The sequence below is a fragment of the Tessaracoccus lubricantis genome (assembly GCF_039544535.1).
In the GTDB taxonomy this organism is placed as follows: Bacteria; Actinomycetota; Actinomycetes; order Propionibacteriales; family Propionibacteriaceae; genus Arachnia; species Arachnia lubricantis.
Genome location: NZ_BAABLV010000020.1, coordinates 1 through 55,021 on the forward strand (window position 1 = coordinate 1; position 55,021 = coordinate 55,021).

The 55,021-nt window shown below is 70.9% G+C and carries 56 protein-coding genes and 1 tRNA gene (1 of these 57 cut by a window edge); 31 read left to right on the forward strand and 26 right to left on the reverse strand.

All coding sequences use genetic code 11. The features are described from left to right. Positions 1–149: 149 nt before the first annotated feature. The 8 genes from mfd to ABEA30_RS06185 all read left to right on the forward strand — a co-directional run bounded on the left by mfd (position 150) and on the right by ABEA30_RS06185 (position 9,331). Positions 150–3,653: a transcription-repair coupling factor gene (mfd, locus tag ABEA30_RS06150; protein WP_345580549.1), complete on the forward strand. Its 3,504-nt coding sequence runs from the start codon at positions 150–152 to the stop codon at positions 3,651–3,653. 88 nt (positions 3,654–3,741) lie between these two features. Then, a complete protein-coding gene (locus ABEA30_RS06155) occupies positions 3,742–4,248 on the forward strand; it encodes a hypothetical protein (RefSeq protein ID WP_345580552.1) in 507 nt (168 codons plus the stop codon). A gap of 29 nt (positions 4,249–4,277) precedes the next feature. Continuing rightward, a complete protein-coding gene (locus tag ABEA30_RS06160; protein ID WP_345581293.1) occupies positions 4,278–4,862 on the forward strand; it encodes a nucleoside triphosphate pyrophosphohydrolase in 585 nt (194 codons plus the stop codon). Positions 4,863–4,957: 95 nt separating this feature from the next. Continuing rightward, positions 4,958–6,238, forward strand: a complete 1,281-nt coding sequence (gene eno / locus ABEA30_RS06165) for a phosphopyruvate hydratase (RefSeq protein WP_345580555.1) — start codon at positions 4,958–4,960, stop codon at positions 6,236–6,238. A 114-nt stretch (positions 6,239–6,352) separates the two neighbouring features. Continuing rightward, positions 6,353–6,919 carry an FtsB family cell division protein gene (locus ABEA30_RS06170; protein ID WP_345580558.1) on the forward strand — a complete coding sequence of 189 codons (567 nt, stop codon included), beginning with the start codon at positions 6,353–6,355 and terminating at the stop codon, positions 6,917–6,919. 5 nt (positions 6,920–6,924) lie between these two features. Continuing rightward, positions 6,925–7,416, forward strand: a complete 492-nt coding sequence (locus ABEA30_RS06175; RefSeq protein ID WP_345580561.1) for a DUF501 domain-containing protein — start codon at positions 6,925–6,927, stop codon at positions 7,414–7,416. Beyond that, positions 7,413–8,330: a Ppx/GppA phosphatase family protein gene (locus ABEA30_RS06180; RefSeq protein WP_345580564.1), complete on the forward strand. Its 918-nt coding sequence runs from the start codon at positions 7,413–7,415 to the stop codon at positions 8,328–8,330. Before ABEA30_RS06175 ends, ABEA30_RS06180 begins: the two co-directional genes overlap by 4 nt. Next, positions 8,330–9,331: an NAD(P)H-dependent flavin oxidoreductase gene (locus tag ABEA30_RS06185; protein WP_345580567.1), complete on the forward strand. Its 1,002-nt coding sequence runs from the start codon at positions 8,330–8,332 to the stop codon at positions 9,329–9,331. Before ABEA30_RS06180 ends, ABEA30_RS06185 begins: the two co-directional genes overlap by 1 nt. 45 nt (positions 9,332–9,376) lie before the next feature. Here ABEA30_RS06185 and ABEA30_RS06190 read toward each other — a convergent pair whose 3' ends face one another. Both ABEA30_RS06190 and ABEA30_RS06195 read right to left on the reverse strand, forming a co-directional pair. Continuing rightward, positions 9,377–10,816 (reverse strand): flotillin family protein, encoded by a 1,440-nt coding sequence (locus ABEA30_RS06190; RefSeq protein ID WP_345580570.1) that lies wholly within the window; start codon positions 10,814–10,816, stop codon positions 9,377–9,379. Positions 10,817–10,847: 31 nt separating this feature from the next. Continuing rightward, entirely contained in the window at positions 10,848–11,366 is a 519-nt protein-coding gene (locus ABEA30_RS06195; RefSeq protein WP_345580573.1) for a hypothetical protein, read from the reverse strand. Between the two features lie 98 nt (positions 11,367–11,464). Here ABEA30_RS06195 and ABEA30_RS06200 point away from each other — a divergent pair. Beyond that, a tRNA-Leu gene (locus ABEA30_RS06200) sits at positions 11,465–11,538 on the forward strand. 1 nt (position 11,539) lies between these two features. Here ABEA30_RS06200 and ABEA30_RS06205 read toward each other — a convergent pair. Next, positions 11,540–12,943: an MBL fold metallo-hydrolase gene (locus tag ABEA30_RS06205; protein ID WP_345580576.1), complete on the reverse strand. Its 1,404-nt coding sequence runs from the start codon at positions 12,941–12,943 to the stop codon at positions 11,540–11,542. A gap of 127 nt (positions 12,944–13,070) precedes the next feature. On the opposite strand from ABEA30_RS06205, the gene ABEA30_RS06210 reads away from it, so the two are divergent. Beyond that, on the forward strand, positions 13,071–13,946 hold the full coding sequence (locus ABEA30_RS06210; protein ID WP_345580579.1) for a Bax inhibitor-1/YccA family protein: 876 nt from the start codon (positions 13,071–13,073) through the stop codon (positions 13,944–13,946). Here ABEA30_RS06210 and ABEA30_RS06215 read toward each other — a convergent pair. Further along, complete coding sequence (locus ABEA30_RS06215; protein WP_345580582.1) at positions 13,931–14,626, reverse strand: NUDIX hydrolase; 696 nt, start codon at positions 14,624–14,626, stop codon at positions 13,931–13,933. The genes ABEA30_RS06210 and ABEA30_RS06215 overlap by 16 nt on opposite strands. 180 nt (positions 14,627–14,806) lie before the next feature. Between ABEA30_RS06215 and ypfJ the strand changes: the two genes are divergently transcribed. Then, positions 14,807–15,688 (forward strand): KPN_02809 family neutral zinc metallopeptidase, encoded by an 882-nt coding sequence (ypfJ, locus tag ABEA30_RS06220; protein WP_345580585.1) that lies wholly within the window; start codon positions 14,807–14,809, stop codon positions 15,686–15,688. Between the two features lie 8 nt (positions 15,689–15,696). Here the strand turns inward: ypfJ and ABEA30_RS06225 are convergent, their stop codons facing one another. Together ABEA30_RS06225 and ABEA30_RS06230 are read right to left on the reverse strand one after the other, a co-directional pair. Beyond that, positions 15,697–16,686: a hypothetical protein gene (locus ABEA30_RS06225; protein ID WP_345580588.1), complete on the reverse strand. Its 990-nt coding sequence runs from the start codon at positions 16,684–16,686 to the stop codon at positions 15,697–15,699. Between the two features lie 37 nt (positions 16,687–16,723). Next, on the reverse strand, positions 16,724–18,445 hold the full coding sequence (locus ABEA30_RS06230) for a DNA integrity scanning protein DisA nucleotide-binding domain protein (protein WP_345580591.1): 1,722 nt from the start codon (positions 18,443–18,445) through the stop codon (positions 16,724–16,726). 51 nt (positions 18,446–18,496) lie between these two features. On the opposite strand from ABEA30_RS06230, the gene ABEA30_RS06235 reads away from it, so the two are divergent. Then, on the forward strand, positions 18,497–19,159 hold the full coding sequence (locus ABEA30_RS06235; RefSeq protein WP_345580593.1) for a DNA alkylation repair protein: 663 nt from the start codon (positions 18,497–18,499) through the stop codon (positions 19,157–19,159). 4 nt (positions 19,160–19,163) lie between these two features. Here the strand turns inward: ABEA30_RS06235 and ABEA30_RS06240 are convergent, their stop codons facing one another. From ABEA30_RS06240 to ABEA30_RS06270, 7 genes are all read right to left on the reverse strand, one after another. Beyond that, positions 19,164–20,231 (reverse strand): GNAT family N-acetyltransferase, encoded by a 1,068-nt coding sequence (locus tag ABEA30_RS06240; protein WP_345580596.1) that lies wholly within the window; start codon positions 20,229–20,231, stop codon positions 19,164–19,166. Positions 20,232–20,234: 3 nt separating this feature from the next. After that, positions 20,235–20,699: an aminoacyl-tRNA deacylase gene (locus ABEA30_RS06245; RefSeq protein ID WP_345580599.1), complete on the reverse strand. Its 465-nt coding sequence runs from the start codon at positions 20,697–20,699 to the stop codon at positions 20,235–20,237. Positions 20,700–20,708: 9 nt separating this feature from the next. Next, a complete protein-coding gene (locus ABEA30_RS06250; RefSeq protein ID WP_345580602.1) occupies positions 20,709–21,236 on the reverse strand; it encodes a GNAT family N-acetyltransferase in 528 nt (175 codons plus the stop codon). Next, a complete protein-coding gene (gene msrA / locus ABEA30_RS06255; protein ID WP_345580605.1) occupies positions 21,233–21,889 on the reverse strand; it encodes a peptide-methionine (S)-S-oxide reductase MsrA in 657 nt (218 codons plus the stop codon). The genes ABEA30_RS06250 and msrA overlap by 4 nt, the downstream gene beginning before the upstream one ends. A gap of 32 nt (positions 21,890–21,921) precedes the next feature. Continuing rightward, positions 21,922–22,179: a hypothetical protein gene (locus ABEA30_RS06260; RefSeq protein WP_345580608.1), complete on the reverse strand. Its 258-nt coding sequence runs from the start codon at positions 22,177–22,179 to the stop codon at positions 21,922–21,924. Next, positions 22,067–22,810, reverse strand: coding sequence for a DUF6891 domain-containing protein (locus ABEA30_RS15940; protein WP_425584614.1), 744 nt, complete (start codon positions 22,808–22,810; stop codon positions 22,067–22,069). Before ABEA30_RS15940 ends, ABEA30_RS06260 begins: the two co-directional genes overlap by 113 nt. 95 nt (positions 22,811–22,905) lie before the next feature. Next, entirely contained in the window at positions 22,906–23,586 is a 681-nt protein-coding gene (locus ABEA30_RS06270) for a uracil-DNA glycosylase (protein WP_345580614.1), read from the reverse strand. A gap of 150 nt (positions 23,587–23,736) precedes the next feature. Here ABEA30_RS06270 and ABEA30_RS06275 point away from each other — a divergent pair, with 150 nt between their 5' ends. Then, positions 23,737–24,558 carry a hypothetical protein gene (locus ABEA30_RS06275; protein WP_345580617.1) on the forward strand — a complete coding sequence of 274 codons (822 nt, stop codon included), beginning with the start codon at positions 23,737–23,739 and terminating at the stop codon, positions 24,556–24,558. Further along, a complete protein-coding gene (locus tag ABEA30_RS06280) occupies positions 24,551–25,018 on the forward strand; it encodes a DUF2089 domain-containing protein (protein WP_345580620.1) in 468 nt (155 codons plus the stop codon). Before ABEA30_RS06275 ends, ABEA30_RS06280 begins: the two co-directional genes overlap by 8 nt. 58 nt (positions 25,019–25,076) lie before the next feature. On the opposite strand, the gene greA is transcribed toward ABEA30_RS06280, so the two are convergent. Beyond that, positions 25,077–25,580 (reverse strand): transcription elongation factor GreA, encoded by a 504-nt coding sequence (greA, locus tag ABEA30_RS06285; RefSeq protein WP_345580623.1) that lies wholly within the window; start codon positions 25,578–25,580, stop codon positions 25,077–25,079. A gap of 12 nt (positions 25,581–25,592) precedes the next feature. Further along, entirely contained in the window at positions 25,593–25,991 is a 399-nt protein-coding gene (locus tag ABEA30_RS06290) for a DUF4307 domain-containing protein (RefSeq protein ID WP_345580626.1), read from the reverse strand. A gap of 61 nt (positions 25,992–26,052) precedes the next feature. Here ABEA30_RS06290 and mca point away from each other — a divergent pair, with 61 nt between their 5' ends. Then, positions 26,053–26,949, forward strand: coding sequence for a mycothiol conjugate amidase Mca (mca, locus tag ABEA30_RS06295; RefSeq protein WP_345580629.1), 897 nt, complete (start codon positions 26,053–26,055; stop codon positions 26,947–26,949). Here mca and ABEA30_RS06300 read toward each other — a convergent pair. Next, entirely contained in the window at positions 26,942–27,472 is a 531-nt protein-coding gene (locus tag ABEA30_RS06300) for a rhomboid family intramembrane serine protease (protein WP_345581296.1), read from the reverse strand. The genes mca and ABEA30_RS06300 overlap by 8 nt on opposite strands. Before the next feature lie 246 nt (positions 27,473–27,718). Here ABEA30_RS06300 and ABEA30_RS06305 point away from each other — a divergent pair, with 246 nt between their 5' ends. From ABEA30_RS06305 to ABEA30_RS06320, 4 genes are all read left to right on the forward strand, one after another. Further along, entirely contained in the window at positions 27,719–29,335 is a 1,617-nt protein-coding gene (locus ABEA30_RS06305) for an FtsX-like permease family protein (protein ID WP_345580632.1), read from the forward strand. Positions 29,336–29,346: 11 nt separating this feature from the next. After that, positions 29,347–30,114: an ABC transporter ATP-binding protein gene (locus ABEA30_RS06310; protein ID WP_345580635.1), complete on the forward strand. Its 768-nt coding sequence runs from the start codon at positions 29,347–29,349 to the stop codon at positions 30,112–30,114. A gap of 63 nt (positions 30,115–30,177) precedes the next feature. Next, complete coding sequence (locus ABEA30_RS06315; protein ID WP_345580638.1) at positions 30,178–32,187, forward strand: thioredoxin domain-containing protein; 2,010 nt, start codon at positions 30,178–30,180, stop codon at positions 32,185–32,187. Between the two features lie 25 nt (positions 32,188–32,212). Beyond that, entirely contained in the window at positions 32,213–32,791 is a 579-nt protein-coding gene (locus tag ABEA30_RS06320) for a DUF1349 domain-containing protein (RefSeq protein WP_345580641.1), read from the forward strand. A 12-nt stretch (positions 32,792–32,803) separates the two neighbouring features. Here ABEA30_RS06320 and ABEA30_RS06325 read toward each other — a convergent pair whose 3' ends face one another. The 3 genes from ABEA30_RS06325 to ABEA30_RS06335 form a co-directional block, all read right to left on the reverse strand. Further along, positions 32,804–33,241 (reverse strand): hypothetical protein, encoded by a 438-nt coding sequence (locus ABEA30_RS06325; RefSeq protein ID WP_345580644.1) that lies wholly within the window; start codon positions 33,239–33,241, stop codon positions 32,804–32,806. A 92-nt stretch (positions 33,242–33,333) separates the two neighbouring features. After that, positions 33,334–33,975 carry a hypothetical protein gene (locus ABEA30_RS06330; protein WP_345580647.1) on the reverse strand — a complete coding sequence of 214 codons (642 nt, stop codon included), beginning with the start codon at positions 33,973–33,975 and terminating at the stop codon, positions 33,334–33,336. Between the two features lie 108 nt (positions 33,976–34,083). Then, entirely contained in the window at positions 34,084–35,883 is a 1,800-nt protein-coding gene (locus tag ABEA30_RS06335; protein WP_345580650.1) for an ADP-ribosylglycohydrolase family protein, read from the reverse strand. Between the two features lie 262 nt (positions 35,884–36,145). On the opposite strand from ABEA30_RS06335, the gene ABEA30_RS06340 reads away from it, so the two are divergent. Genes ABEA30_RS06340 through ABEA30_RS06350 form a run of 3 tightly spaced genes read left to right on the forward strand, consistent with a single transcriptional unit; the run spans position 36,146 to position 39,312 of the window. Then, positions 36,146–36,892, forward strand: a complete 747-nt coding sequence (locus ABEA30_RS06340; RefSeq protein ID WP_345580652.1) for an ABC transporter ATP-binding protein — start codon at positions 36,146–36,148, stop codon at positions 36,890–36,892. Next, a complete protein-coding gene (locus ABEA30_RS06345; RefSeq protein ID WP_345580655.1) occupies positions 36,889–37,953 on the forward strand; it encodes a COG1361 S-layer family protein in 1,065 nt (354 codons plus the stop codon). The genes ABEA30_RS06340 and ABEA30_RS06345 overlap by 4 nt, the downstream gene beginning before the upstream one ends. 3 nt (positions 37,954–37,956) lie before the next feature. After that, the gene (locus ABEA30_RS06350; RefSeq protein ID WP_345580658.1) at positions 37,957–39,312 is read left to right on the forward strand and encodes an ABC transporter permease; all 1,356 of its coding nucleotides are present in this window, start codon (positions 37,957–37,959) and stop codon (positions 39,310–39,312) included. Positions 39,313–39,373: 61 nt separating this feature from the next. Here the strand turns inward: ABEA30_RS06350 and ABEA30_RS06355 are convergent, their stop codons facing one another. The 3 genes from ABEA30_RS06355 to trhA all read right to left on the reverse strand — a co-directional run bounded on the left by ABEA30_RS06355 (position 39,374) and on the right by trhA (position 42,266). Further along, complete coding sequence (locus ABEA30_RS06355; protein WP_345580661.1) at positions 39,374–40,723, reverse strand: PhoH family protein; 1,350 nt, start codon at positions 40,721–40,723, stop codon at positions 39,374–39,376. Positions 40,724–40,870: 147 nt separating this feature from the next. Next, positions 40,871–41,539 carry a PIG-L deacetylase family protein gene (locus ABEA30_RS06360; RefSeq protein ID WP_345580664.1) on the reverse strand — a complete coding sequence of 223 codons (669 nt, stop codon included), beginning with the start codon at positions 41,537–41,539 and terminating at the stop codon, positions 40,871–40,873. Between the two features lie 34 nt (positions 41,540–41,573). Beyond that, positions 41,574–42,266 (reverse strand): PAQR family membrane homeostasis protein TrhA, encoded by a 693-nt coding sequence (trhA, locus tag ABEA30_RS06365; RefSeq protein WP_345580667.1) that lies wholly within the window; start codon positions 42,264–42,266, stop codon positions 41,574–41,576. 129 nt (positions 42,267–42,395) lie between these two features. Between trhA and ABEA30_RS06370 the strand changes: the two genes are divergently transcribed. Both ABEA30_RS06370 and ABEA30_RS06375 read left to right on the forward strand, forming a co-directional pair. Further along, entirely contained in the window at positions 42,396–43,196 is an 801-nt protein-coding gene (locus ABEA30_RS06370) for an isoprenyl transferase (RefSeq protein WP_345580670.1), read from the forward strand. A 65-nt stretch (positions 43,197–43,261) separates the two neighbouring features. Continuing rightward, positions 43,262–43,810: a DUF4245 domain-containing protein gene (locus ABEA30_RS06375; protein ID WP_345580673.1), complete on the forward strand. Its 549-nt coding sequence runs from the start codon at positions 43,262–43,264 to the stop codon at positions 43,808–43,810. Between the two features lie 248 nt (positions 43,811–44,058). Here ABEA30_RS06375 and ABEA30_RS06380 read toward each other — a convergent pair whose 3' ends face one another. Genes ABEA30_RS06380 through ABEA30_RS06390 form a run of 3 tightly spaced genes read right to left on the reverse strand, consistent with a single transcriptional unit; the run spans position 44,059 to position 46,311 of the window. Continuing rightward, positions 44,059–44,256 carry an exodeoxyribonuclease VII small subunit gene (locus ABEA30_RS06380; RefSeq protein ID WP_345580676.1) on the reverse strand — a complete coding sequence of 66 codons (198 nt, stop codon included), beginning with the start codon at positions 44,254–44,256 and terminating at the stop codon, positions 44,059–44,061. Between the two features lie 34 nt (positions 44,257–44,290). After that, positions 44,291–45,511 (reverse strand): exodeoxyribonuclease VII large subunit, encoded by a 1,221-nt coding sequence (gene xseA / locus ABEA30_RS06385; protein WP_345580679.1) that lies wholly within the window; start codon positions 45,509–45,511, stop codon positions 44,291–44,293. A 38-nt stretch (positions 45,512–45,549) separates the two neighbouring features. Next, positions 45,550–46,311 carry a hypothetical protein gene (locus ABEA30_RS06390; protein WP_345580682.1) on the reverse strand — a complete coding sequence of 254 codons (762 nt, stop codon included), beginning with the start codon at positions 46,309–46,311 and terminating at the stop codon, positions 45,550–45,552. 53 nt (positions 46,312–46,364) lie between these two features. Between ABEA30_RS06390 and ABEA30_RS06395 the strand changes: the two genes are divergently transcribed. The 5 genes from ABEA30_RS06395 to cydC all read left to right on the forward strand — a co-directional run bounded on the left by ABEA30_RS06395 (position 46,365) and on the right by cydC (position 51,532). Further along, entirely contained in the window at positions 46,365–47,330 is a 966-nt protein-coding gene (locus ABEA30_RS06395) for a 4-hydroxy-3-methylbut-2-enyl diphosphate reductase (protein ID WP_345580685.1), read from the forward strand. Between the two features lie 64 nt (positions 47,331–47,394). Beyond that, positions 47,395–47,580, forward strand: coding sequence for a hypothetical protein (locus tag ABEA30_RS06400; protein WP_345580688.1), 186 nt, complete (start codon positions 47,395–47,397; stop codon positions 47,578–47,580). Beyond that, positions 47,574–48,107 (forward strand): ABC transporter substrate-binding protein, encoded by a 534-nt coding sequence (locus tag ABEA30_RS06405; RefSeq protein ID WP_345580691.1) that lies wholly within the window; start codon positions 47,574–47,576, stop codon positions 48,105–48,107. Before ABEA30_RS06400 ends, ABEA30_RS06405 begins: the two co-directional genes overlap by 7 nt. Before the next feature lies 1 nt (position 48,108). Further along, the gene (locus ABEA30_RS06410; protein WP_345580694.1) at positions 48,109–49,776 is read left to right on the forward strand and encodes an ABC transporter ATP-binding protein/permease; all 1,668 of its coding nucleotides are present in this window, start codon (positions 48,109–48,111) and stop codon (positions 49,774–49,776) included. After that, positions 49,769–51,532 carry a thiol reductant ABC exporter subunit CydC gene (cydC, locus tag ABEA30_RS06415; protein ID WP_345580697.1) on the forward strand — a complete coding sequence of 588 codons (1,764 nt, stop codon included), beginning with the start codon at positions 49,769–49,771 and terminating at the stop codon, positions 51,530–51,532. The genes ABEA30_RS06410 and cydC overlap by 8 nt, the downstream gene beginning before the upstream one ends. Here the strand turns inward: cydC and ilvA are convergent. After that, on the reverse strand, positions 51,529–52,803 hold the full coding sequence (gene ilvA / locus ABEA30_RS06420) for a threonine ammonia-lyase IlvA (RefSeq protein ID WP_345580700.1): 1,275 nt from the start codon (positions 52,801–52,803) through the stop codon (positions 51,529–51,531). The two genes, cydC and ilvA, sit on opposite strands and share 4 nt — an antisense overlap. Before the next feature lie 98 nt (positions 52,804–52,901). Between ilvA and rmuC the strand changes: the two genes are divergently transcribed. Continuing rightward, the gene (gene rmuC, locus ABEA30_RS06425; RefSeq protein WP_345580703.1) at positions 52,902–54,422 is read left to right on the forward strand and encodes a DNA recombination protein RmuC; all 1,521 of its coding nucleotides are present in this window, start codon (positions 52,902–52,904) and stop codon (positions 54,420–54,422) included. A 21-nt stretch (positions 54,423–54,443) separates the two neighbouring features. Beyond that, a protein-coding gene (locus ABEA30_RS06430) for a M18 family aminopeptidase (protein WP_345580706.1) crosses the window boundary here: on the forward strand, positions 54,444–55,021 show its start. 691 nt of this gene lie beyond the right edge of the window; the window shows 578 of its 1,269 coding nt (coding positions 1–578); its start codon is at positions 54,444–54,446; its stop codon lies off the right edge, out of view.

Consider the following 55,021-nt stretch of genomic DNA (forward strand, 5'->3'; position numbering starts at 1 on the left):
CCACGCTTCTCCGCGACCGACACAACACATCCCCTTCAGATCTGTTGCACTCACCCCCTGAACTCGCGGCGTGTCGCGCCGTGACCCCATCCAATTGCTCACGGCGCACCCGCCCAGCCCCCCGCCCGGGCCGTGGAAGGATTGACCAAGTGAAGTACCCAGGCCTCCTCCAGGCGCTCGAGGCATCCGAGGCGTTCCAGTACACGCTCGCAGACGCACGCCGCTCCGGCGTCACCACCCTCGACGTCACCACCGTCGGCTCGTTCTTCCCGCTGCTGACCTCCGCCATCGCGGAGGAGAGCGGCCGCACCGTCCTGCTCGTCACCTCCACGTACCGCGAGGCCGAGCAGCTCACCAGCGAGCTCGGCGGCCTCCTCGGCGAGGCGAACGTCGCCTACTACCCGGCCTGGGAGACGCTGCCGCACGAGCGGCTCTCGCCCCGCGCCGACACCGTCGGCAGGCGGCTCGCCGTGCTGCGCCGGCTCGCCGGCAAGGCCGACGAGCCCACGCCCCAGGTGGTCGTGGCGCCGGTGCGCTCCGTCCTCCAGCCCCAGGTCAAGGGCCTGGCCGACATGGCACCGGTGCGCATCGCGGTGGGGGAGACCTACGAGCTGGGCACGCTGCTCGCAGACCTCGCCGGCGCCGCCTACAACCGGGTCGACCTCGTGGAGCGACGCGGCGAGTTCGCCGTGCGCGGCGGCATCGTCGACGTGTTCCCACCGACGGCGGACCACCCCGTGCGCATCGACTTCTTCGGCGACGAGGTCGACGAGATCCGCTACTTCACCGTCGCGGACCAGCGTTCCACCGGCGAGACCGCGGACGTCATCGTGGCGCCGCCGTGCCGCGAACTGCTCCTCACGACGGCGGTGCGCAACCGGGCGAAGAAGCTCGCCGCCGCGCACCCCGAGCTGGGCGACATGCTCACCCGCGTCGGCGAGGGCCAGGCCGTCGAGGGCATGGAGGCGCTCATCCCCGTGCTGGTCGACGGCCTCGAACTGCTCGTCGACGTGCTGCCCAAGGGCTCGCTCATCCTCGCCGCCTCGCCCGAACTCATCCGCACCAGGGCCGCGGAACTGGTGGCCACCAGCCAGGAGTTCCTCGAGGCCTCCTGGGCCGCGGCGGCCGGCGGCGGCAGCTCACCCATCGACCTCGGCGCCTCCGCCTACTGGGCACTGGGCGACGTGCGCCAGCACGCGCTGGAGATCGGCCACCGCTGGTGGTCGCTGTCGCCGTTCATGGCGGCGCCCGGCGATGAGGACTCCGGCCCCGCCGTCCCAGAGGCCGACTCCGTGCACTCGCGCCAGCTCGACGTCTCCGCCGTCGAGGGGTTCCGCGGGGACACCGACGCGGCCGTCACCCACATCAGGACCCGGCTGGCCGACGGCTGGCGCGTGGTGCTCACCGTCGAGGGCCCGGGCCTGGCCACGCGCCTCGTGGAACTCCTGGGCGAGGCAGGCATCGCCGCGGCCCTCGACGACCTGACCGAGCCACCCGTCACCGGCCGCGTCACCGTCGTGCTGTCACCGCTGCGGCACGGCTGGCGCGCGGAGGGCCCCAAGCTGGAGGTCATCACCGCCGGCGAGCTCACCGGCCAGGTGGAGGTGGACCGCGCCGAGCGCAAGCTCCCGCAGCGCCGCAAGGCCACCATCCAGCCGCTCGAACTCAAGGCCGGCGACCCCGTCGTGCACGAGCAGCACGGCGTCGGCCGCTTCGTCGAACTCGTGCAGCGCACCGTGCAGGGCAACACCCGCGACTACCTGGTCATCGAGTACGCGCCCAGCAAGCGCGGCCACCCCGGTGACCGGCTGTTCGTGCCGATGGACCAGCTCGACCAGCTGAGCCGCTACGTCGGCGCCGAGGCGCCCACGCTCGACAAGATGGGCGGCGCCGACTGGAACAAGCGCAAGGCCAAGGCCCGCAAGGCAGTGCGCGAGATCTCGGCGGAGCTGATCAAGCTCTACGCCGCTCGCCAGGCCACCAAGGGCCACGCCTTCGGCCCCGACACGCCGTGGCAGCGCGAACTGGAGGACGCCTTCAGCTACGTCGAGACGCACGACCAGCTCTCGGCCATCACCGAGGTCAAGCACGACATGGAGCAGGTCGTGCCGATGGACCGTCTCATCTGCGGCGACGTCGGCTTCGGCAAGACCGAGATCGCGGTGCGCGCGGCGTTCAAGGCCGTGCAGGACGGCAAGCAGGTGGCCGTGCTGGTGCCCACCACGCTGCTGGTCACGCAGCACTACCAGACGTTCGCCTCGCGCTTCGCGGGCTTCCCCGTGCAGCTGGCGCAGCTGTCGCGCTTCCAGACCGACGCGGAGGCCAAGAAGGTCGTCGACGGCCTGGCCACCGGCCGCATCGACGTGGTGATCGGCACCCACCGCCTGCTGAGCAAGGAGATCCAGTTCAAGGACCTCGGCCTGGTGGTCATCGACGAGGAGCAACGCTTCGGCGTCGAGCACAAGGAACGCCTCAAGTCCATGCGCGTCAACGTCGACGTCCTGTCGATGTCGGCCACGCCCATCCCGCGCACGCTCGAGATCGCCATCACCGGCATCCGCGAGATGAGCGTCATCGCCACGCCGCCCGAGGAACGCCACCCCGTGCTCACCTTCGCCGGCCCCTACGACGACGGGCAGGTCAAGGCGGCCATCCGCCGCGAGCTGGCGCGTGAGGGCCAGGCCTTCTTCGTGCACAACCGCGTGGGCACCATCGAGAAGACGGCCGCGCACCTGCGCGAACTGGTACCCGAGGCGCGCATCGTCACCGCCCACGGCCAGATGAGCGAGCACCGCCTCGAACAGGTGATGCAGGACTTCTGGGAACGCCGCGCCGACGTCCTGGTGTGCACCACCATCGTCGAATCCGGCCTCAACATCCAGTCGGCCAACACCCTCATCATCGACAGCGCCGACAAGCTCGGCCTCTCGCAGCTCCACCAGCTGCGCGGCCGCGTGGGCCGCTCGCGCGAACGCGGCTACGCCTACTTCCTGTACCCGGCGGACAAGACGCTCACCGAGGCCTCGCACGAGCGCCTGGCCACCATGGCCGCCAACACCGACTTGGGCTCGGGCATGGCCATCGCCATGCGCGACCTCGAGCTGCGCGGCGCCGGCAACCTCCTCGGCGAGGACCAGTCCGGCCACATCGAGGGCGTCGGCTTCGACATGTACCTGCGCATGGTGGGCGAGGCCGTGGCCAACTGGCGCGGCGAGGACACCGAACCCGAGCCCACGATGCGCGTCGAGATCCCCGTCGACGCCCACCTCCCCGACGACTACATCACCTCCGAGCGGCTCCGCCTGGAGATGTACAAGCAGATCGCCGAGATCCGCACCGAGGCCGACATCGACGCGGTGCGCGCCGAACTCGTCGACCGCTACGGCGAGCTGCCGCCCCCCGTCGAGCAGCTGCTGGGCGTCGCCGGCCTGCGCAACCTCGCGCGGGAGCACGGCGTCCAGGAGATCGTGCCGCAGGGCAAGGTTGTGCGCTTCTCGCCTCTGGTGCTGCCGGAATCCAGGCAGCTGCGGCTCCAGCGGTTGTACCCCGGTTCAGTGGTCAAGGAGGCCACGGACCAGATCCTCGTCCCCAAGCCGGACACCGACGACTACCTCGGTTGGACCACCACGCTGCTGACGCAGTTGTTCGCCTGAGCACGAGGCGGCGGCCTCGGGCCCCCTGGCGGGGCTGCGGTACGCTGAGCGAGGTGCTTCAAGCCACCCCATGTTCGAGAGGATCCAGATGAAGCTCACGCGTCTCGCACCTGCCCTCGCCGGCATCGCCGCCGTCGGTCTCCTGGCAGGGTGCAGCCCCACCGGCGGTACCGCGCTCGTCGTCGACGGCAACAGGTACACCGAGAGCGAGGTCGACCAGATCATCGACGGGTGCGCCGAGGCGCTCCAGGTGGCACCTGACCAGCTGCGCCGCCAGGGCGTGGTCGGCACGCTGCTCCTGGGCGGGCTGTTCGATTCGTTCGGCGCCGACATCACCGACGAGGAGGTGCGCGCCGCCGGCTCCCAGCAGGCGCAGGGCTCCGAGCAGCTGTTCTCCGTGTCCGACTGCGAGCCGCTGGCGCTGGCCAACGTCAAGACCTCGATGCTGGCCCAGCTGGAGCCGCAGTTCATCGAGGAGGCCGCCAACAACCTCGACGTGCAGCTCAACCCCCGCTACGGCAAGTGGGAGCCCTGGACGCAGCAGCTGCTCTCCGAATCCGGTTCGCTCTCGCTGCCTGCCACCGACATCCAGTGACCTCTGAGCTCGAGCGCCTGCGCCAGGTGATGGCGGAACTGCGGGTCAAGTGCCCGTGGGACGCCGAACAGACCCACCGCTCGCTGCTCAACCACCTCATCGAGGAGGCCTGCGAGGTCGTCGACGCCGTCGAGGCCGGGTCGGACACCGAGCTGGTCGAGGAACTCGGCGACCTCCTCCTGCAGGTGTACTTCCACGCCCGGATCGCCGAGGACGAGGGCCGCTTCACCCTCGACGACGTGGCACGGGGCATCTCCGACAAGCTGGTGCGCCGCCACCCGCACGTGTTCGGCGACGAGGACGTGCCGCAGGACATGTGGCAGAACTGGGAGGAGCGCAAGCGCGCCGAGAAGGGCCGCACGTCCGCGCTCGAGGGCATCGCCGAATCGCTCAGCGTGATCGGCCGGGCCCACAAGGTCGTCTCGCGCACCCGCTCGCACGCGGTCGCCGTCGACCTGCCCGCCGAACCCGTCGACGAGGCCACCGTCGGGCGCGAGATCCTCTCACTGGTGGCGCGGGCCCAGGCCAACGGGATCGACGCGGACGCCGCCGCCCGGCAGGCCCTCCGCGCCCTCGAGGAACAGATCCGGGCGGCCGAATCCGGCACTGACTGAAACCACGCTCAATCCGGCTGCCCCGACGCGGGAGACCGAACCGGTTACAGCTAGGCTTGGGCCCGAAAGAGACCACTCTTTGAAAGGGACCTTAAATGGCATCCATCGAATTCATCCAGGCACGCGAGATCCTGGACTCCCGCGGCAACCCGACCATCGAGGTCGAGGTCGAGCTCGAGTCGGGCGCACAGGGTCGCGCCGCCGTTCCGTCGGGTGCCTCCACCGGCGCCTTCGAGGCCGTTGAGCTTCGCGACGGCGACAAGGGCCGCTACGGCGGCAAGGGCGTGCTCACCGCGGTGAAGAACGCCACCGAGGTCATCGGCGAGGAGATCCTCGGCCTCGACGCCTCCGAGCAGCGCATCGTCGACATGGCCATGCTCGAGCTCGACGGCACCGACAACAAGGCCAAGCTCGGCGCCAACGCCATCCTCGGCGTGTCGCTGGCCGTGGCGCACGCCGCCGCCGAAGAGGCCGGCCTGCCGCTGTACAAGTACGTCGGCGGCCCCAACGCCCACATCCTGCCCGTCCCGATGATGAACATCCTCAACGGTGGCTCGCACGCTGACTCCAACGTCGACATCCAGGAGTTCATGATCGCCCCGATCGGCGCCGAGTCGTTCGCCGAGGCGCTCGAGATGGGCGCGGCGGTCTACCACGCGCTGAAGTCCGTCCTCAAGGAGCGCGGGCTGAACACCGGCCTCGGCGACGAGGGCGGCTTCGCCCCGAACCTCGAGTCGAACCGCGCTGCGCTCGACCTGATCGTCGAGGCCATCAAGAAGGCCGGCTTCGAGCCCGGCGCCGACATCGCGCTGGCGCTCGACGTGGCCGCCTCCGAGTTCTTCGAGGACGGCTCCTACGTCTTCGAGGGCGAGAAGAAGACCGCCGAGCAGATGGTCGACTACTACGCCGAGCTCGTCGACGCCTACCCGATGGTCTCCATCGAGGACCCGCTGAACGAGGAGGACTGGGACGGCTGGAAGCTCATGACCGACCGTCTGGGCGCCAAGGTCCAGCTCGTCGGCGACGACCTGTTCGTCACCAACGTCACCCGCCTGCAGCGCGGCATCGACACCCAGACCGCCAACGCGCTGCTGGTGAAGGTCAACCAGATCGGTTCGCTGTCGGAGACCATCGACGCCGTCGACCTGGCCCACCGCAACGGCTTCCGCACCATGATGTCGCACCGCTCCGGTGAGACCGAGGACACCACCATCGCGGACCTCGCCGTCGCCCTCGGCTGCGGCCAGATCAAGTCCGGCGCCCCGGCCCGCACGGACCGCGTCGCCAAGTACAACCAGCTCCTGCGCATCGAGGAGGACCTCGACGAGGCGGCGGTCTACGCCGGCCGTTCGGCGTTCCCGCGCTTCCAGGGCTGATCACCAGCGAAAGCCGCTTCAGGGCCTTGACCTCCCAGGTCAGGGCCCTGACTGCTTTGTGGGCCCGTGCGAGTCGGTTCCGGCGGCATCGGCGACATGCGGCAAACTGGGAAGGTGGCTCAGACACCTCGCTCCCGACAGGCCAACACCGGCCCCGGCCGCGGCACCCCGCGGTCGCGGACGACGGCGCGTCCGGGTGAGCGCACCAGGCGGCAGCAGGTCGAGCCGCTGCCCGAGCAGGAGGTGCCCCGGGCGATGAACCCGAAGCCCGCGCCCCTGCCGCGGGCCAGCCGCGCGATGGCGGCCACCTGGCGGCTGGCGGTGCTGCTGGTCGTGATCGCCGGCATCGGGTTGGTGCTCGCGCATTCGCTGCGCGTCTACTTCGCCCAGGCGCAGGAACTCGCCGCGGTGCGCGCTGAGATCGCCGCGGAGCGGGAGCGCATCGCCGACATGGAGGACCAGCTGGAGCGCTGGGACGACCCCGAATACGTGCGGTCCATCGCCCGTGTCCGGCTGGGCTGGGTGATGCCCGGCGAGGTGGGCTACCGCGTGATCGACGCCGAGGGCAACCCGCTCGAGGGCGTCACGATGACGCAGGAGGAGCCCGAACTGCAGGGCGAGTGGTACGAGAAGATGTGGACCTCCGTGAAGCTCACGGACTCGCCCGCGGAGGAGGAGTAGTAGGCATGAGCGAACCCACGCAGGAGGACCTCGCCATCGTCGAGGCCCAGCTCGGGCGCCAGCCCCGCGGCGTCGTCGAGGTCGGCTGGCGGTGCCCGTGCGGCAAGCCCGGCGTCGTCAAGACCGAGCCGCGGCTGCCCAACGGCACGCCGTTCCCCACCACCTACTACCTGACGTGTCCGCGCGCGACGTCGGCCACCTCCACGCTCGAGGCGTCGGGCCTGATGGCGCAGATGACCGAGCGGCTCACCACCGACGAGGACCTGGCGGCCGCCTACCGGCGCGCGCACGAGTCCTACCTCGCTGACCGCGAGGAACTCGGCCACGTGGAGGAGATCGACGGCATCACTGCGGGCGGCATGCCCACGCGGGTCAAGTGCCTGCACGTGCTCGTCGGACACTCCCTCGCCAAGGGGCCGGGCGTCAACCCGCTGGGCGACGAGGCGGTCGAACTGCTGGGCGAGTTCTGGCGCACGCCGTGCCTGGAGGAGGAGTGACCACCGTCGCCGCCGTCGACTGCGGCACCAACTCCATCCGCCTGTTGGTCGTGCGCAGGGGTGCCGACGGCGAACTCACCGAACTCACCCGGCAGACGCGGCTCGCGCGGCTCGGGCAGGGGGTGGACGCCACCGGCGAGTTCCACCCGGACGCGCTCGAGCGCGCCAACCGCATCTTCGAGGAGTACGCCGAGCTCATCACCGGCGCCGGCGCCGACCGCGTGCGCTTCGTCGCCACCTCAGCGGCCCGCGACGTCAGCAACCGGGCCCTGTTCGAGGCCAACGTCCGCGACAGGCTGGGGGTGCGCGTCGACGTCATCTCCGGAGGCGAGGAGGCGAATCTCTCGACGCTGGGCGTGCTCAGCGGCGTCAGCGTCCCGACGCCGTCGCTGGTGTTCGACATCGGTGGTGGCTCGACCGAACTGATCGTGGTGGGGCGGGACTCGCAGATCCTCTCCGCCGTCAGCCTGAACATCGGCGCGGTGCGCATGAAGGAGCGCTTCCTGCAGGGTGACCCGCCGTCGGAGGCGGAGGTGGCCGCGGCCCGGGCGCACATCGGTGCCCAGCTGGACGGGGCAGATGTCAGCTTCGCGACGCTGGCCAGCGCCGTCGGCGTCGCCGGCACGGTGACGAGCTTCGCAGCCGCGAAGCTCCACCTGCAGGAGTACCGTCGCGAGGCCGTGCACGAGACGGTGTTGACGAGGGACGACATCGAGCAGCACCTCGGCCGGTGGCTGACCCAGCACGCCGCCGCGACGGCGGAGGAGCCGTGCATGCATCCCCTGCGGGCGGCCGTGATCGGCGCCGGCGGCCTGATCCTCGACGAGATCTCGCTGCGCGTCCCCGGCGGAACCGTGCTGGTGAGCGAGACCGACATCCTCGACGGCATCGCGCTGGGGCTGCTGGAGGACTGATGCTCTCCGAACTCCCCATCGTGCAGGCGCCCATGGCGGGCGTGCAGGGGAGCGCCCTGGCGGTGGCGGTGGGCCGCACGGGTGCGCTGGGGTCGTTGCCCGCCGCCATGCTCTCCGACGACGCCCTCACCGCTGAGCTGACCCTGCTCGCCGTCGAGGACGTGCCCTACAACGTCAACTTCTTCGCCCACCACATGCCCGCGGCGGACCCCGCTCGCGAGGAGGCGTGGCTGGCCGCGCTGGCGCCGTACCGTGCCGAGTACGCGGTGGCGGAGACCGGCGGGGGAGTGACGCGTCGCCCGTTCGACGCCCACGTCTGCGACGTGATCGAGCCCTACGCCCCGCCGGTGGTCAGCTTCCACTTCGGGCTGCCCGACGAAGGGCTGCTGCGCCGCGTGAAGGCGTGGGGCGCGGTCGTGCTCAGCACCGCGACCACCGTCGACGAGGCGCGGTGGCTGGTCGAGCACGGCGCCGACGCCGTGATCGCCCAGGGCTGGGAGGCAGGCGGCCACCGGGGGCACTTCCTGTCGGAGGACCTCTCGCTGCACATGCCGACGCTCGATCTCGTGCGGGCCGTGCGGTCCTCGGTGGGGTGTCCGGTGATCGCCGCCGGCGGCATCACCACCGCAACCGACGTGCGGGCCGCGCTCGACGCCGGTGCCATCGCCGTCCAGGCGGGCACCGCCTTCCTGCTGGCCGACGAGGCCACCACGTCATCGTTCCATCGAGACGCCATCCAGAGGCCACACGACACGGTGGTCACCAGCGCCTTCACCGGGCGGCCGGCGCGGGGCATACCCACCCGCCTGGTCCTGGAGCTGGGCGAGTTCCCCGACCCGGCCCCGCCGTTCCCCCTGGCGGCCGGCGCCCTGGCGCCCCTGCGCGCCGCGGCGGAGGCCCAGGGCCGCACCGACTTCACCCCGCTGTGGTGCGGCACGCGCACCGACGGCGTGCGCCCGGCACCGGCCGCGGAGATCGTCGAGGGCATGCTCGGGGCATGAGAAGGCCGGTGGCGCGACTGGCGCACCACCGGCCTGCTCGTCTGGCTAGCGTTCGGACGAGGCGTTGTCCAACGCGCCGTTGGTCTTGCCGGCCATCCGGTCGAGGACGGCGGTCAGGTCGTAGCCGGTGGTGTCCTTGACCATCTGCATGGTCTGCAGCACGTTGTCGGTGACCTGGCGGGGCAGCGTCGAGGCACCGTCGGTGGACACGACGGTGAGCTTGTCGATGTTGCCCAGCGGCGCGGCGACCTTCTCGGCCATCTGCGGCAGCACCTCGATGAGCATCTGCAGCACGGCGGCCTCGTTGTAGTGCGCGAACGCCTCGGCGCGCTTGTCCATGGCCTCTGCCTCGGCCTGGCCGACGGCGAGCACCGCCGCTGCCTTCGCCTCGCCCTCGGCGCGGACGGCCTCGGCCTCCGCGATGCGGCGGGACTTCTCACCGACACCCGTGAGGCGCTGGCGCTCGGCCTCCGCCTCGGCGTTGGCGATCGAGGAGGCCTTCTGTGCCTCGGCCTCGAAGATGGCCGCGTTGCGGCGGGCCTCGGCGGCCGTCTCGACGCGGTACCGCTCTGCGTCAGCCGGGCGGCGCACCTCGGTGTCGAGCTGGCGTTCCTTCAGCGCGGCCTGTGCGACGGCGACCTTCTCCTGCTCGAGCAGGATGGCCTGGTCACGGTCAGCCTGCGCGAGCGGACCGGCGGCAGCAGCGGTGGCGCGGGCCGCGTCGGTCTCCGACTGGATCTCGGCCTGCTTCAGCACGAGTGCGCGCTGCGAGATGGCGATCTCCTGCTCGGCGGCGATCTGCGCCTGCTCGGCCTCCCGCCGGGCCTCGGCCTCGGCGACGGCGGCCAGGCGACCCACCTTGGCCGACTCCGGGCGCCCCAGGTCTGACAGGTAGGTGCCGTCGTCGGAGATGTCCTGGATCTGGAAGGTGTCGAGCACCAGGCCCTGGCCCGTGAGGGAGGACTCGGACTCGTCGGTGACCCGCTGGGCGAACGCGGCGCGGTCGCGGATGATCTGCTCCACCGTCAGCGAACCGACGATCGAGCGCAGCGAGCCGGCGAGGGTCTCCTGCGTGAAGGTCTCGATCTCGTCCTGCTGGCCCAGGAAGCGCTGCGCGGCGGCCCGGATCGAGTCCTCGTTGCCGCCCACCTTCACGATGGCCACGCCGTCGACGTTGAGCTTGATGCCCTGGCCGGAGACGGCGTTGCGGATGGTGACCATGATGCGCCGCGACGACAGGTCGAGCGTGTGGAGGCGCTGGATGAACGGGATGACGAAGACGCCGCCGCCCATGACGACCTTCTGGCCGCTCAGGTCCGTGGACACCAGGCCGGTCTCCGGGTTGCGGACCTCCCGGCCCTTGCGGCCGGTGATGATGAACGCCTCGTTGGGCTTGGCCACCTTGTACCGGCTGGCGATCAGGAGACCGATCAGGACCAGGAGGATGACGAGGCCGAGGATTGACGTGATTACAGGATCTGGCATGGGTGCCTTTCGCTCGTTCGTGCCGGGTGAATCAAGGGGTGAGTTCGCCGGGGGCCCGCGTGGGCGTGACCTCGACGGCGGTGGGGGAGAGGATGGCCGAGACCCACACCTCGTCGCCCGTTGCGACGGGGAGCGCGGCCTTGGCTGCGATCTTGCGCACGTGGCCGCCCACGCTGATGCTGATCTCTCCGTAGCCGCCCTCGGGGATGGCGGTGATGACGCGGCCGGCGTGGCCGATCATGGAGTCCGAACGGAAGCTCGCGGCGTCCTCGCCGCGCTTCAGCGCGCGTGTCAGGCGGATGGCGGCCCACGCGGCCCCCACGCCCATGACGATGCCGGTCAGCACGGCGACCACCATGAGGTTGCTCAGCGCGAGGCCCAGCGCGCCACCGAAGCCGAAGGCGCCGACGAAGGCGGAGATGGAGGATACGGAGAACAGGTCGCCGCCGAGGACGTCGAGGTCGAACAGCCCGTCCAGCACGTCACCGACGAGCAGCGACACGAGGACCAATGCGATACCGACGCCTCCGATGATCAGAAACGCGGTCAACGTGGCCCTCCCCCTGTGCGAGCCTTCAGCCTATCGGGCCGGGAGGTCGCCCACATCAGACCGCGGTCTTTCGCTCACCGCCGCTACACTCAGGCGAGGCCCTCGTAGCCCAATTGGCAGAGGCAGGCGGCTTAAACCCGCTCCAGTACGGGTTCGAGTCCCGTCGGGGGCACTCAGTCCTCGAACTGCTCGTCGTCGGCGAGCAGCGTGATGACCTCGCCGTGCTTCGGGGCGATGGCGACCCAGCCCAACTCGTCTGAGATGCGCTCGGCGAACAACTCCGCGACGGCGGGCTCCCCGTGCGTCACGAAGACCTCCTCCGACTCCTTGTCCAGCGCCTTCAGCCAGTCCATCAGGTCTGAGGCGTCGCCGTGCACGGAGAACTCCCGGTCGCGCACGATCTCGGCCTTGACCCGCACGTAGCGGCCGTTGATCTTCACCTGGCGGGCGCCGTCCTCCAGCGCCCGGCCGCGGGTGCCCTCGGCCTGGTAGCCCGTCAGCACGACGGTGTTGCGCGGGTCAGGCAGGAGCCGCTGCAGGTGGTAGAGCACCCGGCCGCCCTCGGCCATGCCGGAGCTGGAGATGATGATCATCGGTTCGGTGCGCTTGTTGAGCGCCTTCGAGTCGCGTGAGCCGCGGGTGGCGGTGAGGTCGAGGTCGGTGAAGTCGGCCACCGTGACGTCGTCGCGCAACTCGCCCAGCGACGTGTCGCTGTAGACCGCCAGCGCCCGCAACGACATGGGCCCGTCCACGACGACGGGCACCTCGGGGATGCGCCCCTCGCGGCGCATCTGGACCAGCGCGTGCAGCACGGTCTCCGTGCGGTCGATCGCGAAGGCCGGCACCACCACCTGGCCGCCGCGCTCGACGGTGCGGCGGATGGCGGCGGCGAAGTCCTCGTGCGGCACCGCGGGCTCCGGGTGCTCGCGGTCGCCGTACGTCGACTCGATCAGCACGATGTCGGCGCCCGGGGGAGTGGCGCGGTCCTTGAGGATGGGGTGGTCGTGGCGGCCCAGGTCGCCCGAGAAGAGCACGGAGCGGTTGCCGAACTCCACGTGGATGGAAGCCGACCCCAAGATGTGCGCCGATCTGGTCCAGCGCGCCCTGATGCCGTCGACGTCAACGTTGGTGTCCCACTGGACGGCGCGGAACAGCGGGAGGGTGTCCTCGACGTCGGCGGTGGTGTAGATGGCTTCGGGCACCTCGTGCTTCGACCAGCCGCCGCGCACGGCGTCGCCGACGGCCTGTTCCTGGAGCTTGCCGGAGTCTCGCAGCACGATCTCGGCCAGCCGGATCGTCGCCTCCGTGGCCCAGATGGGGCCGCGGAAGCCGTGCTTGACCAGCGCGGGGAGGTACGCGACGTGGTCGGTGTGCGCGTGCGTGAGCAGCACGTCGGAGATCGAGGAGGGGTCGACGGGGAACTCCTCGCGGTTCTTCAACCGCCACTTCTTCTCGCCCTGGAACATGCCGGCGTCGACGAGGATGCGCCGGTCGTCGAGTGTGATGAGGTACTTGGAGCCGGTGACGGTACCGGCTGCGCCGAGGAACGTGAGGGTCGCCTTCTGCGGAGTGCTCATGCCCAAGATCGTGGCAGGTTGCGGGGCCATCCGCTGGCCGCTCTGGTACACAGGAGGCTGACAGCGGGAGCACGTACCATTGAGGGTGACGATCCCGCAGGGGACCTTAGACCAGAAAGAGACGCACATGGCTAATCCGATCATCGGCCGGCCCGACTCCTTTACCAAGAACACCCAGCAGCGCGGCTACACCGGCTACGGCCAGCCGCAGGGCTATGCCCAGCCGCAGGCCCAGCAGGCCGGGCAGTGGCAGGGCTACCTGCCGCCGCAGCAGCAGTACGGCCAGGGCTTCGACCCGTACGCCGCGCCGCAGCAGGCCGGCCCGCGCGCCGGGGGCGTGATGACGCTCGACGACGTGCTGGCCAAGACCGCCATCACGCTGGGCGCCGTGGCCGTCGCCGCCGTCGCCACCTTCATGCTGCTGCCGATGCAGCTGCTGATGCCCGCCGTGATCGCCTCGGGCATCGTCGGCCTCGTGACCATCCTGTTCGTGGCCGGGCGCCGCAAGCTGCCCGTCGGCGGCGTGCTGTTCTACGCGCTGGTCGAGGGCGTGTTCGTGGGCGCGTTCTCGAAGTTCTTCGAGTTCGTCTACCCCGGCATCGTGGCCCAGGCGGTGCTCGCCACGTTCGTGACCGCCGGCGCCACCCTGGCCGCGTACAAGTTCTTCAACATCCGCGTCACCCCGAAGTTCCGCAAGATGGTCACCATCGGCACCATCGCGCTCGCCGGCGTGCTGCTGGTCAACTTCGTGCTGGCGATCTTCGGCGTCAACACCGGCCTGCGGGAGATCGGCTCCGGCGCCGGCTGGCTGGCGATCGGCGTGTCGATCCTGGCCGTCGTCCTGGCGGTGCTGAACCTCGTCACCGACTTCGACTCGGTGGAGCGCGGCATCGCCGCCCAGGCCCCCGCCCAGGAGTCGTGGCGCGCGGCCCTCGGCATCACGGTCACCATGGTGTGGCTGTACGTCGAGATCCTGCGCATCATGAGCTACTTCAGGGACTGACCAGACGACAGCTTGCGGGCGTACTGGCTCAGTAACGTCCGCGAGCTGTTGGTCCAGTGCAAGGAGCGCCAAGCGCGCGTCGGCACCCAGCCGGCCTCAAGAGTCGAGCCACCGATGTCGTGGACGACGGGGTCGCTGGGTGCTTTGCATGTCGCCCCGTACACCACGCGCAGCGCGTGGAAGTCCTCCAACCGGCCGCTCATCGAGCGGCCCACCCAGTGCTCGGACTCCAGCGTCAGCACCCGGTCGATGACGACCTCCTGGCCGGTCTCCTCGAACACCTCGCGCAGCACCGCCTCCGACGGCGACTCGCCCGGGTCGACGCCGCCGCCGGGCAGCGACCACGTGCCGGGCGCAGGGGTCGCCGTCGAGTTGACCGTGCCGAGGATGCCGCGGTCCGACAGCACCAGCGCGTACGCCCCCACCCGCTGGTAGCGCGCAGGGGTTTCCGACGGCGAACTCACGTAGACCGTGTGCCGCTCCGGTGGGCGGTGGTCTGCCTCGTGCACCTCGCGCACCAACCACGTGAAGACGATGTCGTCGTCCTGCATGGCCGCGGCGAGGGGCCGCAGCGGCACGTAGCCGTGGTCGAACATCGTCACCCTGGGGTGCGCACCGTGCCGCACGACGAAATCGGCGACGGGTGCCCGCAGGGGACTGGTGACACCGATGACGCGCATCTGGACAGTCTAGTGGGGACGTGAGGCGGCCCTCAGGAAGCGCGCGGCCGGGCGGCGCGGTGCCGCTGCGGCCCGGGAATCCTTGTCAGTGCACCCACGCTGCGGTGGAATGGACATTATCGTTGAACAACTGGCTGGTACTCCGGGGCCCTCCGGAAGCCGAGTCGCAGGAGGTTTCCCATGGAGTATCGCTCTGACGTCGACATCAGCGGTTCCCGCGTGCGCCGTGGCGGCGGTGGCGGACGCCGCGGCGGGCCCATCGCCGTCGGCGGTGGCATCGGCGGCCTGATCCTGGTGGTGTTGACGCTGCTGTTCGGCGGCGACATCGGCAGCGTGCTGGGCGGCGGCACCGGCCAGCCGCAGCAGCAACAGGAGGGCCAGCAGCTCAACTGCGACACCGCCGCCGACATCGAGGAGAACCGAGACTGCCGCTGGGCCGCCTACGACGTGGCGCTGGAGCAGTACTGGTCCAACGCGTTCACCTCCGGCTTCCAGCCCATCTCGTCGCTGGAGCTGTTCAGCGGCCAGATCAGCACCGCCTGCGGCACCGGCTCGTCCGAGATGGGGCCGTTCTACTGCCCGGGCGACACCTCGATCTACATCGACGACGTCTTCATGGGCCAGCTGCTCGAGCGCCTCGGCACGTCCCAGAGTGATCCGGCGGAGCTCTACATCGTCGGCCACGAGTACGGCCACCACATCTCGAACCTGACCGGCGACATGGAGAAGGCCCGCTCCGGCGGCAACGACACCGGCCCGAAGTCGGGCGCCGTCCGCCTCGAGCTCCAGGCCGACTGCTACGCCGGGGTGTTCTTCAAAAACACCATCGAGGACCCTGCCTCGCCCATCGAGGCCGTGACGCAGGACGACCTCAACCGCATCGTCGAGGCCGCCCGCGCCGTCGGCGACGACCACATCCAGCAGCAGCAGGGCGGTCGCGTGGTGCCGGAGAGCTGGACGCACGGCTCGTCGAAGATGCGCCAGTACTGGGTGGCGAAGGGCTTCGAGAGCGGCGACCCCAACGTGTGCGACACGTTCAGCACCGACGAGCTGGGGGAGTAGCCCCGGCGCTAGTCCGCGATGAGGCTGGTCATGTCGCGGCCCTCGAGGTCGGCGTAGTGCACCTCGCCGTCGCACTCGACGCGCATGACGGCGCCGCTGCGCTGGGTGCTGCGGTCGATGACCACGTCACACGGCTGCGCCGGGTCCGGCTGGAACTGCGCGATCACCTTGGCCAGCGTCGCGGGCTCGATCTCCTGGGGGTCGAACGTGCCGATCGGCGGCGTCTCGCTGCGGCGGGTCTCGAACACCGGCAGCCCGCCCATGCGGCTGCGGCTCACCACCACCCCCTGCTCCTCGCCCGGCAGGTCCGCCCAGTAGCCGCGGCTCGGGCTGAAGCCCACCGCGTACGCCTCCGTCGCATCGCCCAGCACCTCGCCCAGGCCCGCTGTGAGGTCGGCGACGCCGGTGTAGCCCAGCTCGGCGACGGCGGTGCCGTCGGCGCGGAAGAACACCGTCGTGGACTCCGGCCGCGACGTGATCGTCATCAACACCTGACCCTCGCGGTACTCCACGATCTGCAGCACCAGCTCGCCCCGCACGCCCCTCAGGTCGGCGATGTCGAACATGCGCGCCGTCGACTGCAGGGGGAAGTCGGCCGGGTCGAACGTGGCCTGTTCGAGGTACTGGATGTCGGAGTCGACGCGGGTGATCTCGTCCGCGCTCCAGCGGTAGCTCGCCACCGAGCCGTCCGGCCGCAGCGCCGTCAGCGTCGCCTGGTCTGCGGTGATGTCGAGCTTCAGCACCGGCAGGCCCGAGGCGACTGCGTGGAGTTCCTCGACGACGAGCTCGGCGTGGTCGATCAGCGCGCCGTCGACGGGGAACCGCTGCGGCAGCTCCGGCTCCGTGATGGGGCTGGGCGCCGGGGACGTCGGGCTCGCGGACGTGGCTGCGGCTGACGGCGACGATGTGGTCAGCGTGGGCCCCAGCCCCGGCGACAGCGGGGTGCACCCGGCCACGGCAACGGCGACCCCGAGCGCAGCGACCGACCATTTCCTCACCCCGACAGTGTAGGCAGCCGCGGGCCCAGCAGAACTACTACTCCTCGTCGTTGAGAGTTGCACGGTCCACGAAATAGGAATCGTCCATCGCCGGATCAGGCGCGATCGGGATGTACTGCCGGCGCACCCGCGCCTCGCCCCACTCGCGCGACTCCACCGCCTCGCGCGCAGCGTTGACGGCGTCGCACTGCTCCTGGTTGAGGTAGAACTCGATCTTCTCGACGGCGCGGTCGGCCCGGGTGAACGCCTCCGGGTCCTCGCCCTCCGCCGCGGTGGTGACCAGGCGGTCGACGGCGCGCTGCACCGTCGCGCGCCGCACCCGGCGCTTCGACTTCGGCAGCAGGTCGATGCGGCCGTCCTCGGACACGATGATCACCATCGCGCCCTTGCCGGCGCCGGCCAGGTAGCGGATCGCGGAGGAGAACCGGGCGCCACGCGCGGGGTCCCCGGTGCCGGTCGCGAGCCCGTCGAGGATGACGCCGACTGCGTGACAGCGGCCGTCCGGCGACACGAGCACCGCACCGTCGATGCTGGTGGCCGCCTCCAGCGCACGGTCCGACAGGCGGGTGGGGGTGATGGCGTAGGCCTGGGGGAGGAGCCGGGCGGCCTCCCTGTCGGCCTCGGGGTGGACGACGAGCATGGTGCCGTGCGCCTGCTGCGAGCAGGCCACCGCCACGCGCCACAGGATCCGCGCGTTGCGGGCCGACACGTTGGGGAAGACCCGCTCGACGGTGATCGCGAACTCGTCCTCGTCCAGCAGGTCGCGGGGCATGACGGGGATGCCGTTGTCCACCCGCAGGAACGGCACGTCGTCGTCCCACAGTTCCCAGGAGCCGTCGCCGGAGATGCGCACCCCGAACGTGTGGCCGCGGGCGCCGTTGTCGAAGGTGCCCAGCCCGTACACCTCGCGGCCGTCACAGAGCAGGTGCAGCCCCGGGCCGGAGAGCTCGAGGATCTTGCGCAGCCCGCGGGTGCGGCCGATGGGCACGGGGTGCTCCAGCGTGATGATGCGGGTGACCGTGTCGTCGGCTGCCGGCGCGAGCACGAGGGTGCCCTTTCCCGCGCGGCCCTCGTAGCGGGTGGCGGCCACGGCGTCGAAGGCCTGCATGGCGCCGAAGGCGTGGTCCTGGCCGGTGCGGGCGACGACTGCGGAGACGAACGAGTCGGCGGCGGCGCGCAGGACGGCCTCGGTGTCCGCCCGCACCACCTGGCCGGGCGACTGGCGGTCCAGCTCGCGCGAGGCGACGTCGAGCACGGTGGTGACCACGGCCTCCTGGAAGGAGCGCGCAGTGAGGAACGCGTCGTCGGCGTCGTCCGGCAGTTGCGGCAGCTCCTGCCAGGGATCGGCGTGGAGGGCCAGCACCGGGAACGCCAGGTGCTCCCCGATCCGCACCCCGAGGCCCACGAAGTGGACCCGGCCGGTGGCGCGGGCGGCGGCGTCGAGCTTGTCGGCGACCACCCGTCGTCGGGTGCGGGACTCCAGTGCGGCCAGGTGGGCCTGGCTGTCGTCGTCGAGTTCGCCGTCGCGCACGAGCTTGTTGAGGCGACGCGTCGCGAGCGTGCTGGCCTGCTTCAGGATGGTGCGGTCGAAGTGGCCGCGCTGCGGTTCGACGAGCACGTCTCCGTCGGGGCTGATGGGCAGCGCGACGAGGAAGGCTCGGGGGTCGATGTCGACCCCGGCGGCGTCCAGCACGTCGTTGGCGACCTGCTCGAGGGAACGGCGGAACCGCGCCTGTCCCTCCCACAATTGCCACACCACGGGGGCATCATGTCACGGCGTGGGGGCGCAACCTCCGCCTAGACTCGCCCCATGCATGACCTGGACGCAGTGATGGCCGAGCTGGACGACCTCGCGGACCCCAAGGTGCTGGCGGTCAACCAGCGCCACGGCGACGACCACGCCGTCAACCTCACGAAGCTGCGCGCGGTGGCCAAGCGGATGAAGGCCGACCACGAGTTCGCCAAGGACCTGTGGGCCACGGGCGACACCGCCGCCAGGTTGCTGGCGATCCTGACCTGCCGGCCCAGGCAGTACTCCGCAGCGGACCTCGACGCGATGCTGCGTGAGGCGCGGACGCCGAAGGTGCACGACTGGCTGGTGGGCTACGTCGTGATGAAGGGCCCGCACGCCGAGGAACTGCGCCTGAAGTGGTTCGACGACGCGGACCCGGTGGTGGCCAGTGCCGGCTGGGCGCTGACGGCCGACCGGGTGCGGAAGGACTCCGACGGGCTGGACCTGCCCCGCCTGCTCGACCTCATCGAGGCGCAGATGAAGGACGCACCGGAGCGCCTCCAGTGGCAGATGAACACCACGCTGGCGCAGATCGGCATCGAGCACCCGTCGCTGCGGGAGCGGGCCGTGGGCATCGGGGAACGGCTCGAGGTGCTCAAGGACTACCCGACGCCGCCCAACTGCACCTCGCCGTTCGCGCCCACGTGGATCGCGGAGATGGTGCGGCGCGCCGGGGGCTGAGCTCTCAGCCCTCCCGACGCCACGCGGCCAGGACGGCCTCGCGCGTGGCGCCATCGAGCACCATGTCGACGTGGCTGGCCCCCAGCTCCAACTCCTCGGCGCCGATGAGCTCGGCCACCCGCTGGCCACGATCCGGGAATTCTGGCCCCCACACCACCAGCGCGCGCGTGGACGCGGGCAGTGCCGGCACGTCGACGCCGTTCTTGCGCTCGTCGCGGGCCCAGGCGCTCTCGGGGCGACGCGGCTGGCCGTCGTCGGCGGGTCCGTAGGTGGTCTCGGGGTCGAGGAGGCCCGGGCCAGGGGTGACGATGCGGCGGTCGGGGTCCAGCAGCGGGGCGGGCACCGACGGCTCCAGCAGGACGAGGCCCGCGACGGCGGGGTGGTCGGCGACGGTCAGCGCCACCAGCCCGCCCATCGACCAGCCCACGAGCACCACCGGGTGCCGGGCCGCGTCGAGCGCCGCCCGCACCTGCGCGGCCTGGCCCGCCGTCGTGAGCGTGGCCGGGTCTGCGCCGGCCTGCAGATCGGGCGCGAGGATCTCGGCCGCGCCCATCGCCGTCAGGGGGCCGCGCCAGCCGTCGAAGATCGACGGGTAGGTGCAGGCGCCGTGCACCAGCACCCAGGTGGCGGGGAGGTCCTTGGCGAACCAGTTGGTGGCGTTGGGGTTGTCGTTGAACGGCTCCACCGACTGGTACCCCTCCGCCCGGTAGAGGCGGTTGGCGCTCTCCAGGTCGGCGTTGGTGTCGAGCACCATGCGGTGCGCGCCCAGCGAGACGGCGCGGCGTTCCAGCTCGCGCAACAGCGCGCGCCCGGCGCCCGTGCCGCGGCCCTCCGGAGCCACGTAGAGGTGTTTGACCTCCATGCCGTGGCCCGCGACGGGGCGGATGCCGCCGACGCCGATGGCCTCGCCGTCCTTCTCGGCCACGAGCAGCGCGCCCCGGGAGAAGTCGGCGGGCTTGGGCTGGTAGGTGGTGTCCTGGCCCTGCCAGCCGGAGACGCGTTCGGCGAAGTAGGCGGCCAGCAGCCGCGCCGCCTCGGGGTCCGTGGAGTGCGTGGCCCGGAAGCTCAGCACGCCTCAGCCTTCCGGTTCGGTGATGTCGGCGACGGTGGCGTCGAAGTGGGCGATGAGGGCGTCGCCGTCGACGGTGGCGGCGACGCCGTGGTCGCCCGCGCCGATGGAGATCCGGCGGCCGCGCACGAGCTCGTCGGCGACCACCGGCAGCGGCGTCTTCGTGCCGAACGGCGTGATGGTGCCGCGCTCGAAGCCCGTGACGTCCAGGGCGGTGTCTGCGTCGGGCATCGAGAGCCGGGAGACCCCCAGCAGCGTGCGGAGCTTGGGCCAGGAGATCGTGCGGTCGCCGGGCACGAGGGCCAGGAGGTAGTCGCCCTCGCCGCGGCGCACGACCATGGTCTTGATGATGTCGCGCGGCTCGACGCCTCGGGCCGCTGCCGCCTCCGCGAGGGAGCGCACGCGGCCGTGGCGCGTGACGGTGTGGTCGATGCCGGAGGAGGCCAGCGCCTCGAGCGCGGGGTTCGTCATGGGTTCAGCTTAGGCGCGGGTTGTGCGGAACAGCAGGGTCTGCGTGTCGTAGTACGCGTCGGTGAGGCCGATGCGCCGCATGCCGATGCGTTCACACACCCGCTGTGAGGCGTGGTTGTCGGGGTGCGTGACGGCCACCACCTCCGGGAGCCCCGTCTCGAGCACGGCGGCCAGCGCGGCCGCGGCCGCCTCCGTGATGTAGCCGTTGCCAGTGTGCTCTGCCACCTGGCGCCAGCCGATCTCGGTGTCGGTGGCCTCGCCGCCGCCCGACGGCGGGATGGGCTTGACCATGATGATGCCCACGGCCGTGCCCGCGTGTGGACCGGTGCGCAGCTCGACCACCGAGAAGCCGTGCACGGGGTGGTCGCGCAGCGTCATGAACTTGTCGAGGTGCCGGCGTGCGGTCTCCAGGTCCGGCGTGGTCGCCGTCCGGATGAAACGCACCAGGTCTGGGTTCTGGTGGAGCTGGAAGACGAACTCGAGGTCGTCGTCGGTGAACGCGCGCAGCAGCAGGCGTTCGGTCTGGAGCGGGATCACCCGCACTTCACGCCGGTGGCGTGGTTGGGGCAGTAGCCATTCGGGTTCTTGTGCAGGTACTGCTGGTGTTCGAGCTCGGCGTAGTAGAACGTCTGGCCGGGCGTGATCTCGGTGGAGATCTCGCCGTAGCCCTCGGCGGTGAGGCGCTCCTGGAAGGCGGCGCGGCTGCGTTCGGCGGCCTCGCGCTGCTCGTCGTCGACGGGGAAGATCGCCGAGCGGTACTGCGTGCCCAGGTCATTGCCCTGGCGGTAGACCTGCGTGGGGTCGTGGTTCTCCCAGAAGAGGGTCAGCAGGTCGTCGTAGCTGACCTTGGTGGGGTCGTAGACCACCTTGACGGTCTCGGTGTGCCCGGTGTGGCCGGTGCACGCCTCCTTGTACGTGGGGTTGGGCGTGAAGCCGCCCATGTAGCCGACGGCGGTGTTGAGCACGCCGTCGACCTGCCAGAACATGCGCTCCTCGCCCCAGAAGCAGCCGAGCGCGAAGTAGGCCACCTCGGCGCCGGCGGGCACCTCGTGCAGCGGCAGGCCCAGCACCTCATGGGTGGGCATGGGGCTGAGGATGGGGGTGTCGCGGCCGGGGAGGGCCTCGTCAGCGGTGACCATCTGCGGCTGGGACATGCGGGCGTTGAGGCAGGCCAGAACGTCAATCTCCATTGGCCCAGCCTACCCACGCCCGGATGGGGCCACTACGGCTGCTCCTCCTCGCCGGTGATCATGCCGTACAGGCCGCGCCCGATCATGTAGACGCCGACCAGGCCGCCGACCACCCACAGGGCCCGACGCGACGTGCTGACGTCGGCGTACCGCTTGCGGGGTTCCTCCTGGGCGGGTTCATCGACGGCGGGGTCGCCCGCGGCGGGGTCGAGGGGGGCGTCGTTGGGCTCGTCGGTGAGGGGCTCGTCCGGGAGCGGGCGGTCGTCGGGGTCCGGGTTGCGCTGGTCCATGTGCGCCAGTGTGCCCGTCGGGCGCGCCTGAGTCGACCGGCGCGCCCGGACGGGCCGGGTCAGAGGTCGTCGCCGCCCTCGAGATGCACCTGCCAGAGCACCGGGACCTCGACGTGGTCGTCCTCGGGACCCCGCGGCGACAGGCCGGCGTCGCGCAGGGGGCGACGAGTTCCGCCGCCACCTCGTCGTCCGGGGCGCCGGTGCCGGTGTACCCGATCCGCAGGTCACGGACCTCCTCGTGGGAGAGGTTCTCCCACTCGTTCACCCAGATGAGCACGCGGCCACGGTCAGGTTCCACCGGTTGGATGTCGGACCAGTCCATGAAGATGCCGTAGGCGATGCCACGCTCCTCGAGTTCCTCGAACGCCTCGACCACCCGGTCGACATCGGTGACGTCGTCGACCCACTGTTCGGAGGCGGCAAGGCACTCCGACCAGAGCTGCCGCGCCAGTTCCTCGGCGGAGTCGTCGTCGACCTCGACGTCCTCGTCGTCGAGCGCTTCGAGGAGCATTTCGGTGGCATCTTCGATGTAGTCGACGTCGCCGTTCATGATGCGCAGGCGCACGTCGTCGATGGCGATCTGCGCGTCGTCGTTGGCAAGGATCTCTGAGGCTTCGGCGGACAGGGTCATGGCTGCTCCTGGGGTGGGGCCGGATGCGGCGAGCGCCGCTGGCCGTCAGTTTGCCAGCGCGGGGGGCCACCGTCGAGGCCCTCGGCGGCGGCGGATCAGGCCTCCGGGAGCCGCCAGTCGACGGGGCGCCCACCCTGCTCCTCGAGCAGGCGGTTGGCGGTGGAGAACGGGCGCGAACCGTAGAACCCCTGCCGTGCCGAGAGGGGCGACGGGTGGGCGCTGGCGATCACCGGCGTCTGGCCGAGCATCGGTTTGGCGCCTTGGGCGTCGCGGCCCCAGAGGATCGCGACGAGGGGGCCGCCGCGTCGGGCCAGCGCCTGGACCGCGCACGCCGTGACCTCCTCCCAGCCCTTGCCGCGGTGCGACGCGGGCGCGCCCGGGCGCACGGTGAGCACCCGGTTGAGCAGGAGCACGCCCTGCTCGAACCAGGCGGTGAGGTCGCCGTGCGCGGCCTGCGCGATGCCGAGGTCGGCCTCGAGTTCGCGGTAGATGTTGCGCAGGCTGCCGGGCAGCGGCCGGACGTCGGGGTTGACGGAGAACGACAGGCCCATCGCGTGCCCGGGCGTGGGGTACGGGTCCTGGCCGAGGATGAGCACCCGCACGTCGGCCATGGGGCGGGAGAACGCGCGCAGGACGTGCTCGCCGGCCGGCAGGTACGCGAACCCGTTGGCCATCTCCTCGCGCAGGAACCGCCCCATTGCGGCGATGTTCTCCTCGACGGGGGCCAAGGCCTCGGCCCAGTCGGCGGCGACGAGTTCCGGGAGGGGTCTGCGCATGCGTCCAACCTTGGCACAGGCCCCGCGCCGCCGTCGGGGGTGGAGCCCGAAGCTGGATTCAGCACCTCCAGAGCAACCTCAGGGAAACCTCAGGGTTCAACAAGTGCAAAACAACCTTTCGAGAATGGCAAGCGGGATTATGATTTCCTCATGAGCAACGCAGATCTGGGTCCAATTCTGGACGACCTTGCCGCTGGGCGCATCGACGCGCAGGAGGCCGGCCGACGCATCGAGGCCGCCAAGCGCGCGGCTGCGGGCGACGAGCCCCACGCCGCAGGTGACGAACCCCACGCCGGGGCCGACACCCCGCGCGACACCACCACCAAGGGCGGCCCGAAGGCGGGCGGGCTCTCCCGCGTGTCCGTCACCGCCGTCGGCAGGCGGGTCCGCATCGAGGGCGACGCATCGGTCAGCACGCTGACCATCGAAGGCCCGCACGTGCTGCGGCGCGTCGGCACGGTCATGGAGGTCAACAGCACCGGCGAGATCGGGCCGAGCTTCCACGGCTTCTCCCTCATCCGGCCGCCGCGCAGCCTCGACGACCTGCGCGACATCTCGCTGGGCAAGGAACTCGTGGTCAAGGTCAACCCCAACCTCATCGTCGACGCCGAGGTCACCACCGGCGGGCTCCGCACCGTCGGCGTCCCCCGGCTCGGCCGCATCCGCGTCACGGCGGGTGGCTCCACGCTCGAGGACGTGCAGGAGGTCGAGGACCTCCTGAGCCAAGCCGGCGGCATCGCCGTCGAGGGCCCGATCAGCATGGGGCGTTCGCGCCTCAAGGTGGAATCGGGCACCCTCACCGTGCACCTCACCAAGGGCGCCAACGTCACCGTCCGCGGCGAGTCGCGGCTGGGGCGCATCAGTTGGCCCGACGGCGGGGACAAGGTGGACGAGTACGTCGTCGGCAACGGTTCGGCCCGCCTGGACGTCGCCGTCGTGATGGGCATGGCCACGATCAAGGCGGATGAGTGAGATGGCCAAGCCCCTGTACCACGCCCCGGCCGACTGCCCTGTCTGCGGCGACCAACTGATCACCACCCGCAAGGGCTGCCTCCACTGCGGCACCGAGATCGCCGGCGAGTTCGCCAGCTGCGAGTTCTGTTCCCTCGGCGAGGCCGACCTCACCCTGCTGAAGGTCTTCCTCGGCTCGCGCGGCAACCTGCGCGAGGTGGAGAAGCACCTCCAAGTGTCCTACCCGACGGCGCGCGCCCGGCTGGACGCGGTGCTCGCGAAGCTGGGCCTCGACCCCGCCGACCCGGGGACGACGGCGGGCCCGGCCCACGCGGGCACGGCCGACGCCGACGGCACCGAGGAACAGTCGGAGTACGGCGACGCCGTCGACGACGACCTCACCCCCGAGCAGCAGATCCTCGCGCGCGTGGCGCGGGGGGAGTTGAGCCCGGACGTCGCGGCGCAGCTGCTGGCCGACTGAGCGGACGAACAGAGGCCGCCGTCCCTCGGGACGGCGGCCTCGCTGCGTTCCCGGGTGGTTACAGAACCTCGACCTTGAGGATCACGACCATCAGTTCCTTGCCGTTGGGTGCGGTGTAGGTCACCTCGTCGCCGACCTTGGCGCCGATGATCGCAGAGCCCATGGGGGACTGGGGCGAGAAGACGCTGTACTCGACGGAGTCGTCCGTGCCGAGCACCTCGCGGGAGCCGAGCAGGAAGGTGTCGGTGTCGTCCTCGTCACCGTCGTAGGCGACGGTGATGATCTTGCCGGGGCCCACCTCATCCTTGGCGCCCTCGGGCTCGCCCACCTGCGCGCGGCGCAGGAGGTCCTCGAGTTGGCGGATCCGGCCCTCCATCTGACCCTGTTCCTCACGGGCGGCGTGGTAGCCGCCGTTCTCGGACAGGTCGCCCTCTTCGCGGGCGGCAGCGATCCGGGCGCTCACGTCTTCGCGGCCCACGGTCTTGAGCTCGTTCAACTCGGCCTCGAGCTTGTCGAAGGCCTCCTGGGTGAGCCACACCACATCAGTAGCTGTTTCGGACATTGAGCCAGCCTATCAGTCGGCCACGCGGCAACCCTCGATTCTGATCGCGGTCGCCTCCTTCGTCGTCTTCAGGGTCACGTCGATGCTCGTGAGCTTGTCAGCCCCGGGTGGGATCTCGACGACGCGCTCGGCGACGGTCTCGTAGCTCTCCGCCTGCGCGTACATCCGGCACTCGACCGGGTCGGAGGGGTCCTTGCGCTGCACCACCACCTCGGCCGTGATCTCCGTGGCCGATGGCACCTCGAAGCCGCGGATCATCGCCACCACGTCGGGGTTGGAGTTGCGCACCCCCGTCAGGGCCACCAGCACGATGGCGGCCAGGACGGCGACGGCGGCGCCACCGCCCAGGATGTAGTCGGCGGGACCGGCCTTGGGGTAGCGGGCCTTGATGCGGGCTTCTTCGGAGGTCACGGCTCCCATTGTGCCCTGAGACGGCCATGGCCTCCGCGCGGGGAAGGGCACAATACAGTCCATGTCCACCTCCGTCGCCCCCCAGTTGCGGTTGTTGCACGTCCACGCCCATCCCGACGACGAGTCGAGCAAGGGCGCGGCGACCACGGCGAAGTACGTGGCCGAGGGTGTCGAGGTCATGGTGGCGACGTGCACCGGGGGCGAGCGCGGGTCGGTGCTCAACCCCAAGCTGGCGTCGGATCCGGACATCGAGCACAACATCGCCCAGATCCGCCGCGACGAGATGTCCCGCGCCCGCGAGATCCTGGGCGTGCAGCAGGTGTGGCTGGGCTTCGTCGACTCCGGCCTCCCGGAGGGCGACCCCCTCCCGCCGCTGCCCGAGGGTTGCTTCGCGCTGGAGGACCCGAAGGTCGCCGCGGGACGGCTGGTGCAGGTCATCCGCAGCTTTCGGCCCCATGTCGTGACCACCTACGACGAGCAGGGCGGCTACCCCCACCCGGACCACATCCAGTGCCACAGGATCACCGTCGAGGCGTTCAACGCGGCGGCGGACCCGTACCAGTGGCCGGAGCACGGCACCCCCTGGCAGGCGGCCAAGCTGTACTACCACATGAGCTTCCACCGGAGGCGCTACGAGCAGCTCGAGGCCGCCATGCACGAGCACGGGTTGGAGTACCAGGTGCCGACGCGGGACAACGACCCGTACTCCTACGGTCGCCTCACCACGTTCGTGCCGTGCGCCGAGTACTTCCCCGTCCGCGACGAGGCACTGAAGGCCCACGCCACCCAGATCGACCCCGACGGGCCGTGGTTCGCCGTGCCCCTGGCCATCCAGCAGATGGGCTGGCCGACGGAGGACTACCAGCTCGTCATGTCCAGGGTGCCGACGATGATCCCCGAGGACGACCTGTTCGCAGGCCTGCGCCCCGACAGCCCCGTGCCCGAGTTCATCATCTGACGCGCGACTCCTTCGAGTGCAGCAGGTAGGCGGCGATCACTCCGCCGACGGCGCCACCCAGGTGGGCCTGCCAACTGACGCCCGGCACCCCCGGCAGCACGCCGAGCAGCACCGTGCCGTAGAGCGCGAAGACCACCACGGCGATGAGGATCTGCGAGATCCGGCGGGTGAAGATGCCGCGCACCAGCAGGTAGGTCAGGTAGCCGAAGATGACCCCTGACGCGCCCGCGGTGATGGTGCCGACGCCCGACAGCAGCCATGCGGTGAGGCCGGAGACGACGGTGCTCACCACCGTCGTCACCACCCAGCGCACCGCGCCCGAGAGGTACGTCAGCACGCCCAGCACGAGGAACGGCACCGAGTTGCTGATGAGGTGCGCCCAGCCGAAGTGCAGCAGGGGCGCCCAGAGGACGTTGGGCAGGTCGGAGGCCTGTCGGGGCTCGATGCCGTAGGAGTCGAGCGCGTTGAGCGTGACGGAGTCCAGCAACTCCAGCGCCCACATCACGGCGAGCAGCCCGCCCACCACGAGCAGTGCGGCGGACATCGACGTGCGGGCGGGGCGGGTTTCGCTCATGGCCCCATTGTTGCCGACCGCGCAACCCGGGCGGGGCACTCAGGGGGACGGCCGGGGTCGGCTCAGGCCACGCTGGGGCCACATCCCTACAGACCTGGCCGGAGCCCGGCCATAGGTTCATTCGTGGAAGCCCCGCGACGGAAGGTCAGCATGTTCACACGGATGGTCGTCACCGATGTCAGACGGAACCTGACGGTGACACTCACCCTCGTCGTCCTCATGACGCTCTCGGTGGTGCTGGCGACGGGCAGCGCAGGCCTGCTGGCCCGGCTCGCAGGCGCCAGCGACCGGCTCGTGGCGGCCGCAGGGGCCCCGCACGTCGCGCAGATGCACGCCGGGCCGATGGACCCGGCCCACATCGACGACTGGGCTGCCGGGCGGCCGGAAGTCGTCGCCGCGCAGACGCAGGAACTCCTGGGCCTGGACAACGCCCGGCTCGCCTTCGACGGCGTGCCCCAGGGCAACAACGTCCAGCAGAACTCGCTGGTGGTGCCCAACGGGGAACGCGACCTCCTCCTGGGCCTCGACGGCCAGCCGCTCACCACCGTCGAACCCGGCACCATCTGGCTGCCGGTCATCTACCAGGTCGAGGACGGGCTGGAGCCCGGCGACGAGGTGGCGATCACCACCGACGAGGGCGCCACCACGCTCACCGTGGCCGGATTCGTCCGCGACGCCATCATGAACACCGGCATCGCCAGTTCGAAGCGGCTGGCCGTCAGCCCGGCCGACTTCGCCGCCCTCAGCGCCGTCACCGGCACCCCGGAGTACCTCATCTCGTTCTGGCTCGACGACCCGGCCACCCAGCTGGCGTCGTTCAAGAAGGCCTACCTCGACGCCGGCCTGCCCAGTGTCGGGCCCATGGTCGACGCCGCGACGTTCAACCTGTTCAACATGATCAGCGAGGGCCTGGGCGCCGCCGTCGTGATCCTCGCCTCGGTGCTGCTCCTGGCCGTCGGGCTGCTGTGCCTGAGGCTGTCGTTCCTGGCGGCCATCCAGACCGACCAGCGCGAGATCGGCGTGCTGACGGCCATCGGCGTCGCGCCCAGCGGGATCCGTCGGATGTACCTGGTCAAGTACGGCGCGCTCGGAGCCGTGGCCTGCGTGCTGGGGCTGTTGGGCGGTTGGGCGTTGAGCCCCGTGCTGTCCCGCAGCGTGGTGAGCTACCTCGGCGACTCCACCGGCGTGGCCCCGTGGCTGGCCCCGGCCCTCGTGGCGCTGGCGCTGTTCGGGGTGATCGTCGCCTTCATCCTCGCCCTCCTGCGCCGCCTCGGCCGCACGTCGGCCGTGGAGGCGCTGCGCGCCGGCGCCGTGGGACGCGGGCGGAGGTCCCCGTTGCGCCTGCACCGGTCGTCGCTGCCGACCGGGCCCACGCTGGGCCTGATGGACCTGACGAGCCGGCCGCTGATGTACGTGCTGCTGCTGGCCGTGCTGATGACGGGGATGTTCACCCGGATGCTGCTGGCGGGCGACGCGTCGCAGATCGCGATCCAGCGCGCCGTCGGCGCCCCGGAGGGCTCCATCCGGGCGCAGTACCTCACCCGCATCCTGGTGGTGCTGGCGCTGGGGGTCCCGTTGGGCATCTGGCTGGCCCTCACGGCCGGGCAGGGGCTGTTCAACCTGATGTTCGAGGGCATGTTCGGCGGCATGGCCTACCTGTTCCAGGGCACCAGCCGCATCGAGTTCATCACCAACCCGTGGCTCACGGCACTGGCGCTCCCGGCGGCGTTGTTCGTCGGCGTGGGCCTCGCCGTGTTCGCCGCCACCCGCACGATCCGCACCGCCAGCGTCTCCTCGCTGGTCACCGAATGAGAGGCCACCACATGACCACCACCACGACGTTCCCTGAGCCTGGCGTGTCCGGAGCGCCGTTCCCTGAGCCTGGCGTGTCCGAGGGACGAGGACCACGTCAGGTCGAAGGGCGGCCAGACGCTCCCGCCGTCCTCACCGCGCGCAACCTGGTGAAGCGCTTCGGCGACACCACCGTCCTGCATGGCGTGGACGTCGACATCCACGAGGGCGAGTTCGTCAGCATCATGGGCCCCTCCGGGTGCGGCAAGTCCACCCTCCTGTACGCCCTCAGCGGCATGGACGTGCCCACCGAGGGCACCGTCGAGCTCGATGGGACCGTCCTGACCGGCCTGCCGCAGAAGGAACTGGCCAGGCTGCGGCTGACCCGCATGGGCTTCGTGTTCCAGCAGGTGCACCTGCTGCGGAACCTGACGCTGCTCGACAACGTCGTCCTCCCCGCCCACCTGGCCGGGCTGGCGCCCCGCGACGAACTGGCGGCCCGGGCCATGGAACTGATGGCCCGCACGGGCGTGGCGCATCTGGCGAACCACGACATCTCGCAGGCCTCGGGCGGCCAGTTGCAGCGAGTCGGGATCTGCCGCGCGCTGGTGAACCGGCCGCGCGTCCTGTTCGCCGACGAGCCCACCGGCGCGCTGGACTCGACCTCGGCCGCCGAGGTCCTGGACATCCTCACCGAGCTCAACGAGGACGGCATGACCATCGTGATGGTCACGCACGACGTGGGGGTCGCCAGCCGCACCCATCGCGTCATCGAGATGGGCGACGGCCGCATCCTCTGAGCGCCGCGCGCCAACCCGATCCTCGGGGAGGGCGGGAGCGTCCACCGGATAGGCTTGGGCACCATGGTCAACCGCCTCGCCGAATCGTCCAGCGACTACCTGCGTCAGCACTCGCACCAACTCATCGACTGGTGGGAGTGGTCCGACGAGGCCCTCGCCTCCGCCCGCGAGCTGGACCGCCCCATCCTCCTGTCGGTGGGCTATGCGTCGTGCCACTGGTGCCACGTGATGAGCCACGAGTCGTTCGACGACCCGGCGATCGCGCAGTACATCAACGAGCACTTCGTCGCGATCAAGGTGGACCGCCAGCAGCACCCCGACGTCGACGCCGTGTTCATGCTCGCCACCCAGGCGATGAACAACGGGTCGGGCGGCTGGCCCATGACCGCGTTCCTCACGCCGGAGGGCAAGCCGTTCTTCACCGGCACGTACTTCCCGCCGGAGGCGGGTCCGGGGCAGCCGTCGTTCCGTCAGGTGCTCGAGGCCATGGCCGACGCCTGGCACAGCCGCCGCGACAAGGTGCTGGGCTCGGCCGACTACCTCGTCGAGGTGCTGTCGTCGCGCGAGGACGCCGTCGCCGACGAGGTGCCGGACCTGCGCAAGGCCATCGACGACGTCGAGGCCGGCTTCGACGTGATCCACGGCGGGTTCGGCACCCAGCCCAAGTTCCCCAACCCGACCCTGCTCGACGCGTTGCTGGTCAAGGGCGACCCGCGCTCCCTGGAGATCGCGCAACGCAGCCTCGAGCACATGGCCCGCGGCGGCATCCACGACCAGATCGGCGGCGGCTTCCACCGCTACTCCGTCGACCCCGGCTGGGTGGTGCCCCACTTCGAGAAGATGCTCTACGACAACGCGCTGCTGCTGGGCACCTACGTGCGGGGTTGGCGACGGACCGCAGACCACGACGCCGGCCTGCGCGCGCTGTTCGAGCGCACCGCCTACGGCATCGTCGAGTGGCTGGAGCGCGAGATGGTCAACGACTTCGGCGCGTTCATCTCCGCCCTCGACGCCGACTCCTGCGACATCCGCGGCGCAGTGCACGAGGGCATCTTCTACCTCTGGAACCTCGACCTCCTCGACGACGCACTCGGCGCCGAGGACGGGGCGTGGGCCGCGGAGGTGTTCCACGTGACCAAGGGCGGCACGTTCGAGGACGGGCTCTCCACGCTGCAGCTGCGCGGTCGGCCTGACTATGCGCGTCTCGAGCAGGTGTCGCACACCCTGCTGGAGGAGCGCGCCACGCGCTTCCGGCCGGCCTCGGACAACATCGTCGTCGGGGCGTGGAACGGCTGGATGATCTCGTCGCTGGTGACCGGCGCCATGATCTTCGACGAGAAGGGCTGGCTCGAGTTGGCCCAGCGCGCGGCCGAGCACCTCCTGTCGGTGCACCTCGTCGACGGCGACCTGCGCCGCACCTCGCGCGACGGCGTGGCCGACCCCGCCGTCGGAGGGGCGGAGGACTTCGGCGCGGTCGCCGAGGCGTTCGCGCTGCTGGCGGGCGCGACGGGCGACTCGGCGTGGCTGCGGGAGGCAGAGGCGCTGCTGGGCCGGGCAGACGAGCTGTTCAGCCACGCCGACGGCGGCTTCCACGACAGCGTCGACACCGGGCTGTTCGACCGTCCCCGTTCGCTCACCGACAACGTGACGCCCAGCGGCACGTCGTGCATGGTCGCAGCGCTGCGGATCGTGGGTGCCCTGGCGGAGCGGCCCGAACTCGTGGCGCGGGCCGACAGGGCCGCCCGCACGATGTGGGCCTCGGTCGCCGACCACCCCCGCTTCGCCGGCGCCGCGCTCGCGGACCTGCTGATCTCCGACGAGGCCCGCCGCGGCTTGAAGCCCGCAGTCGCCGTCGTCGTGGGCGACGACCCCTTCAGCCAGTTGGCGCGGGCCTCGTGGCGGCTGGCCCCTGCCGGGTCCTACGTGGTCACGGCGCCCGAGGGTGCCGAGGGCTGGGGTTCGCACTTCGAGCAGCGCTCCGACGGCTTCGTCTACGTGTGCCGGGGCACCGTGTGCTTCGACCCGGTCGACGACTACAACAACCTCAAGACGCCCCTCTGGTCGCGCGTCTGACCCCGACACCACGGAGGCCGCCACCATGCAACGCTTGAACTGGTCCGACGGGGCCTGGACCACCCCTCCGGTGGAGGCCCGCGAGGACGGCCAGGACCTCGTGGTCACCGCCGTCGAGGGGTCCGACGCCTGGCGCATCACCTCCTACGGCTTCGAACGCGACGACGCGCACGCCCTCGTCGCGCCGCTGGCCCAGGACTGCGCCATGGAGGTGGTGTTCACCTGCGACTTCACCGAGCAGTTCGACCAGGCGGGGATCTTCCTCAGCGCCGGCCCGCAGACGTGGGTCAAGGCGGGCGTGGAGTTCGCCGACGGGCGGCCGATGGTGGGCGCCGTCGTCACCAACCCCGTGTCCGACTGGTCCACCGCACCGGTCGACGACTGGCGCGGGCGGCGCGTCCGCGTGCGGCTGTCCCGCTCGGGCGACGCCGTCACCGTCCGGGCAGGGCTCGACGGTGGCGAACTGCAGCTGGTGAGGCTGGCGCCGTTCCCCGTCGACGCCGTGGCCCAGGCCGGCCCCTTCACCTGCGCCCCGACCCGCGCGGGCCTGGGTGTGCGGTTCCACGAGTGGTCGTCAGGCGCAGCCGACGCCTCCCTCCACTGACCCCACGAGCCGTCAGAGGAACGACAGGTCCGTCCGCGCGACGGTGTAGCCCTCGGCACGCAGGTCGTCGGCCACGTCGTCGGCGAACTCGCCCGGTAGCACGAGGGCGTCGCCGCGCAGCGAGGTGATGTCGCCGTCGTACTTGAGGATCAGCGACTTCGGGAACCACTCCAGCATCCGCGCCTGCAGCCAGGTGGGGTAGTAGCGGTCTGCCACGCCCGGGATGGCGTCGGGGTTGAACCGCTCCGTGGGGTCGATGTCATCCATGGTCAGGCCCATGTTCTTCTCGACCAGGTACTGGTACTCGAAGGGGTCCATGAGCGCCCTGAACTCGCCCCACGTGGTGGCGTTGTTGAGTGCCTGACGGATGCGGGCCACGGTGTGCGCCTCGTCGCGGCGCGCGAAGACCGCCTGGCCGAACTCGTTGTTGGTCGTGTACAGGATCTCCATGGCCACTCCTCCGTCGCACTGCTCGTCGCTGCCTCGAGCCTAGTCCGAACCGGGCCGCGGACGGCGCCGACCCTCGGTGCGGGGCGACGGCGTCAGCCGGCCACCTGGATCTCGCAGTCGTCGCACCAGCCGGTGGCCAACGAGACCTGGATGAAGCACGACGGGCACACCAGTGCCTTCGGCGCCACGCGTTCGGGGTCGTACTTGGCCGGCGCCTTCGGCGCCTTCTGCTTCGGCTCGGCAGGGGTGCGCGGCGCCTTCGCGGCTCCGGCAGCCAACGTCCCCTTCCCGGCCGCCTGCGCGGGGGCCTTCGCCCGGGTGAGCTTGTTGCCCAGCGGGTCCAGTTCCACCACGAGGTCTGCGGCCACCTCGGCCGCGTCGTCGGCGGAGATCTCCTGACGCCACCACCACGTGATGCGGTGTTCGGCCTTGTAGGCCGCGTTCATCAGGTTGTTGACCTTCGCGGCCGCCCCGTCGACGGTCGACGGCGACACCACCGAGAACGCCCCCTGCGGGTGCGAGACCCCGGCCAACTCCTCGGTGTGCCCGACGTAGACGACCTTGTCGGTGACCACCCAGGCGAACACGCCGGGGCCCGAGATCTCCGTCGGTTCGACCAGCAACTGGCAGAAGGGGCCGGCCTTCGGCGCTATGGGAATGCGGAGGTCCCAGTCGGCCACCTTGACCTTGGAGGGGGTGAATTCGAGTTCCTTCAACTGGTCCGTCTGCCGCATGGCGCTTCCTCCCGCATTGACGACCTTTGGATCGCCGCAGGAATCCTTAAACCGCGGGAGGGGGTCGCGTCACCCCGGGGGCGTGTCGGGTTCACCGGCTCCCGGGCGTCAGGCGTGGCGGTCGATGATCTCGAGGAACGTCGCGTTGGGCCGCGCGCCGGGATGGATCCGCTGGATCGCCCGCAGGGCGTCCCTGGCCGGCACGCCCAGCGCTTCGGCTGCGTACAGCGCGGCCACCGTGGGAGTGCGGGACTGGCCCGAGACGCAGTGGATCAGCACGGTCTTGCCCTCCTGGCGCAGCGAGGCCACCATCCGGGCCGCCTCCGTCAGCACGTGGTCGAGGTGCGGGTTGTCCTCGTAGCCACGGTCTGAGAGCCAGACCTCCACGTGGTCCTGCGGCGCGATGCCCTTGGCCAGGTCGTCGGCCTCCGCCGTGCGGCACAGCGACACCACCGCGTCGATGCCCTCCGGCGGGTTGGAGCCCGCCGCGTAGCCGCCGATGAACACCCCGGAGTCCAGCGGGTGCTGGAAGTAGTTCGCCATGCCGGGCTGCCCTGCGTAGCTGGGCGGGGAGGCCATCGTGGCCATGTCCCTGAGGTCTGCCGCCCGGAGCCCCGGCCAGCCGTGCAGGCGCCGTGTCCACTCCAGCGGGATGGCGGAGTAGCCCCATCGCGCGCCCAGCAGGCCGCCGGCGATGGCCGCGACGGTGTCGGTGTCGTGCCCCACGCGCACCGCATTCTCCAAGGCCAACCTGAAGTGCCGCGCCGGGTCATCCTCCGGTACGGGGGTCTGCACGATGGCCGCGTAGGCGGCCTGCAGCGCGTGCACCGTCCAGCCGTTCCTGGAGAACGTGCCGGGCGGCAGCGTCTCCGCCTCGTCGAGCCGCTGCGACCAGTACTCCCGCCGTTCCTGCGGGACGTAGTCGAGGGCCCAGCGCACGCCGTCGAAATTGCCCAGATACACGGCGTGGGCGATGGCGAGGCTCCAGATCACGCAGGCGTCGCCCGCGATGGGGTCTGCGTGCGTGAGCTCCGCGAGCCGTCGCGCCACACTGGCCACGATCAGCGGGGTGGTGTCGAACAGCGCGACGGGGGCGGTGCGCATCAGGGCCCCATTGCCCGCGCTGCGGGTGGGGTTGGCCCTGAAGTACTCGGCGGCGGCGGAGGTGAGGTCGTCGGCGAAGCCGTCGTCGGCCATCCGCATCACCGCACGGGTCTGGACGCCGACGTCGGGCGGGTTGCTCGCCATCCAGTGCCCGAAGTTCGCCGCCACCGCGTCGCGCGCCTGGGCGCTGCGCGGGTCCATGCCCTGCGCGAACACGTGTGCGATGCACACCGCCATCGAGGTGTCGTCGGTCCATTCCCCGGGTGCGAAGTTGCCCAACCCGCCGCCGATCATCGCCACCGGCGCATCAGCGCGGAGCGCAGGCCCGAACTCGTACCCCGCGCCCAACGCGTCGCCCACGGCGGTGCCCACCAGTAGCCCAGCCGCCCGGTCACGCGACACCCGGAACGCGGGCGTGGGGTGCCACGTCACCGAGGCGGCCAGCGCCTCTCGCACGTCGTGCCCCAGCACCTCGACGAGCCCCCGGGCGGTCGCGACCGCCGCCTCGTCGATGTCCTCGTCGTGGCTGCCCTCGAGGCCGATCCACCAGTTCGGCATGCCGGCGTCGGGCCGGGTGAAGCCCAGTGACTCCAGCGCCCGCTCCTGGCCGGCCGTGAGCTGGACGTCCTCGTCGTCGATGTAGGTGTTCGACTCGATCTCGACGATCATGTCGGCCCCGTCCGCGGCCATCTGGTAGTACCCCCAGACGAGGTCCACCACCTTGCTGTCGTTGGTGCCGCGCAGTTCCCGCAGCTGCTGCGCGATCGCGTCGCGCAGCTTCTCCATGTCTTCGTCCACAGCCATCCCTCCTTGCCCCCTGTTGGCTTGTGTCTTCGAATCTAGGGATGGGGTCCGACATTTCCGTTGAGCCAGGGCGTGCCTCTTCCGGACCGCCCATCAGACCTGGGGATGAATGCGTTGGGACCAAGGTCCACTCTTCGCCGCCAATCGCCGGCCACCGCCCTTTCGGGTGGGGTCGGCCGCTATGTTTCTCGCAGGCGGGGCGAAGCCCGCCGGCACGAGTCGAGGGGGGATGCTGGTGCAACCGAGAACGAAGAGGCCACCGTTGCCGGCGGTTGGCGAACCCCTCGTCCAGACGCGCGACCTCAGCAAGATCTTCCGCGTCGGCGACTCCCGCGTGGTCGCCCTCAACCGCGTCAACCTCACCATCCCCCGCGGCTCCTTCACCGCCGTCGTGGGCACCTCCGGCTCCGGCAAGTCGACGCTGCTCAACATGCTCGGTGGCCTGGAGAAGCCGACGGCGGGGGAGGTGTTCGTCGCGGGCCAGCCGCTGCACAGGTTCAGCGAGTCGCAGCTGGTCACCTACCGCCGCGAGCAGGTGGGCTTCATCTTCCAGTCGTTCAACCTCCTGCCGCAGCTCACCGCGCTCGACAACGTGGCGCTGCCGCTCAGCTTCCGGGGCATCCCGAAGCGCACGAGGCAGGCCCGTGCCAGGGCGGTCCTCGCCCAGCTCGGCCTCGCCGGCCACCTCCACCACAAGCCCACCCAGCTCTCGGGCGGCCAGCAGCAGCGCGTCGGCATCGCCCGCGCGCTGGCGGTGCAACCCACGCTCGTGTTCGCCGACGAGCCCACCGGCAACCTGGACTCCCGCACCTCCGAGGAGACCCTCACCCTCTTCCGCGCCGTCATCCGCCGGTTCCAGCAGACGTGGATCATGGTCACGCACGACCGCCACCTCGCCTCGTTCGCCGACACCATCGTCAGCATCGGCGACGGCCGCATCACCGACATCACCCAGACCGAACACGCCCAGACGGCGCCCGCCGTCGCTACCCAGAAGGTCGCGCCATGAAGATCCTCCACCGACTGACGCTCGTGCTCATGATGGTGTTCAGCCTGAGCCTCCTCCCGCTGGCCAGCGCCGCGGGCGACCCGACCACCGACGGCGAGGTCCTCAGCGACGGCGGCCCGGCCGCCCCCGTGGCGGACCCCGCGCCGCCGGCCGCAGTCCCGGGAGTGTCCACCCCGCGCGTGATCCTCTCCGGCTTCACCACGAACCCGACGGAGGTGCAGGCGGGCGAGGACTTCCAGGTCACGTTCACCCTGCACAACACGTCGAAGAAGACGCGGGTGCAGAACATGAAGGTCACCCTGGCCAGCGCCGACGCGGCGTTCCTGCCGGCCAACGGCTCGTCGTCGCTGTACCTGCCGCGCATCGGGGCCGACCAGATCGAGTCGGGCACGATGAACTTCCACTCGCTGCCCTCCCTGGAGGAGAAGCCCTACCAGCTGACCATCGGCATCGAGTACGAGGACGGCCAGGCCAACGCCTACTCCGCGCAGGAGACCGTGTCCATCCAGGTCAAGCAGAGCATCCGGGCGGACGCCTCCGCGCCGCAACTGCTGCCGCCGCAGCTGACGATGGGCCAGGACGCGTCGCTGACCTTCAGCATCTTCAACCAGGGCAAGACCAAGCTCTACAACGCCAAGGCCTCCATCGCCGAGGGCCAGGCCATCACCGGCCAGGAGGTCTTCGTCGGCACCATCGACGCCGGCGCCAGCGGCGCCGTCGACATGACCGTGCAGGCGGTCGAGGAGATGGCCGGCCCGGTGACCGTCACCGTGTCCTACGAGGACGTCGACGGCAAGGTGGCCACGATGGACAAGACCGTCGAGGTGGCCGTCATGGCGCCGATGCCGATGGAGGAGCCCGGTGGCTGGGAGGAGCCCATGCCGGAGGAACTGGCCGGCGGGTTCCCCTGGGTGCCGACCCTCGTCGGAGCTGGCCTCCTCGCCCTGTTCGTGATCCTCGCGCTGGTGGTGCGCGGGCGTCGCCGTCGGCGCGCGGAGGCGGAGGACCTCGAGTCGCTGGCTGCCCTCGGTGACCCGCTGATCGCGCCCGACGCCCGCTGAGCCATGCGCTGGACGGACCTTCTCGCGACGAGCTTCGCGAGCCTGCGGCAGCGGCTGTTCCGCACGTCGCTGACCGTGCTCGGCGTGCTCATCGGCACCACGGCGGTCATCGTGATGGTGTCGCTCGGCGTGGGCCTGTCGTCGGGCTTCACCGCGCAGTTCGAGAACATCAACCTGCGCCAGGTCTCGGTCTCCGGCCCACCGCCGCAGGAACAGGCCGCCCCCGGCACGCCCACGAAGATGAACGATGCCATGCGCGCGCACCTGGCCACGGTGCCGGGCGCGACGGCGGTGTGGCCCGTCTACCTCGCCGACCTGGAGATCAGCGCGGGCAGCGCCAAGCAGTTCTTCCAGGTCCAGGGCCTGCCCGCCGAGGCGTTCCAGGAGATGGACCTGCCGCTGGAGTGGGGCGAGCTGCCGCAGGAGGGCAGCTTCGGCCTGCTGCTGGGCGACATGCTCGACCAGCAGTTCTGGGACCCGGTCAGCGGCATGCCCCTGGAGCTCGACTTCCAGACCCAGACGCTGTTCGGCACGCTCACCCAGTGGGGCGACTACGGCCCGGTGCCCATCGACGGCGCGCCGCCCGCCGGCGAGGACCCGACGGCGCCCCAGGCGCCCCCGAAGCGGCACATCCTGCCCGTGGTGGGGGAACTGCGCAACGACCGCGGGGAGGGCCAGTGGGGCCCGTACTCGGGCATGGTGTGGGCGGACCTGGACGCCATGATCACGTGGCTGCAGAAGGCCCTGCCCGGCAAGGCCTTGCCGAACCAGCCGGCCACCTCCGACGGGAAACCGCTGGGCAAGGAGTTCATCTACACCGAGTTCCGCGTGCTGACCGACAGCCCCGAGCAGGCCGAGGAGGTGCTCAACGCCCTGCGCGACATGGGCTACCAGGCCTACGCGGAGGTGGAGTGGATCCGGCAGGCGCAGCAGCAGGCCCTGATGATCCAGGCGGTCTTCGGCGGCATCGGGTTCATCTCGCTGCTGGTGGCGGCCATCGGCATCGCCAACACCATGATGATGAGCGTCTACGAGCGCACCAAGGAGATCGGCATCATGAAGGTGATGGGCGCGGCGCTGGGCGACATCCGCAGGATGTTCCTCATCGAGGCCTCCACCATCGGGTTCTTCGGTGGGCTGATGGGGTTGCTGTTGTCACTGGTGGCCTCCGGCGTGCTGAACGCGACGCTCGGGGCCCAGTTCAGCGCCGAGGGTGGCCCCGGCTCGTTGTCGGTGATCCCCGCCTGGCTGATGGTGGGCGCCGTCGGCTTCGCCACGCTGATCGGCACGGTGGCGGGCGTGCTGCCCGCACAACGGGCGATGAAACTGAGCCCGCTTGCCGCCATCAGGGCGGAATGACCTGGGGTTGACCGACGTCCCCCGGGGGCAGGGCGCGGTGGCCCGGCCCCGGGGAGACGGCTCAACCGGCGAAGGAATCCACCTCGAGCATGTCGGTGACCAGCGCGGCGATCTGGGAGCGCTCGGAGCGGGTCAGCGTCACGTGGGCGAAGAGGGGATTGCCCTTCAGCTTCTCGATCACAGCGACGATGCCGTCGTGGCGCCCGACGCGCAGGTTGTCGCGCTGCGCCACGTCGTGGGTGAGCACCACCCGCGAGTTCTGGCCCACGCGCGACAGCACCGTCAGCAAGACGTTGCGCTCCAGCGACTGCGCCTCGTCGACGATGATGAACGCGTCGTGCAGCGACCGGCCGCGGATGTGGGTCAGCGGGAGGACCTCGATCATGTCCTGCTCGACCAGCTCGTCGATCACGTACTTGTTGGTGACCGCCGAGAGCGTGTCGAACACCGCCTGGCCCCAGGGCTGCATCTTCTCGTCCGCGCTGCCGGGCAGGTACCCGAGCTCCTGCCCGCCGACGGGGTACAGCGGGCGGAAGATCATCACCTTGGTGTACTTGCGCTGCTCCAGCACGGCGTCGAGGCCGGCGCACAGAGCCAGCGCCGACTTGCCGGTACCCGCCCGGCCACCCAGCGAGACGATGCCGATGGAGTCGTCCATGAGCAGTTCGAGCGCCACGCGCTGCTCCGCGGAGCGGCCGCGGACCCCGAAGACCTCACGGTCGTGCTTGATCAGCCGCAGCTTGCCGTCGGGCAGCTTCCGGGCGAGCGCCGACGAATCCGGTGCGTTGACCACCACTCCCGAGTGCACGACGACGTCGCGCGCCTCATCGGTGGTGAGCACGCCGTCGGAGTAGAGGGCGTCGACCTCGTCGGAGGTGACGTCGAGCTCCGCCATGCCCGTGTGCCCGGTGTGGATGGCCAGGTCGTTGCGGTACTCCTCGGCGGCCAGCCCGACGGCGGCGGCCTTGACGCGCAGCGGCACGTCCTTGGTGACGAGCACCACGTCGTGGCCCTCGTTGGCGTAGTTCAGGGCGACGGCGAGGATGCGGGTGTCGTTGTCGCCGAGGCGGAACCCGGGGGGCAGGGCTTCCTCGTTGCTGTGGTTGAGCTCGACCCGCAGGTTGCCGCCCAGGTCGTTGGTGGGCAGCGGGGTGTCGAGGCGGCCGTGTTCGACCCGCAGGTCGTCGAGGAGGCGCAGCGCGGAACGGGCGAAGTAGCCCAGTTCGGGGTGGTGGCGCTTGGCCTCGAGTTCCGTGATGACCACGATCGGCAGGATCACGTTGTGCTCCTTGAAGCGGAGCATCGCCCTCGGGTCGGAGAGGAGGACGGAGGTGTCGACGACGTAGGTCTTGATGGCGGTGGCGGGCTGCGCAGCGGTGGGGGAAGTCTGCTGGTCTGACAGGTTGAGCACTGTTGCTCCCTTCGCGGGGGCCGCGCTCTTGCCTGCCCCCGTCAGTGGGTCAGGGGACCGGGTCTTCTGAGATGGAGCGGTTCTCCATGACCCGACCTTAACCCGTCAGGGGAGCACCTGTGAAGGCCCAAATGACATCGATGTGATTCAGTTGCGGGTGGGCGCCGAGACGAGCGTGAAGCCCACCCGGCTGTCCCGGTCGGCGCGCGTGATGGAGCGGTACACCACGGCCCTGGCCTGCGCCCTCACCGGCGTGGTGGGGTCGAGGACGGCGAGGTAGACCTGGTGCTCCGCGAGCGACCGGATGGCGGCCTGGACGTCGCCGTCGCTCACCTCGACGTGGTGCGTGGAGCCGGGGCCGTTCTCGAAGACCCACACGTCCCTGCCCTGCACGGCCTCGATGGTGGCCTCGCCGATCGCGATGTGGTCGGCCTGATTCGGGAGGCCCGGGCCCCATTCCGGGCCGCGGTAGGTGGAGATCACCAGGTCGGCCGGGTGGGCGTCGAGCGCGTGCCCGATGGCGTCGGCCAGCCCGGGCGTCTCGGACAGGCGGCTGTCGGGGAGGTCGAGCCAGATGAGCCGGTTGACGCCCACCTGGGCGGCCGCGCGGCGCTGTTCCTCCTCCCTCAGGGGGCCGGCCTCGCTGGGTGGCATCCCCTCGATGCCGGTCTCGCCGCTGGTGGCCAGGACGTAGGTGACCCTCTTGCCCTCGCGCGTCCACCTGGCGACGGCCGCGGCCATGCCGTACTCGGGGTCGTCCGGGTGGGCGACGACCACCATGGCGTGCTTCCAGTCAATGGGGAACGGGACCGTCATGTCCCCAAACTACCCGCGCCCCGGCCCGTGCGGGTCAGAAAATGGCCAGCCCGATGGCGACTGCGTGGAGCACCGCGGCGATGATCGTGCAGGCGTGGAACACCTCGTGGAAGCCGAACCAGGTGGGCGACAGCTGCGGCCGCTTGGTGCCGTAGGCCACCGCGCCCAGCGAGTAGACGAGCCCGCCGGCCAGCAGGAGGACCACCACGGCGGGGCCGCCCGCGGCCCAGAACTGGTTCAACCAGCCGACGGCGGCCCACCCCATCGCGACGTACAGCAGCGTGTACAGCCAGCGGGGCGCCGACAACCAGGTGGTGCGGAAGATGACGCCCAGTACGGCGATGGACCAGATCAGGATCAGGAGGCTCCAGCGCGCGCCGCCGTCGAGCAGGCTGAGGGTCAGCGGAGTGTAGGTGCCGGCGATGAACACGAAGATGTTGGAGTGGTCGATGCGGCGGAAGATGGCGTTGGCCCTGTCAGACCAGTTCCCGCGGTGGTACACCGCGCTGGTGCCGAACAGCTGCACGGCGGCGAGCGTGTAGACGGCCGCGCCGATGCGGCCGATGAGTTCGGGCGCGAAGGTGGTGAACGCCAGGCCGGCGATGAAGATGACCGGCGACATGCCGAGGTGCAGCCAGCCGCGCAACTTGGGCTTGATGCTCCCGGCCGCGGTCGCGATGGGGTTGCTGCGGATGGGGGCCTCCGCCGTGGGGGTGGTGTCGCTCATGCTTTACCTACGCTTCCGTAACTTACGCAACCGTAGGTTAACCGGTGGGGCGGCGAAAACCAAGCGGTGGCGCACGGTTCCATCATGGCCCGTCGGCCGCTGCTTGCGGCGATGCCCTAGGCTTTCCGCATGTCCCTTGTGCGCCGGCTCACGGAGCGGTGGTGGCCGCCGAAATGGCTGTACGCCACCTACGAGCGCGGCGTGCTGGAGAAGCTGGACAAGGAATCGCTGCCGGAACACGTCGCCGTCCTGGCAGACGGCAACCGTCGCTGGGCGCGGATGAACGCCCCGGGTGAGCCCCTCGTCGCCGGGTACCGGGCAGGCGCCGCGAAGCTGCTCGAGTTCGTCGAGTGGTGCGAGGAGGCCGGGCTGAAGGTCGTCACTCTCTGGGTGCTCAGCACGGAGAACCTCAGCCGCGGCGAGGAGGCGGAGCTGACGCCGCTGCTGGGCGTCATCCAGGACCTGGTGCGAGACCTGGCCGCCACGAGGCGCTGGCGCGTGCACGTCGTCGGGGCCCTTGACCTGCTGGACGACGGCTGCGCCGATGCCCTGCGGACCGCGTCGGCGTCGACCGAGGGCATCGACGGCATGGTGGTCAACGTGGCGATCGCCTACGGCGGCCGGCACGAACTGCGCGACGCGGTGCGCTCGCTGCTGGCGGAGAAGGCGCAGGACGGCGCGTCGCTGGAGGAGATCGCCGAGACGCTGGAGATCGACCAGATCTCGGAGCACCTCTACACGAAGGGCCAGCCCGATCCGGACCTCATCATCCGCACCTCGGGGGAGCAGCGGCTGTCGGGCTTCCTGCTGTGGCAATCCGCGCACAGCGAGTTCTACTTCTGCGAGGCGCTGTGGCCGGACTTCCGCCGCGTCGACTTCGTCCGCGCGCTGCGCGCCTACACGCAGCGGGAGCGTCGCTTCGGGCGCTGACCCCCGCTCGGGACCGCCCACGCGCGGGTGGCTGCCGCCGTCGACGGCTGGGTAGGGTGGCGCGCATGGCACGCAACCCGAAGGCCCGCGGCAGGGACATGATCATCTCGCTCGCGGTGATTGCCGTCCCGGTGCTGCTGCTCATCGTCCTGTTCACCTCCACGCCGGAGCAGGAGGCCCGCGCCATCGACCTGGGGCCGTTCGTCAGCCGTGCGGAGGCGGAGTCGCCGTACCCGGTGCTCGTCGCCGAGGGCCTGGGCGAAGGCTGGATCCCCGTGCGTGCCGCCTGGGCCACCAAGGGCGAGCCCTGGATCACGACGGACCCAGCGCTGGGCAACTCGTGGCAGGTGGGCTACCTCTCGCCCGACGAGATCTACTACGGCGTGCTGCAGCGCGACGAGTCCGGCCCGGAACTGGTGCGCGAGGCCACCCGCGAGGGCGCGGAGATCGGCGAGGAGACCTCGCTGGCCGGGCGTGACTGGTCTCGCTACGAGAGCAAGGACGGGCGCACCCGCAGCCTCGTCAACGACACCGACGGCGTCACCACCGTCGTGTCCGCAGACACCGACTTCGCGGAACTCGAGGCGTTCACCTCGACGTTGGTGGGGAAGTAGGCACCGCCCTTCGTGGGCGCTGGCTCGTTCCTCGCGGGCGCCCCTCAGGAACCGCCCTTCGTGGGCGCTGGCTCGTTCCTCGCGGGCGCCCCTCAGGAACCGCCCTTCGTGGGCGCTGGCTCGTTCCTCGCGGGCGCCCCTCAGGAACCGCCCTTCGTGGGAGCTGGCTCGTTCCTCGCGGGCGCCCCTCAGGAACCGCTCTTCGTGGGCGCTGGCTCGTTCCTTCGAGGGCGCTGGCTCGTTCCTCGTCAGGAGTCAGATGCGCGGGCCTTCGCCACCTGGGCCTTCGCGCCGTCGAGGAACTCCTGGCAGATCTTGGCCAGCTCCTCGCCGCGCTTCCACAGCGCCATGGAATCCGCCAGTGACGCGCCGCCGGACTCCAACTGGCCGACCACGGTCACCAGCTCGTCGCGGGCCTGCTCGTAGGTCAGCTTCTCGTCAGCCATGGTGGTTTCCCTTCGGTAATGCGCGGTCGGGCCATCACGACGCGCCGTCCGTGACGTCGGCGACGTCCAGCGCCAACTGGCCGTCGGCGAGGTAGGCGTGGATGCGGGAGCCGACGGCGGTGTCGGCGACGCTGGACACGGAGGCGTGGTGCTCGTCCACCAGGACGGCGTACCCGCGCTCCAACGTGCGCTTGGGGGAGAGGGCCCGGATGGTGCTCACGGCCGAGCGGAGGTCCGACTCCTCGGAGCGGAGGCACCGGTCGACGGCGGCCTCGAGCCGGTGCCTCAGCAGCGTGAGGCGCTCGACGTGCGCGTCGAACGACCTGGTGGGATCCACCAGGACGGGCCTCGACCGCAGGGCATCGAGCTGGTGCTGCTGGTGGCTGAGCAGGCCGTCGACCGCGCGGCGCAGCCGCTCGAGGGTCTGGGTGACGCCGGCGGTCTCGGCCGCATGGTCGGGCACCACGTGCTTGGCGGCGTCGGTGGGGGTGGAGGCGCGGTGGTCTGCGACGAAGTCGACCAGCGGGAAGTCGCGCTCGTGGCCGATGGCGGTGATCACCGGCGTGCGGGCGGCGTGCACGGCGCGCACCAGGCCCTCGTCGGAGAAGCTCAGCAGGTCTTCCAGCGAACCGCCGCCGCGGGCGATGATGATGACGTCGACCTCCGGGTCCGCATCCAGCCCGGCCAGCGCCGTCATGACCGATTCGGCCGAGTCCGCCCCCTGTACCAGGGCGTGGCGGATGCGGATTCGGGCGCCGGGCCAGCGTCGCTCGACGTTGGTGACCACGTCGCGTTCGGCGTCGGAGTCCTTGCCTGTCACCAGGCCGATCATGCGCGGCAGCATCGGCAGCCGTCGCTTGTGGTACGCCTCGAAGAGGCCCTCGGCCTGCAGCTTGCGCTTGAGCTGCTCCAGCTGCGCCAACAGGCGGCCCTCACCGGCCACCCGGAGCTCGAGGCATTCGTAGCTGAGCGTGGAGTTGCGGTCCCACACGCGCGGCCGGATGCGGGCCGTGACGCGGGAGCCCTCGGGGATGGGGCCGGCGGCGTCGAGCACGAGCGTGGAGGCGGTGACCTGGCAGGACATGTCCGCGATGCGGTCCCTGAACGTCATGAACTGCGTGGGGGCGTTGCGGCGCTTGATCTCGACGACCTGGGCGTCCACCCAGATCTCGCCGCAGCGGCTGACCCAGTCCTTGACCGCCCCGATGACGCGGCCGAGCGGCTGCGGTTGTTCCGGGGAGCTGGTCAGTGCCATGCGGGCCACCCTAGTGGGAGCCGCCGACAGCGGCGCGGTCAGCCGGCGTTGCGGTCCCAGGTGCCGGCGTTGGCGGTGGCGTAGAACGTGCCGTGGACGACGTTGCCGGGCTCGACGGGGTGCTCCATCGGCACGGCGAGCGTCAGGTCGATGATGCTCGAGGCCCGCACGTACTGGAAGTCGACACCGCTCAGCTCGTTGCGCCGCACCTCCACGGCCTCGACGACGGCGGCCATCAACAGGGTGGGCGTGGCCTCCTCGATGGTGATCGACGCGGCCTGCAGCCCCATCAGCGACGGCGACACCATCGAGCGTGGCTCCATCAGCATCGCCCCCACGCGGGCTGCGTCGGAGGCCTGGAACGCCGCCTCGTCCGCGAACACCTCGACGTCCATGGCCAGCGCGCCCACCTGCAGGGCCTGGATGATCGAGAAGCCGCCGCCGGGGCCCAGTTCGTGCTGCTCGTAGGCGATGGGGTCGTCGACCATGGCCAGGAACTGGGCGAGTAGCCCACCGTCCTCGCCGGGGGAGTAGACCGCCACGCGCGCCAGCAGGTCCGTGAAGCGGATCACCTGCGCCCGGTACGTCGCCTCCGAGCGCAACCCGGCCGACACGTTGACCGCCTGCCCCTTGCGTTGCAGGAACGCCAGCCGGGCGCCGCTCGGGTCCGAGTAGGCGCCGATGAGCGCGAAGCCCGGGGCCTTGTTGACGCCCCTGACCCCGCCGTCGAAGGCGGCCTTGGTGAGCGCGTCCATGTTCTTGAAGTCGAACCCGACGGCGTGGAGCTGAGGTGATCTCATGGCCAGAGGATACCGAAGCGGGAGTATTTCCTATTTCACCTAGACTGAGAGGCATGACTGCCACCAAACGAGTCGTTGTCGCTGCGCCCCGCGGGTACTGCGCGGGCGTGGACCGTGCCGTGATCACCGTGGAGAAGGCGCTCGACCTGTACGGCGCGCCCGTCTACGTCCGCAAGGAGATCGTGCACAACCGCCACGTCGTCGAGGACCTCGAGCAGCGTGGCGCGATCTTCGTGGAGGAACTCGAGCAGGTGCCCACGGGGTCGACGGTGGTGTTCTCCGCGCACGGCGTCTCGCCCGCGGTCAAGGCGGAGGCGGCAGACCGTGGCCTGAAGACCATCGACGCCACCTGCCCGCTGGTCACGAAGGTGCACCACGAGGCCAAGCGCTTCGCCACGGACGGCAAGACCATCCTGCTCATCGGCCACCAGGGCCATGAGGAGGTCGACGGCACCATGGGCCACGCGCCGGAGCAGACCATCCTGGTGCAGCATCCCGACGACGTCGCGAAGCTCGAGTTGCCCGAGGGCGCCGACGTCGCCTGGCTGTCGCAGACCACCTTGTCGGTGGACGAGACCATGGAGACGGTGGGCCTGCTGCGCCAGAAGTTCCCGCTGCTGATGGACCCGCCGTCGGACGACATCTGTTACGCCACCCAGAACCGCCAGTTGGCCGTCAAGCAGATCGCGGGCGGGGGCTGTGACCTCATGATCGTGGTGGGCTCGGCCAACTCGTCGAACTCCGTGCGCCTCGTCGAGGTGGCGTTGGAGGCGGGGGCCAAGGCCGCGCATCGCGTTGACAACCACACCGAGATCAAGCCCGAGTGGCTCGAGGGCGTGGAGTCGGTTGGGGTCACGTCGGGCGCCTCCGTGCCCGATGACCTGGTGCAGGGCGTGCTGAAGTTCCTCGAGGAGCAGGGCTACCCGGCGGCGGTCGAGGAGCGGCTCACGGAGGAGACGCTGCAGTTCGCGCTGCCGCCGGAGCTCCGCAAGGACCTGCGCCGCGCAGTCAAGCACTGACCTCCGCGGGGAGGTCATCAGCCGTATCACCAACGCCGTCAACGCCGAGGACGCGCGCTCGGCCATGTTCTGGCTCAACGGAGACCTGACCGCACGCACCATGGCCGACGTCCGGCTCGCCGTCGTGCTCCTCCTGCTGGGCAGAGCGGTCGTGCTGGTGAACGCCGCGACCTCAACCTGCTCGCTCGGCGACGCTACCGCCGAGACCTCGCCGCCGAACAACCGTCCGCCACAGGAGTGCCCATGCTGAACTTCGGACCCGAGTCGTTCAACACGCCCGAGGGCGTCGCGGCGGCCATCGACGTGCTCGGCCGCGCGCTGGGCCATGAGGAGCGCGCCTCCGAGCTGTCCGGCGAGCTGACCGCCGCCGTCGAGGAGATCGACGCCGACCTCAGCGGCGCCGCGCCCACCACGCTCTCGCTGATGGCGCGCGGGAACTCCGTCATGGCCATGGACGACTCCGTCATGCTCGCGCACCTCGTGCAGCGCGCCGGTGGCGTCAGCACGGCCTCGAAGGTCGGCATCACCCAGACCCGTCCGATCGACGCCGAACTCATCGCCGTCGCCAACCCCGACGTGATCTTCCTGGAGGACTTCATGGGCCAGGGCTCCACCCCGTTCGACGCCCTGCTGGCCAACCCCGCGCTGGCCGACGTCCGGGCCATCGCCAACCGCCAGGTCCACCTCATCCCGATGGACGAGGCCTCCGCCCTGTCCGGCACCAACACGCCGGAGGGCTACCGCGCCATCGCCGAGATCATCGCCCAGGCCGGCTGACGTGCACTCCGGCGCCTCCCGTCCCACCGGACCCCGGCTCCCGCTCGGCACCCCGCAGGGTGAACGGCGCATCAGGCTCACCCTGGGGCTGTCGGTGCTGGCCGCCATGGCCACCGCCGGCATGTTCGTCGCCGTCGGCGGGCTGATCGACGACGGCGTGCGCCTGCCGCTGGTGCTCGCCGCCGCCCTGCTGGGGCTGGTGGCGATCGCCGCCACGGTCGGCGGGCAGTACCTGTCGCTGACCGGTGCCCGCCGCGAGGAGCGCCCGCTGCGGGAACGGCTGCTGCGGCGGTGGTGGGACGGGGCGCCGGACGAACGCGACCACGACAGCGCGGGCAGTACCGTCGGCCTGCTCACCGAGTCGGTGGAGCGCGTCACGGTGTTCCGCCAGACGTTCCTGGGGCCGATGATCGGCACCGCGCTCGGCCCCTTCGCAGTGCTCGTGGTGCTGGCCGTGTTCGTCGACCCGCTGTCGGCAGGGCTGCTCGCCCTGGCGCTGCCGGTCATCCCGCTGACGGTGCGGGGCTTCACCCAGGCGTTCCGCAAGGTCTCGGGCGCGTCGCGGCGGGCCCGCGCCCAGCTGGCGAACCGGTACCTCGAATCCATCCAGGGCCTGGAGACCATCACCGTGCTGGGCGCCGCCCCTCGCGTCGAGGCAGACCTGGCCGAGGTCGGGGAGGCGAACCGGCAGGCCACCATGCGCCTGCTGGCCCGCAACCAGTTGGTGTTGTTCGTCACCGATGCGGTCTTCTCCCTCGGCGCGGTGACGGCCTCGGTCGTCCTGGCGGCGTGGCGGCTCGAGGGTGGGGCCATCACCGTCGGCGAGGCGATGGCGCTGGTGTTGAGCGCCATCCTGCTCCTGGCGCCGCTCGACATGATCGGCTCGTTCTTCTACATCGGCATGAGCGGCCAGGCGTCGCAACGCGCGATGCGCAGGTTCCTCGCCGGGCCGCCGTCGACCGGGCGACGGAGGGCCGAGCCCGTCCCGGCGACGACGGGCTCCCACGGCGTGGAGGTGGCCGGGGCGGACCTCGGCTACCGTGGCCGGCCCGTGGTGCACGGGGCCTCACTCGACCTCCCGGCGGGTGGGTTCGCCGCCGTCCTGGGCCCGTCCGGCTCCGGGAAGTCGACCCTGGTGCGCGCACTGAAGGGCGACCTCGTGCCGCTGTCGGGCCGGGTCGTGGTGGACGGGGTCACCCTCACCGCGGAGACCCAGGACTCGGTGCGGGCGGCCAGCGCACTCGTGGCGCAGACCACCTGGCTGTTCACCGGCACGCTGGCCGACAACCTCCGCCTGGTCAGGCCCGAGGCCACCGACGACGACCTGTGGCGCGCGCTCGACCTCGTCGACCTGGCCGGCTTCGTCCGCCGCACGCCGCTCGGACTCGACACCCAGGTGGGGGAGAAGGGCCACGCCCTGTCCGGCGGGCAGGCCCAGCGACTCGCGCTGGCGCGCGCCTTCCTCTCCGGCAGGAAGCTGCTCCTGCTCGACGAGCCCACGTCGCAGGTGGACCTGCACTCCGAGCAGGCGATCGTGCGCGCCCTGGCCGAACTGGCCGACGACCACACCATCGTGCTGGTCACCCACCGCCCGTCGACCGCCGAACACGCCACCTCGCGGTGGACCATGGCCGGCGGGATCCTCACGAAGGAGGACACCCATGTCTGAGCCGACCCTCGACGCCGGCCGCGCCGCGCTGAGCCGCTGGCTGCTGGGCGTCACCCGGCCGGTGCTCGCCCCGCTGGCCGCCTCCACCGTCTTCCGCCTGGTCGACCTGCTCGCGGGGCTGGCCCTGTTCGGAGTGGGCGTGGCGGCGGTCGTCCGGTTCGCCGGCGACGACGCGCCCAGCCTCTGGGCGTTGGCGTCGACGATGATCGGGCTGAGCCTGCTCAAGGCCGTCAGCCGCTACCTGGAGCAGTTCCTCGGCCACCTGGTGGCGTTCCGGGCGCTGGAACTGCTCCGGCGCGAGATGTTCGCCCGACTCTGGCCACAGGCCCCGGCCGTGATGAGCCGGAGCCGTTCGGGCGACCTCCTCGAGCGCGCCACCAAGGACGTCGACCGGCTCGAGGTCTTCTTCGCGCACACGTTCGCCCCGGCGGTCACGGCCGTGCTGGCGCCCGCCGTCGCCGTGACGGTGATCGGCGCGACGGTGTCGTGGCCGCTGGCGGGGATCGCGGCCGCAGGGCTGGCCACGACGCTCGTCGCCGTGCCGATGTTCGAGGCCCGGCTCGCGCGCCGCGCCGCCGACTACACCGGCACCCTGCGCGGCAGGCTGACCCACAGCGTCACGGACTCGGTGCAGGGCCTCGTCGAGGTCACGGGCTACGGCCTCCAGCAGCAGCGCCTGGCCGACGCCGGCACCATCGAGGCCGAGCTGGAACAGGTGGGGGCGCGAGCGGCCCGCACCGCCGTCGTGCGCCGTGCTGCGGCGATGGCGATCGGCTTCGCCACGCTCCTGGCGATGGTGGTGGTCGGCGTGGGCGCCCAGGTGGACACAACGCTGCTGGCGGCCGCCGTCGCCGTCGCCCTGCGCAGCTTCGACATCACCAAGGGCGTGGAGGACTTCCTCGTCGACCTGGACGCGTCGTTCGCCTCGGCGCGTCGGCTGTTCGCCCTGACGCACACGCCGCCCGCGGTGGCGGACCCCGCCGAGCCGCAGTCGCTGCCCGGCGGGCCACTCGACATCGCCTGGCATGAGGTGGGGTACACCTACCCGGCCGAGGGCGGCGGCAGCCGCGAGGCGGCGCTGAAGGGCGTCACGGCGGTGGCGCCGGCCGGGCTGCACACGTGCCTGGTGGGCACGTCCGGCGCGGGCAAGAGCACGCTGGCCCAGCTGGCGCTGCGCTACGTCGACCCCGACGACGGGGCGGTCACCGTGGGCGGGGCCGACCTGCGCGGCGTGGGGCTCGCCGAGCTCCGCACCGCGATCACGCACGTGTCGCAACGCCCGTTCCTGTTCAACGACACCGTCGCCGCCAACCTGAGGCTGGCAAGGCCGGACGCCACGGACGATGAGCTGCGGGAGGCATGCCGCCAGGCGCGGATCCACGACCACGTCGAGGGGCTGTCGCACGGCTACGACACCGCAGTGGGCGAGCTCGCCGGGCGGTGGTCCGGCGGGCAGCGGGCGCGGCTGGCGCTGGCGCGGGCGCTGGTCACCCGGGCGCGGGTGTTCGTGCTCGACGAGTACACCTCCAACCTCGACGGCGAACTCGCCGGGGAGGTGGCCCGCAGCCTGCGGGCGGCGCGGCCGGAGGCCACCGTCGTGGAGATCACGCACCGGGTGGCCAGCTCGCTGGAGGCCGACCACGTGGTGGTGCTGGAGGACGGGCGCGTGGTGCAGGCCGGGCCGCCGTCGGAGCTCGCCGCGGTGCCGGGTGCCTACGCGGCGCTCCTCGAACGCCAGGGCGTGCTGCTCGCCTAGACGAGGAAGGTGAAGTACGGGGAGTCGTAGGCGATCTCCTCGGTCTTCATGCCGCACTCGTCGATGCGCTGCAGCAGGAAGCGGTAGTCGCCGGGGTTGCCCAGTTCCACGCCCACGAGGGCGGGGCCGGTCTCCTTGTTGGTGCGCTTGACGTATTCGAAGTAGGTGATGTCGTCGTCGGGGCCCAGCACCGAGTCGAGGAACATGCGCAGCGCGCCCGGCTGCTGCGGGAACTCCACCAGGAAGTAGCGCTTGCGGCCCTCGTGGATCAGCGCGCGCTCCACCACGTCGGCGTAGCGCGAGACGTCGTTGTTGCCGCCGCTGACCAGTACCAGGACGCGCGACCCGGTAGGGATCTGCACGCGCGGCCCCACGCCGCCGGTGGGCAGCGAGGCGGCGGCGAGGGCGCCCGCCGGCTCGGCGATGATGCCGTCGGTCTGGTACATGTCCAGCATCTCGGTGCAGATCTGGCCCTCGGGCACGCGCGCCAGCTCGATGCGGGCTTCGCGGATGGCCTGGAAGGTGTAGTCGCCGACGCGGCGCACGGCCGCGCCGTCGACGAACGTGTCGATGGTGTTGAGCGTCACCGGCCGGCCCGCGGAGATGGCGGCGGCGACGCAGGGCGCGCCCTCCGGCTCCACGCCGATGATCCGCACCTCCGGGTGCAGGGCCCGTAGCCAGGCGGCACAACCGGCCACCAGGCCGCCGCCGCCGATGGGCAGGACGACGACGTCGGGCACGAAGCCCAGCTGGTCGAACGCCTCCACCATGAGCGTGGCCTGGCCTGCGGCGGTGCGCGGGTCGTTGAAGGCCGGCACCAGCACCATGCCCTGGCTAGCGAGGCGCACGGACTCCTCGGAGGCCTCGTCGTAGGTGGCGCCGTGCAGGACGAGGTCGACGTACCTGCCGCCGATCTTCTGGATGCGGTCGCGCTTCTGGCGCGGCGTGGGGTGGGGTACCACGACGGTGGCGTGGATGCCGAGCGCGGCGGCGGAGAACGCGACGCCCTGGCCGTGGTTGCCTGCCGAGGCGCACACCACGCCGGCCGCCTTCTCCTCCTCGTTGAGCTGGCTCATGAGGTTGTAGGCGCCGCGCAGCTTGTAGGAGCGCACCGGCTGGAGGTCCTCGCGCTTGAGCCAGATCTCCGAACCGGTCGCGGCCGACAGCCGCTGGTTCAGCTGCACGGGGGTGTGCGCGACGATGCCCTCGAGCCGCTCGACGGCGTCGGGGATGGATTCGGCAAGATCGGCAAGGATGCTCACCCGCCCCATTGTGTCACTGCCGTGGCCGGGCGTCTCCCGGCCGCCGGTTGCCGGTGCCCCGGAGTGGGAGTCCGGTTTTGTCGGCGGCCGCTGATTAGCTGGGGGACATGGAAGCACTCGCCATCCTCTTCGGGCTCTTCGCCCTCGTCCTGGGCGCCGTCGGAGGCTACCTCCTCGGCCGCCGCAGCACCGCCACGTCGACAGCCTCGGATGCCGCTGCGCGTGAGCAGGAGCAGCGGCAGTTGCTGCAGGCGCGCGACGACGTGGCCCAGGCCCGCGCCGACGCCAGCCGGGCCCGCGAGGAGGCGGCGACGGCCAAGGCCGAGATCGCGCAGGTCCTGGCGGACAAGTCCGAGATGCGCGCGGTGGCGGCGGACGCGCAGCGCCTGGTGGCCGAGGCCCAGCGGGAGACGGCGAAGGTGCAGGCCATGGTGGCAGCCGCGGAGGCGGAGCGCGACGCGGCCGTCCAGAAGGCCCAGGAGCAGGCTGCAGACCGTGAGGTGCTGCTCAACCAGTTCAAGGTGCTCTCGTCGGAGTCGCTCGAGAAGCAGGGCAGGGCCGCAGACGCCGTCGCCGAGCAGCGGATGAAGGCCACCGAGCAGCTGGTGGCGCCGCTGGCCGACGGGCTGCGCCAGATGCAGGAGAAGCTGCAGGCGGTGGAGAAGGACCGCGTGCGGATGGCTGCCGAACTCTCGGAGCAGGTCAACACGGTGCGCGTCTCGGGCGAGGCCATCCGGCGTGAGACCACCAGCCTCAGCCAGGCGCTGCGCACGCCGCAGGTGCGCGGCGCGTGGGGTGAGCGCAGCCTCAAGCGCATCGTCGAGATCTCGGGCCTGACGGAGCGCTGTGACTTCGACACGCAGCAGAGCTACACCTCGGACGACGGCCTGTTCCGCCCTGACCTCCGCGTCAACCTGCCTGCCGGCAAGGTGATCTTCGTCGACGCCAAGGTGCCGCTGTCGGCGGTCCTCGAGGCCTACAACACGGAGGACGCGGAGGCGCAGCGCGGGCACTTCGCCACGTTCGCCAGGCACGTCAAGACCCACATCGACCAGTTGGCGGGCAAGAACTACTGGCAGCTCGACCTGGGCTCGCCGGAGTTCGTCGTGCTGTACCTGCCGTCGGACGAGTTCTACCGCCTCGCCATGGAACACATGCCAGACCTGCACGACTACGCCACCCGCAAGCACGTGGTGCTGGCCTCGCCCGGGCTGCTCATCCCGCAGCTGCAGATCGTGGCCAACGGCTGGAAGCAGGTCGCGCTGGCGGAGACGGCCGGCGAGATCTCCAAGTTGGGTCGCGAGCTCTACGAGCGGCTGGCCACCCTCGGCGGCCACTTCGAGCGGCTCGGCCGCTCGCTCGGCACTGCCGTGACGAACTACAACAAGGCGGTCGGCGCGCTGGAGAGCCGCGTTATGGTCTCGGCCCGCCGCTTTCGCGACTACGAGGTCTCGTCGGAGGAGCTGGCCCAGCTCAGTGGCGTCGACGACACGCCCCGGCAGGTGACGGTGACGGAGATGCTCGACTACGAGGAGATGCGCGAGCGTGAGCGCGGCCTGCTGTCGTCGGAGCCGTCGCTGCTCGACCCGCCCGTGCGTCAGCTGCCCCGGGCCACCGACGTCGGCTGAGGCGGGGCTATCTTGGAGGCCATGCTCAGCACCGCCCCAGACCACATCGCAGACCTCGCCGGCTTCGTGACGGCCTCGCCCACCAGCTACCACGCCGCAGCCACCATGGCGCAGCGGCTCCGGGCGGTGGGCTTCGAGGAGCTGGATCCGCGCCGCCCCTTCCGCGGCGTCACGGGCAAGCGGTTCATCCAGCGCGACGGCGCCGTGGTCGCCTGGGTCGCGCCGGAGGAACTGGCGGAGGACGCGGGCTTCCGCATCGTCGGCACCCACACGGATTCGCCGTCGTTCAAGGTGAAGCCGGGAGACCCGATCCGCAGCGGAGGCTGGACGCAGGTGGGCGTCGAGGTCTACGGCGGGCCGTTGCTGAACTCATGGCTCGACCGTGACCTGGGCATCGCGGGCCGCATCGTCACCCGCAGCGGTGAGAGCCACCTGGTCAGGAGCGGGCCCATCGCCCGCATCCCGCAGCTGGCCATCCACCTCGACCGCGGCGCCAACGACGCGCTGAAGCTCGACAAGCAGCAGCACATGCAGCCGGTGGTCGCCGTCGACCTGAAGCGCCCCGTGATGGAGCACCTCGCGGAGCTGGCCGGCATCCC

Coding starts and splice junctions, on each gene's coding strand:
- ABEA30_RS06155 (WP_345580552.1), top strand. CDS start 3,742: ATGAAGCTCACGCGTCTCGCACCTGCCCTCGCCGGCATCGCCGCCGTC.
- ABEA30_RS06160 (WP_345581293.1), top strand. CDS start 4,278: ATGGCGGAACTGCGGGTCAAGTGCCCGTGGGACGCCGAACAGACCCAC.
- eno (WP_345580555.1), top strand. CDS start 4,958: ATGGCATCCATCGAATTCATCCAGGCACGCGAGATCCTGGACTCCCGC.
- ABEA30_RS06175 (WP_345580561.1), top strand. CDS start 6,925: ATGAGCGAACCCACGCAGGAGGACCTCGCCATCGTCGAGGCCCAGCTC.
- ABEA30_RS06185 (WP_345580567.1), top strand. CDS start 8,330: ATGCTCTCCGAACTCCCCATCGTGCAGGCGCCCATGGCGGGCGTGCAG.
- ABEA30_RS06190 (WP_345580570.1), bottom strand. CDS start 10,816: ATGCCAGATCCTGTAATCACGTCAATCCTCGGCCTCGTCATCCTCCTG.
- ABEA30_RS06205 (WP_345580576.1), bottom strand. CDS start 12,943: ATGAGCACTCCGCAGAAGGCGACCCTCACGTTCCTCGGCGCAGCCGGT.
- ABEA30_RS06210 (WP_345580579.1), top strand. CDS start 13,071: ATGGCTAATCCGATCATCGGCCGGCCCGACTCCTTTACCAAGAACACC.
- ABEA30_RS06215 (WP_345580582.1), bottom strand. CDS start 14,626: ATGCGCGTCATCGGTGTCACCAGTCCCCTGCGGGCACCCGTCGCCGAT.
- ypfJ (WP_345580585.1), top strand. CDS start 14,807: ATGGAGTATCGCTCTGACGTCGACATCAGCGGTTCCCGCGTGCGCCGT.
- ABEA30_RS06235 (WP_345580593.1), top strand. CDS start 18,497: ATGCATGACCTGGACGCAGTGATGGCCGAGCTGGACGACCTCGCGGAC.
- ABEA30_RS06245 (WP_345580599.1), bottom strand. CDS start 20,699: ATGACGAACCCCGCGCTCGAGGCGCTGGCCTCCTCCGGCATCGACCAC.
- msrA (WP_345580605.1), bottom strand. CDS start 21,889: ATGGAGATTGACGTTCTGGCCTGCCTCAACGCCCGCATGTCCCAGCCG.
- ABEA30_RS06260 (WP_345580608.1), bottom strand. CDS start 22,179: ATGGACCAGCGCAACCCGGACCCCGACGACCGCCCGCTCCCGGACGAG.
- ABEA30_RS15940 (WP_425584614.1), bottom strand. CDS start 22,810: ATGACCCTGTCCGCCGAAGCCTCAGAGATCCTTGCCAACGACGACGCG.
- ABEA30_RS06270 (WP_345580614.1), bottom strand. CDS start 23,586: ATGCGCAGACCCCTCCCGGAACTCGTCGCCGCCGACTGGGCCGAGGCC.
- ABEA30_RS06275 (WP_345580617.1), top strand. CDS start 23,737: ATGAGCAACGCAGATCTGGGTCCAATTCTGGACGACCTTGCCGCTGGG.
- ABEA30_RS06280 (WP_345580620.1), top strand. CDS start 24,551: ATGAGTGAGATGGCCAAGCCCCTGTACCACGCCCCGGCCGACTGCCCT.
- greA (WP_345580623.1), bottom strand. CDS start 25,580: ATGTCCGAAACAGCTACTGATGTGGTGTGGCTCACCCAGGAGGCCTTC.
- mca (WP_345580629.1), top strand. CDS start 26,053: ATGTCCACCTCCGTCGCCCCCCAGTTGCGGTTGTTGCACGTCCACGCC.
- ABEA30_RS06310 (WP_345580635.1), top strand. CDS start 29,347: ATGACCACCACCACGACGTTCCCTGAGCCTGGCGTGTCCGGAGCGCCG.
- ABEA30_RS06315 (WP_345580638.1), top strand. CDS start 30,178: ATGGTCAACCGCCTCGCCGAATCGTCCAGCGACTACCTGCGTCAGCAC.
- ABEA30_RS06320 (WP_345580641.1), top strand. CDS start 32,213: ATGCAACGCTTGAACTGGTCCGACGGGGCCTGGACCACCCCTCCGGTG.
- ABEA30_RS06325 (WP_345580644.1), bottom strand. CDS start 33,241: ATGGAGATCCTGTACACGACCAACAACGAGTTCGGCCAGGCGGTCTTC.
- ABEA30_RS06330 (WP_345580647.1), bottom strand. CDS start 33,975: ATGCGGCAGACGGACCAGTTGAAGGAACTCGAATTCACCCCCTCCAAG.
- ABEA30_RS06335 (WP_345580650.1), bottom strand. CDS start 35,883: ATGGCTGTGGACGAAGACATGGAGAAGCTGCGCGACGCGATCGCGCAG.
- ABEA30_RS06345 (WP_345580655.1), top strand. CDS start 36,889: ATGAAGATCCTCCACCGACTGACGCTCGTGCTCATGATGGTGTTCAGC.
- ABEA30_RS06350 (WP_345580658.1), top strand. CDS start 37,957: ATGCGCTGGACGGACCTTCTCGCGACGAGCTTCGCGAGCCTGCGGCAG.
- ABEA30_RS06360 (WP_345580664.1), bottom strand. CDS start 41,539: ATGACGGTCCCGTTCCCCATTGACTGGAAGCACGCCATGGTGGTCGTC.
- trhA (WP_345580667.1), bottom strand. CDS start 42,266: ATGAGCGACACCACCCCCACGGCGGAGGCCCCCATCCGCAGCAACCCC.
- ABEA30_RS06370 (WP_345580670.1), top strand. CDS start 42,396: ATGTCCCTTGTGCGCCGGCTCACGGAGCGGTGGTGGCCGCCGAAATGG.
- ABEA30_RS06375 (WP_345580673.1), top strand. CDS start 43,262: ATGGCACGCAACCCGAAGGCCCGCGGCAGGGACATGATCATCTCGCTC.
- ABEA30_RS06380 (WP_345580676.1), bottom strand. CDS start 44,256: ATGGCTGACGAGAAGCTGACCTACGAGCAGGCCCGCGACGAGCTGGTG.
- xseA (WP_345580679.1), bottom strand. CDS start 45,511: ATGGCACTGACCAGCTCCCCGGAACAACCGCAGCCGCTCGGCCGCGTC.
- ABEA30_RS06390 (WP_345580682.1), bottom strand. CDS start 46,311: ATGAGATCACCTCAGCTCCACGCCGTCGGGTTCGACTTCAAGAACATG.
- ABEA30_RS06395 (WP_345580685.1), top strand. CDS start 46,365: ATGACTGCCACCAAACGAGTCGTTGTCGCTGCGCCCCGCGGGTACTGC.
- ABEA30_RS06400 (WP_345580688.1), top strand. CDS start 47,395: ATGTTCTGGCTCAACGGAGACCTGACCGCACGCACCATGGCCGACGTC.
- ABEA30_RS06405 (WP_345580691.1), top strand. CDS start 47,574: ATGCTGAACTTCGGACCCGAGTCGTTCAACACGCCCGAGGGCGTCGCG.
- cydC (WP_345580697.1), top strand. CDS start 49,769: ATGTCTGAGCCGACCCTCGACGCCGGCCGCGCCGCGCTGAGCCGCTGG.
- ilvA (WP_345580700.1), bottom strand. CDS start 52,803: ATGGGGCGGGTGAGCATCCTTGCCGATCTTGCCGAATCCATCCCCGAC.
- rmuC (WP_345580703.1), top strand. CDS start 52,902: ATGGAAGCACTCGCCATCCTCTTCGGGCTCTTCGCCCTCGTCCTGGGC.